This is a genomic window from Pandoraea oxalativorans (assembly GCF_000972785.3).
In the GTDB taxonomy this organism is placed as follows: Bacteria; Pseudomonadota; Gammaproteobacteria; order Burkholderiales; family Burkholderiaceae; genus Pandoraea; species Pandoraea oxalativorans.
Genome location: NZ_CP011253.3, coordinates 2,067,287 through 2,124,957, shown reverse-complemented (window position 1 = coordinate 2,124,957; position 57,671 = coordinate 2,067,287). Strand labels below are relative to the sequence as shown.

At 62.1% G+C, this 57,671-nt stretch carries 53 protein-coding genes, 1 other RNA gene and 1 pseudogene (2 of these 55 running past the window's edge); 8 read left to right on the top strand and 47 right to left on the bottom strand.

What is annotated here, in order from left to right; genetic code table 11:
• Both folD and MB84_RS09595 read left to right on the top strand, forming a co-directional pair.
• Positions 1–454, top strand: the 3' portion of a protein-coding gene (gene folD, locus MB84_RS09600; RefSeq protein WP_046291614.1) for a bifunctional methylenetetrahydrofolate dehydrogenase/methenyltetrahydrofolate cyclohydrolase FolD. Its footprint begins 398 nt before the window's first position; 454 of the gene's 852 nt are visible here — the last part of the coding sequence; the start codon falls outside the window, past its left edge; it ends in the stop codon at positions 452–454.
• A gap of 353 nt (positions 455–807) precedes the next feature.
• Positions 808–2,886 carry a M3 family metallopeptidase gene (locus MB84_RS09595; RefSeq protein ID WP_046291613.1) on the top strand — a complete coding sequence of 693 codons (2,079 nt, stop codon included), beginning with the start codon at positions 808–810 and terminating at the stop codon, positions 2,884–2,886.
• Between the two features lie 65 nt (positions 2,887–2,951).
• Here MB84_RS09595 and MB84_RS31700 read toward each other — a convergent pair whose 3' ends face one another.
• The 17 genes and pseudogenes from MB84_RS31700 to ndk all read right to left on the bottom strand — a co-directional run bounded on the left by MB84_RS31700 (position 2,952) and on the right by ndk (position 20,514).
• Positions 2,952–3,431 carry a hypothetical protein gene (locus MB84_RS31700; protein ID WP_425415907.1) on the bottom strand — a complete coding sequence of 160 codons (480 nt, stop codon included), beginning with the start codon at positions 3,429–3,431 and terminating at the stop codon, positions 2,952–2,954.
• Between the two features lie 445 nt (positions 3,432–3,876).
• Complete coding sequence (locus MB84_RS09585; protein ID WP_046291611.1) at positions 3,877–4,413, bottom strand: phosphoribosyltransferase; 537 nt, start codon at positions 4,411–4,413, stop codon at positions 3,877–3,879.
• A gap of 26 nt (positions 4,414–4,439) precedes the next feature.
• Positions 4,440–5,780 carry an adenylosuccinate synthase gene (locus tag MB84_RS09580; protein WP_046291610.1) on the bottom strand — a complete coding sequence of 447 codons (1,341 nt, stop codon included), beginning with the start codon at positions 5,778–5,780 and terminating at the stop codon, positions 4,440–4,442.
• A gap of 73 nt (positions 5,781–5,853) precedes the next feature.
• Positions 5,854–7,014 (bottom strand): ATP phosphoribosyltransferase regulatory subunit, encoded by a 1,161-nt coding sequence (locus tag MB84_RS09575; protein WP_046291609.1) that lies wholly within the window; start codon positions 7,012–7,014, stop codon positions 5,854–5,856.
• A 38-nt stretch (positions 7,015–7,052) separates the two neighbouring features.
• Entirely contained in the window at positions 7,053–7,208 is a 156-nt protein-coding gene (locus MB84_RS09570; RefSeq protein ID WP_046291608.1) for a DUF2065 domain-containing protein, read from the bottom strand.
• Positions 7,209–7,315: 107 nt separating this feature from the next.
• Entirely contained in the window at positions 7,316–8,215 is a 900-nt protein-coding gene (gene hflC / locus MB84_RS09565) for a protease modulator HflC (RefSeq protein ID WP_046291607.1), read from the bottom strand.
• A 12-nt stretch (positions 8,216–8,227) separates the two neighbouring features.
• Positions 8,228–9,550 carry an FtsH protease activity modulator HflK gene (gene hflK, locus MB84_RS09560; RefSeq protein WP_084009692.1) on the bottom strand — a complete coding sequence of 441 codons (1,323 nt, stop codon included), beginning with the start codon at positions 9,548–9,550 and terminating at the stop codon, positions 8,228–8,230.
• A 343-nt stretch (positions 9,551–9,893) separates the two neighbouring features.
• Positions 9,894–10,973: pseudogene (gene hflX, locus MB84_RS09555) on the bottom strand (GTPase HflX); the annotation flags it as partial.
• 97 nt (positions 10,974–11,070) lie between these two features.
• Positions 11,071–11,307: an RNA chaperone Hfq gene (gene hfq / locus MB84_RS09550; protein ID WP_010807283.1), complete on the bottom strand. Its 237-nt coding sequence runs from the start codon at positions 11,305–11,307 to the stop codon at positions 11,071–11,073.
• 126 nt (positions 11,308–11,433) lie between these two features.
• Positions 11,434–12,771: a ribosome biogenesis GTPase Der gene (der, locus tag MB84_RS09545; protein WP_046291604.1), complete on the bottom strand. Its 1,338-nt coding sequence runs from the start codon at positions 12,769–12,771 to the stop codon at positions 11,434–11,436.
• A gap of 79 nt (positions 12,772–12,850) precedes the next feature.
• A complete protein-coding gene (bamB, locus tag MB84_RS09540; protein ID WP_046293613.1) occupies positions 12,851–14,038 on the bottom strand; it encodes an outer membrane protein assembly factor BamB in 1,188 nt (395 codons plus the stop codon).
• A gap of 104 nt (positions 14,039–14,142) precedes the next feature.
• The gene (locus MB84_RS09535) at positions 14,143–14,772 is read right to left on the bottom strand and encodes a tetratricopeptide repeat protein (RefSeq protein ID WP_046291603.1); all 630 of its coding nucleotides are present in this window, start codon (positions 14,770–14,772) and stop codon (positions 14,143–14,145) included.
• Between the two features lie 32 nt (positions 14,773–14,804).
• On the bottom strand, positions 14,805–16,181 hold the full coding sequence (gene hisS, locus MB84_RS09530) for a histidine--tRNA ligase (RefSeq protein ID WP_046291602.1): 1,377 nt from the start codon (positions 16,179–16,181) through the stop codon (positions 14,805–14,807).
• A gap of 83 nt (positions 16,182–16,264) precedes the next feature.
• On the bottom strand, positions 16,265–17,545 hold the full coding sequence (gene ispG / locus MB84_RS09525) for a flavodoxin-dependent (E)-4-hydroxy-3-methylbut-2-enyl-diphosphate synthase (protein WP_039399076.1): 1,281 nt from the start codon (positions 17,543–17,545) through the stop codon (positions 16,265–16,267).
• A gap of 18 nt (positions 17,546–17,563) precedes the next feature.
• Complete coding sequence (locus MB84_RS09520; protein WP_052653114.1) at positions 17,564–18,646, bottom strand: helix-turn-helix domain-containing protein; 1,083 nt, start codon at positions 18,644–18,646, stop codon at positions 17,564–17,566.
• Between the two features lie 261 nt (positions 18,647–18,907).
• The gene (gene rlmN / locus MB84_RS09515; RefSeq protein WP_039399078.1) at positions 18,908–20,029 is read right to left on the bottom strand and encodes a dual-specificity RNA methyltransferase RlmN; all 1,122 of its coding nucleotides are present in this window, start codon (positions 20,027–20,029) and stop codon (positions 18,908–18,910) included.
• Positions 20,030–20,088: 59 nt separating this feature from the next.
• Positions 20,089–20,514, bottom strand: coding sequence for a nucleoside-diphosphate kinase (ndk, locus tag MB84_RS09510; RefSeq protein WP_039399079.1), 426 nt, complete (start codon positions 20,512–20,514; stop codon positions 20,089–20,091).
• Between the two features lie 408 nt (positions 20,515–20,922).
• Here ndk and MB84_RS09505 point away from each other — a divergent pair, with 408 nt between their 5' ends.
• A complete protein-coding gene (locus MB84_RS09505; RefSeq protein ID WP_039399081.1) occupies positions 20,923–21,624 on the top strand; it encodes a Bax inhibitor-1/YccA family protein in 702 nt (233 codons plus the stop codon).
• 179 nt (positions 21,625–21,803) lie between these two features.
• Here the strand turns inward: MB84_RS09505 and rlmD are convergent, their stop codons facing one another.
• The 12 genes from rlmD to MB84_RS30910 form a co-directional block, all read right to left on the bottom strand.
• Positions 21,804–23,261, bottom strand: a complete 1,458-nt coding sequence (gene rlmD / locus MB84_RS09500; protein WP_052653112.1) for a 23S rRNA (uracil(1939)-C(5))-methyltransferase RlmD — start codon at positions 23,259–23,261, stop codon at positions 21,804–21,806.
• 143 nt (positions 23,262–23,404) lie between these two features.
• Positions 23,405–24,181, bottom strand: a complete 777-nt coding sequence (locus MB84_RS09495) for a 3'-5' exonuclease (protein ID WP_039399083.1) — start codon at positions 24,179–24,181, stop codon at positions 23,405–23,407.
• A gap of 107 nt (positions 24,182–24,288) precedes the next feature.
• Positions 24,289–25,386, bottom strand: coding sequence for an RNA polymerase sigma factor RpoS (gene rpoS / locus MB84_RS09490; RefSeq protein WP_046291600.1), 1,098 nt, complete (start codon positions 25,384–25,386; stop codon positions 24,289–24,291).
• A 17-nt stretch (positions 25,387–25,403) separates the two neighbouring features.
• The gene (locus tag MB84_RS09485; protein ID WP_084010027.1) at positions 25,404–26,189 is read right to left on the bottom strand and encodes a peptidoglycan DD-metalloendopeptidase family protein; all 786 of its coding nucleotides are present in this window, start codon (positions 26,187–26,189) and stop codon (positions 25,404–25,406) included.
• An 85-nt stretch (positions 26,190–26,274) separates the two neighbouring features.
• The gene (locus MB84_RS09480) at positions 26,275–27,462 is read right to left on the bottom strand and encodes a protein-L-isoaspartate(D-aspartate) O-methyltransferase (protein WP_046291598.1); all 1,188 of its coding nucleotides are present in this window, start codon (positions 27,460–27,462) and stop codon (positions 26,275–26,277) included.
• Positions 27,459–28,220, bottom strand: coding sequence for a 5'/3'-nucleotidase SurE (gene surE / locus MB84_RS09475; protein WP_046291597.1), 762 nt, complete (start codon positions 28,218–28,220; stop codon positions 27,459–27,461). The genes MB84_RS09480 and surE overlap by 4 nt, the downstream gene beginning before the upstream one ends.
• A 101-nt stretch (positions 28,221–28,321) precedes the next feature.
• On the bottom strand, positions 28,322–29,140 hold the full coding sequence (locus MB84_RS09470) for an ABC transporter permease (protein WP_046291596.1): 819 nt from the start codon (positions 29,138–29,140) through the stop codon (positions 28,322–28,324).
• Between the two features lie 45 nt (positions 29,141–29,185).
• Positions 29,186–29,308: a hypothetical protein gene (locus MB84_RS31435; protein ID WP_257125701.1), complete on the bottom strand. Its 123-nt coding sequence runs from the start codon at positions 29,306–29,308 to the stop codon at positions 29,186–29,188.
• Between the two features lie 6 nt (positions 29,309–29,314).
• Positions 29,315–30,127: an ABC transporter ATP-binding protein gene (locus MB84_RS09465; RefSeq protein ID WP_046293611.1), complete on the bottom strand. Its 813-nt coding sequence runs from the start codon at positions 30,125–30,127 to the stop codon at positions 29,315–29,317.
• Complete coding sequence (locus MB84_RS09460) at positions 30,127–31,158, bottom strand: ABC transporter substrate-binding protein (RefSeq protein ID WP_046291595.1); 1,032 nt, start codon at positions 31,156–31,158, stop codon at positions 30,127–30,129. Before MB84_RS09460 ends, MB84_RS09465 begins: the two co-directional genes overlap by 1 nt.
• 108 nt (positions 31,159–31,266) lie before the next feature.
• Complete coding sequence (locus MB84_RS09455; protein ID WP_046291594.1) at positions 31,267–32,469, bottom strand: CaiB/BaiF CoA transferase family protein; 1,203 nt, start codon at positions 32,467–32,469, stop codon at positions 31,267–31,269.
• A 434-nt stretch (positions 32,470–32,903) separates the two neighbouring features.
• A complete protein-coding gene (locus MB84_RS30910; protein ID WP_245725521.1) occupies positions 32,904–33,644 on the bottom strand; it encodes a helix-turn-helix transcriptional regulator in 741 nt (246 codons plus the stop codon).
• A 352-nt stretch (positions 33,645–33,996) separates the two neighbouring features.
• Here MB84_RS30910 and MB84_RS09445 point away from each other — a divergent pair, with 352 nt between their 5' ends.
• Positions 33,997–34,422, top strand: a complete 426-nt coding sequence (locus tag MB84_RS09445; RefSeq protein WP_046291593.1) for a hypothetical protein — start codon at positions 33,997–33,999, stop codon at positions 34,420–34,422.
• 21 nt (positions 34,423–34,443) lie between these two features.
• Here the strand turns inward: MB84_RS09445 and MB84_RS09440 are convergent, their stop codons facing one another.
• From MB84_RS09440 to ffs, 12 genes are all read right to left on the bottom strand, one after another.
• Entirely contained in the window at positions 34,444–35,775 is a 1,332-nt protein-coding gene (locus tag MB84_RS09440; RefSeq protein WP_046291592.1) for a hypothetical protein, read from the bottom strand.
• Positions 35,776–36,158: 383 nt separating this feature from the next.
• Positions 36,159–36,908: a hypothetical protein gene (locus tag MB84_RS09435; RefSeq protein WP_046291591.1), complete on the bottom strand. Its 750-nt coding sequence runs from the start codon at positions 36,906–36,908 to the stop codon at positions 36,159–36,161.
• Between the two features lie 12 nt (positions 36,909–36,920).
• A complete protein-coding gene (locus MB84_RS09430; RefSeq protein ID WP_245725520.1) occupies positions 36,921–37,631 on the bottom strand; it encodes a C39 family peptidase in 711 nt (236 codons plus the stop codon).
• 54 nt (positions 37,632–37,685) lie between these two features.
• A complete protein-coding gene (locus MB84_RS09425) occupies positions 37,686–39,062 on the bottom strand; it encodes a hypothetical protein (RefSeq protein ID WP_157122677.1) in 1,377 nt (458 codons plus the stop codon).
• 30 nt (positions 39,063–39,092) lie between these two features.
• Positions 39,093–39,743, bottom strand: a complete 651-nt coding sequence (locus MB84_RS09420) for a hypothetical protein (protein WP_046291589.1) — start codon at positions 39,741–39,743, stop codon at positions 39,093–39,095.
• Positions 39,740–40,243, bottom strand: coding sequence for a hypothetical protein (locus MB84_RS09415; RefSeq protein ID WP_157122676.1), 504 nt, complete (start codon positions 40,241–40,243; stop codon positions 39,740–39,742). Before MB84_RS09415 ends, MB84_RS09420 begins: the two co-directional genes overlap by 4 nt.
• A gap of 5 nt (positions 40,244–40,248) precedes the next feature.
• Positions 40,249–40,791 carry a hypothetical protein gene (locus MB84_RS09410; RefSeq protein ID WP_046291588.1) on the bottom strand — a complete coding sequence of 181 codons (543 nt, stop codon included), beginning with the start codon at positions 40,789–40,791 and terminating at the stop codon, positions 40,249–40,251.
• Between the two features lie 697 nt (positions 40,792–41,488).
• Positions 41,489–42,847: a sigma-54 dependent transcriptional regulator gene (locus MB84_RS09405; protein WP_046291587.1), complete on the bottom strand. Its 1,359-nt coding sequence runs from the start codon at positions 42,845–42,847 to the stop codon at positions 41,489–41,491.
• A gap of 250 nt (positions 42,848–43,097) precedes the next feature.
• On the bottom strand, positions 43,098–43,700 hold the full coding sequence (gene recR / locus MB84_RS09400; RefSeq protein ID WP_039399107.1) for a recombination mediator RecR: 603 nt from the start codon (positions 43,698–43,700) through the stop codon (positions 43,098–43,100).
• A 34-nt stretch (positions 43,701–43,734) separates the two neighbouring features.
• A complete protein-coding gene (locus tag MB84_RS09395) occupies positions 43,735–44,061 on the bottom strand; it encodes a YbaB/EbfC family nucleoid-associated protein (RefSeq protein WP_010807314.1) in 327 nt (108 codons plus the stop codon).
• A gap of 149 nt (positions 44,062–44,210) precedes the next feature.
• Complete coding sequence (dnaX, locus tag MB84_RS09390) at positions 44,211–46,148, bottom strand: DNA polymerase III subunit gamma/tau (RefSeq protein WP_046293607.1); 1,938 nt, start codon at positions 46,146–46,148, stop codon at positions 44,211–44,213.
• Positions 46,149–46,457: 309 nt separating this feature from the next.
• An RNA gene (ffs, locus tag MB84_RS09385) (signal recognition particle sRNA small type) lies at positions 46,458–46,556 on the bottom strand.
• A gap of 302 nt (positions 46,557–46,858) precedes the next feature.
• On the opposite strand from ffs, the gene trxA reads away from it, so the two are divergent.
• The 3 genes from trxA to MB84_RS09370 all read left to right on the top strand — a co-directional run bounded on the left by trxA (position 46,859) and on the right by MB84_RS09370 (position 49,906).
• Positions 46,859–47,185 carry a thioredoxin TrxA gene (trxA, locus tag MB84_RS09380; RefSeq protein ID WP_039399110.1) on the top strand — a complete coding sequence of 109 codons (327 nt, stop codon included), beginning with the start codon at positions 46,859–46,861 and terminating at the stop codon, positions 47,183–47,185.
• 187 nt (positions 47,186–47,372) lie between these two features.
• Positions 47,373–48,635, top strand: a complete 1,263-nt coding sequence (gene rho, locus MB84_RS09375; RefSeq protein ID WP_039399112.1) for a transcription termination factor Rho — start codon at positions 47,373–47,375, stop codon at positions 48,633–48,635.
• Positions 48,636–48,874: 239 nt separating this feature from the next.
• Complete coding sequence (locus MB84_RS09370) at positions 48,875–49,906, top strand: tetratricopeptide repeat protein (protein ID WP_046291586.1); 1,032 nt, start codon at positions 48,875–48,877, stop codon at positions 49,904–49,906.
• Positions 49,907–50,044: 138 nt separating this feature from the next.
• Here the strand turns inward: MB84_RS09370 and MB84_RS09365 are convergent, their stop codons facing one another.
• Entirely contained in the window at positions 50,045–51,100 is a 1,056-nt protein-coding gene (locus MB84_RS09365) for a Fe(3+) ABC transporter substrate-binding protein (RefSeq protein ID WP_046291585.1), read from the bottom strand.
• Between the two features lie 532 nt (positions 51,101–51,632).
• Here MB84_RS09365 and MB84_RS09360 point away from each other — a divergent pair.
• Positions 51,633–52,595, top strand: a complete 963-nt coding sequence (locus MB84_RS09360; RefSeq protein WP_065225840.1) for a patatin-like phospholipase family protein — start codon at positions 51,633–51,635, stop codon at positions 52,593–52,595.
• A 184-nt stretch (positions 52,596–52,779) separates the two neighbouring features.
• Here the strand turns inward: MB84_RS09360 and MB84_RS09355 are convergent, their stop codons facing one another.
• The 5 genes from MB84_RS09355 to MB84_RS09335 form a co-directional block, all read right to left on the bottom strand.
• Complete coding sequence (locus MB84_RS09355; protein WP_084009689.1) at positions 52,780–53,481, bottom strand: C40 family peptidase; 702 nt, start codon at positions 53,479–53,481, stop codon at positions 52,780–52,782.
• Between the two features lie 322 nt (positions 53,482–53,803).
• Positions 53,804–55,399, bottom strand: a complete 1,596-nt coding sequence (locus MB84_RS09350) for an ABC transporter ATP-binding protein (RefSeq protein WP_046291584.1) — start codon at positions 55,397–55,399, stop codon at positions 53,804–53,806.
• Entirely contained in the window at positions 55,396–56,490 is a 1,095-nt protein-coding gene (locus tag MB84_RS09345; RefSeq protein WP_046291583.1) for an ABC transporter permease, read from the bottom strand. Before MB84_RS09345 ends, MB84_RS09350 begins: the two co-directional genes overlap by 4 nt.
• 1 nt (position 56,491) lies before the next feature.
• Complete coding sequence (locus tag MB84_RS09340; RefSeq protein WP_046291582.1) at positions 56,492–57,547, bottom strand: microcin C ABC transporter permease YejB; 1,056 nt, start codon at positions 57,545–57,547, stop codon at positions 56,492–56,494.
• 2 nt (positions 57,548–57,549) lie between these two features.
• Positions 57,550–57,671 carry the end of an extracellular solute-binding protein gene (locus MB84_RS09335; protein ID WP_084010024.1) on the bottom strand. Its footprint extends 1,876 nt past the window's final position, so the window shows 122 of its 1,998 coding nt (coding positions 1,877–1,998); its start codon lies beyond the right edge, outside the window; the stop codon is at positions 57,550–57,552.

Sequence of the window (57,671 nt, the reverse complement as noted above, 5' to 3'; positions counted from 1 at the left end):
CGCACCGTTGTTCCGCCCCTGCACGCCTTACGGCTGCATGAAGATGCTCGAATCGGTGGCGTTCCCGCTGCGCGGCGCCGTCGCTGTCGTGATCGGCGCGTCCAACATCGTCGGCAAGCCCATGGCCATGATGCTGCTTCAGGCCGGTGCCACCGTCACCATCTGCAACAGCAAGACGCGCGATCTGGCGGCGCACACGCGCAATGCCGACGTGATCGTTGCCGCAGTGGGCAAGCGCAATATCGTCACTGCCGACATGGTCAAGCCGGGTGCCGCAGTGATCGACGTCGGCATGAATCGTGACGACGAAGGCAAGCTCTGTGGCGACGTCGACTTCCAAGGCGTCAAGGAAGTCGCTGGCTTCATCACACCGGTGCCCGGCGGCGTGGGCCCGATGACCATTACCATGTTGCTGGTCAACACGATCGAGGCGGCGGAGCGGGCGCTTGGCTGATCGCCAGTTGGACCGTTGACCGAAAGCGACGGTTTTCCCGCAGCAACGCCTTGTGGGGCGCGTACGGCCAACGAGTCGTACGCGCCCTCTTCATTTGTGCATCACGCAGGCGCGATGAGAAATACCCAAGCGGGACGTCGGAATCACCCGAAAACCCGGCCCGCAGCGAGTGACAAAACAGATGTTCCTACCAACGCGCGGCCGTCGCAAAACCGCGCCAAGTCAATCCCACCAAGGCTTTCCGGGCAATTCCCGGTTGGCGACGTCAATGGCATCGGTTGAAAAAACGACTGGAAAATTCGACAGGTTGCCCCCACACTCTTCGTAAGCCCCTTCAAGTGGATAACGAACGCATGAATACGCCGAAAAGCAATCCTCTTCTCGACATCGAGGGACTCCCCCGTTTTTCCGAAATTCGCCCTGAGCATGTGACGCCAGCCGTCGACGTGCTACTGGAGCACGCGCGTGCGGCCGTCGATCGCGCAGCCGACCCCGCAACGCCGGCGACATGGGCCAATATCCTCGACGCTGTCGAAGACGGCACGGAAGGACTTGGACGCGCCTGGGAAATCATCGGACACCTGAACGCCGTCGCCGACACTCCCGAACTGCGCGCCGCCTATAGCGAAAATCTGCCGCGTGTCACCGAGTTTTCGGCCAGTGTCGGTCAAAATCTCGCGCTGTTCGACAAGTACAAGGCCATTGCCGCCGGACCGGAATTTGCCGGACTATCGCCCGCTCGCAAGAAGATCCTCGACAATGAGATGCGTGGCTTCCGCCTCGGCGGTGCAGAACTCCCCGAAGATCAGAAGCCTCGCTTTGCCGAGATTCAGGAAGAACAGGCCAGCCTCGCAAAGCGCTTCTCCGATCACGTGCTCGACGCCACCAACAAGTTCTCCCTCGTCGTGACCGATGAAACGGAGATTGCGGGTCTGCCTGACGACGACAAGGCGGCCGCACGCGCCGCTGCCGATCGCGATGGCTTGGAAGGCTGGAAGTTCACGCTGCATTTCCCGTCGTATTTCCCCGTGCTCCAGTACGCCGACAATCGCGCACTGCGCGAAAAGCTGTATCGGGCGAATGTGACACGCGCATCCGAACTCGGACCCAAATTCGGCGATGGCGACGCGGGTTGGGACAACACCGGTATCGTCGTGGAGCAACTCGCGCTGCGTCGCGAAGAGGCGCAAATGTTGGGCTTCAAGAACTACGCAGAAGTCTCACTCGAGCCGAAGATGGCCGAATCGCCCGCGCAAGTGCTCGAGTTTCTCGAAGACCTTGCGCGTCGCGCTCGTCCGTATGCGGAGAAGGACTGGGAAGAGCTTCAGGCATTTGCGGCCAAGTCGCTCGGCATTGACAAGCTGCAGCCCTGGGATACGGCATACGCGTCTGAAAAGCTGCGCCAGCAACGGTACGCTTTTTCCGAAACGGAAGTGCGTCAGTATTTCCCGCTCCCCAAGGTCCTCGACGGCTTGTTCCGAGTTGCAGGCACATTATTTGATGTGACGATTCGTCCGCAAGAGGCTGAGACGTGGCATCCCGACGTGCGCTTCTTCCGCATCGAACGCAACGGCGAACTGGTCGCGCAGTTCTACATGGACCTGTTCGCCCGCGAAGGCAAACGCGGCGGGGCATGGATGGATAGCGCGCGAACGCGTAAGCGTCTGCACGACGGTGCGCTACAAACCCCTGTCGCCTACCTCGTGTGCAACTTCCCCGCCCCCGTCGGAGAAAAGCCCGCCCTGCTGCCGCACGACGATGTCATCACGCTGTTCCACGAGTTCGGTCACGGCCTGCATCACATGCTGACGCAAGTCGAAGATGCCGGTGTTGCTGGCATCAATGGCGTCGAGTGGGACGCCGTGGAATTGCCGTCGCAGTTCATGGAGAACTTCTGCTGGGAGTGGGACGTCCTTGAGCACATGACGGCGCACGTCGATACGGGAGCCGCCCTGCCGCGCTCGCTTTTCGACAAGATGGTTGCCGCACGCAATTTCCAGAGTGGCCTGATGATGCTGCGTCAACTGGTGTTCTCGGACTTTGACATGCATCTGCATTACGACTTCGATCCGCGTGGCCCGGAGTCGGTGCTTGAAGTGTCGCGACGCATCAACGATCGCCTGCACGTCACCCCGCAAGCGGACTTCTCGCGTTGGCCGAACACGTTCAGCCATATCTTCGCGGGCGGATACGCGGCAGGCTATTACAGCTACAAGTGGGCTGAAGTGCTGTCGGCCGACGCCTATGCCGCTTTCGAAGAAGCAGCCAAGGTGAGTGGCACGGTGCTGGATACCTCGACGGGGGCACGCTATCGTGACGAGATTCTCGCCGTCGGTGGCAGTCGCGAGGCAATGGAGTCGTTCATCGCATTCCGGGGGCGCGCGCCGCAGGTCGATGCCTTACTGCGCCACAGCGGAATGTCGGCGAGCTGACGTCCTGCTTCACATGAGGAACGGGGGCTGACGGACGTCGGCTCTCAGCCCTCAGCCCTCAGCCCTCAGCTATCGTCGTCGCAACCGTTCGGGCGCCACGTATAGCTGCGCGTCTCCTTATCCAGGCATCGGGCGGCCTGAAAGCGAACGGTGCAACCGTTCTCATACGTCCGCGTGCATTCACCGTTGACGCATTGGGTGCGCATGCGGACCACCTGCCCAGTAGGTATCCGACACTGAGCCGGGGCTGCCTGAGCAGCCCGCGGTGGCGGCAAGCGCTTCCCGGGACGCTGACCGCTATCGAACCACGCTTGCGCGCCGTCCGTCGAGCATTGTCCACCCCGCTGGCAAACGACAAACGCGTCTTGCAACGCGGCGTCCTGGGTGTCACCTATGGCCACCCCAACCTCGCCATTGCTGGCATGCACCACCGCCCAGTAGGCCGGCCCATTTCCCGCCATCAGGACTTCGCATCGCCCTCCTCGGCTTCCCGATGCAAGTTGAGTTCTGCATCGGTTCAACGCGGCCAATTTGGCCTTCTCCATCGACGCCTGATTCGTGACGTAGACATATCGAAGCCCGCTTGCCGTGTGGACCCCCGCCACAGCAGACGCCGCGAAACTCGACTGGCTCGCCGAGGTCAGCAGGCCTGCAAGCACAATGGCGCACGTCGCGGGAAAGAGGCGAAACAACCTGATCATGGCAAGACGGTGAGAAAAACTCTGCAAGGGATGATGAGAGTCCCCATCAGAACACAGGGCGAAACCGACACAAGCGGCAATCAAAGGGGGAATTGCCTGCTTATTGCGATTGAGGTGGGGGGGGGTGAGCCTAGGGTCAAGGCGGATCAAGGGGGGCAACAGCGAATACTGCGGATACGGCGAACCAAACAAGACAGGCGGTGCATCTTTCGATGACACCGCCTGTGTCACCCGAAGTCTCCCTCGAGCGAGGCATCACCTCACGGTGCGCCTGATGCGTCGGAACGATTTAGGTGCCGCGCTTGATCCAAGCCGCCAGATTGTGCGGACGCAGCGTGTCGTACTCTTCGAACGGCTGGTGAATCCACGGATTCGTCGGCAGGAAATCGACCGCGTAATCCGGCGCCACCTTCGAACAAGCCTTATGCCACAGCACAGCCGAGCGCACGTCCGTCACCTTCGTGAAACGCTCCTTCAGGTGCTTGCCGACACGCTCGAGCGTCACACCCGAATCGACCAGATCGTCGACCAGCAGCACACGGCCTTCCAATTCGCCGCGCGTGATGGTGATGTACTGAGCGATATCGAGGTCGCCACGAATGGTGCCTTCGGCTTCGCGATACGAACTCGTCGCCAGGATCGCGAGCGGCACGTCGTAAATGCGTGCGAGCTGGTCGCCCACACGCAAGCCGCCACGGGCCAGACACAGGATCTTGTCGAACTTCCAGTTGGACTCATGGACCTTGAGCGCCAGGCGCTCGATCAGTCGATGATATTCGTCCCACGAGACCCAGAGGTTCTTATCGTCGTTTTGCGGCAGATTCATGGTGTGTCTTGCTTGTCGTGCTGTTTTTAGTTCTTGAACGGGTGGCGCAACAGAATCGTTTCGTCACGATCCGGGCCGGTCGACACCATATCGATCGGAATACCGCTCACTTCCTCGATACGCTTCAGATAGTTCTGAGCCTGAACCGGCAGTTGGTCCCACTCCGTCACGCCAACGGTGCTCTGCGTCCAGCCCGGGAAATCTTCGTAGACCGGCTCGCAGCGGGCCACGTCCACTGCGCCGCGCGGCAGAATGTCGATCGCCTTGCCGTCGATCTTGTAACCGACGCACAGACGCACCGTTTCGAGACCGTCGAGCACGTCGAGCTTCGTCATGCACAGACCGGTCACACCGTTGATCTGAATCGAACGCTTGAGCGCAGCAGCATCCATCCAACCCGTGCGGCGCGGACGGCCCGTGACGGAACCGAATTCCTTACCCACCGTCGCGAGTTGCAGGCCAATGGCTTCCTGACGGGCGGGGTTATCCGCGTCGTAAAGTTCGCTCGGGAACGGGCCGGCGCCAACACGCGTGCAATACGCCTTGGTGATGCCGAGCACATAGTGGAGTTGTTGCGGACCGACGCCTGCGCCAGCCGAAGCGGCACCTGCCACGCAGTTGCTGCTGGTGACGAACGGATACGTGCCGTGATCGATGTCGAGCAGCGTGCCTTGCGCACCTTCGAACAGCAGCTTCTTGCCTTCGCGATTGACGGCATAAAGCTCTTGCGAAACGTCGGCAATCATCGGACGCAGACGCTCGGCGTAGCTGAGCATCTTGTCCAGCGTTTCCTGGAAGTCGACAGCCGGCGCGCCGAGGTATTGCGTCAGGACGAAGTTGTGATAGTCGAGGTTTTCGCGCAGACGTTCGGCGAACGCCTTCGGATCGAACAGATCCTGCACGCGCAGTGCACGGCGGCCAACCTTGTCTTCGTAGGCCGGGCCAATGCCGCGACCGGTCGTGCCGATCTTGCCCGCGCCGCGACGTGCTTCGCGCGCCTGGTCGATGGCAACGTGGTACGGGAGAATCAGGGTACAGGCTTCGGAAATGCGCAGACGACCGCAAACGTTCAGGCCAGCGCTTTCGAGCTCTTCGATTTCCTTGAACAGGGCTTCGGGCGACAGCACCACACCGTTACCGATGTAGCACGTGACTTCCTTGTGCATGATGCCCGACGGGATCAGGCGCAGGATCGTCTTCTTGCCACCAATGATGAGCGTATGTCCGGCATTGTGACCACCCTGGAAACGCACCACGCCTTGCGCGTGATCGGTCAGCCAGTCGACGACCTTACCCTTACCTTCGTCGCCCCATTGGGTTCCGATAACGACGACGTTGCGTCCCTGATTCAAAGCATTGCCGGACATAACAATAGTTGGTTTGGTTAAAAACGTATTCTACCCGTGTTGGCGCACGGGAGTGCCGCTTTTTTCAGCGAATTCACCGGGGCGTCACAACCCACTGGCCGTTTTTCTCGACAAGGACGCGGTCTCCCGTGAACTCCTCGAAATCCTGATCGTGCCCCGGCAGCATGCGGATCACGACCTCGCCCGCGTCGCGCAGGCTGTCGATCTTGGCGCGAAGGCCCGGCACATCGTCGGCTGGCGCCAAAATCGCGTTACTGCGCGCTTCAACCGGCGAAATAGCCGCCAACTCACGCAAATCGAGCGAAAAACCGGTTGCCGGACGGTCACGCCCGAACGCCTGCCCCACCTTGTCGTAGCGCCCGCCGCGCGCAATCGCGTTGGGAATGCCGTCGACATACGCCGCGAACATCACGCCGCTGTGGTACTGATAGCCACGCAAGTCCGCCAGATCGATCGACAGCACGGCGGGACCGTCCTTACTCTGCGACGCCGCCAGATAGGCGAGATCGTCCAGTGCAGCCTTCACACCCGGCAGATCCGGCAAGACCTTGCGCGCACGCGCCAGCGTATCCGCCGGGTCGCCGTACAACGTGGTCAGGGTCAGCAAGGCATCCCGCACGTGCGCCGGCAGGTCCTGCGTCAATTCCTGCAACTGAGGCACGTCCTTCGTCGCCAGTGCACCGAACAACTGGCTTTCGATGGCTTCGGCAGCCGGCACGCCTTCGAGCAGCGCCTCAAGCACGCCAGCGTGGCAAAGATCGATCCGAATCTGCTTCAGGCCGGCAAGTTGCAAGCAGAACAGCAGCAACTCCTGGATTTCGAGATCCGCTTCGAGGCCGCTATGACCGAAGATTTCGGCACCGATCTGGAACGGCTCACGGGTCGCCAGCAAGTTGCGCGGACGAGTAAACAGCACGCTGCCGGCATAGCACAGACGCGTCACGCCCTTGCGGTTGAGCAAGTGGGCATCGATACGGGCGATCTGCGGGGTGATGTCGGCGCGCAGGCCCATCGTGCGCCCCGAGAGCTGATCGACGAGCTTGAAGGTGCGCAGGTCGAGATCGTGGCCAGTGCCGGTCAGCAGCGACTCGACATACTCGAGCATCGGCGGCATGACGAGTTCATAGCCGTACGTACGGAAACGATCGAGCATCAGTCGGCGCAGATCTTCGATCTTGCGCGCCTCGGACGGCAGCACGTCGGCGATATTTTCGGGAAGTAGCCAGTTCGGCATGGGTATTTCGGAATTCAGACGGCGCGTGAAAGCGCCTTTTAGTAATCGGCCAGCAGCATCAGCATCAGCCCCAGCAGGACGGCGGCCAGGCCGAAGAAGCGAATCTGGCCGGACGGCATTTCCGTTATTTTACGAAAACTTTGCCGCCACCGTTCCGGCGCGGCAAACGGAAACAATCCCTCCACGATCAGCATGAGGGCGAAAGCGAGAATTATCGTGCTGCTGGTCACAGGAGGGCTCGGCCAAAACGCCACCGCCCGCGTCGACGCGGGCGGTGGCAGCTACTCGGATGTCAGAACGGCTATTTTCCCGCGTTTCCGGCTGACGCGCCAGCACCACCGGAACCGCGCATAAATCGGAAGAAGTCGCTGTTCGGGTCGGCGATGATGACGTCCTTCTTGTCACGGAAGGTCGCCTTGTACGCTTCGAGGCTCTGATAGAACTGGGCAAACTGCGGATCGCGGCCAAACGCCTGAGCGTAGATACCCGCGGCAACGGCGTCGCCCTCACCCTTGACCTGCTGTGCCTTGGCATATGCCTCGGCAACAACCACATCGCGTTGACGGTCCGCGTCGGCACGGATTTGTTCGGCTTCGGCAGCGCCCGTCGAACGCAGTTCGTTCGCCACGCGCTTACGCTCGGCGGCCATCCGGCTATACACCGAATCGCTGATACCGGCTGCCAGGTCCACGCGGCGCATGCGCACGTCGACAATCTCGATACCGACTTGCGCGGCTTCGTCGCCCACCTTCTGCTTCACCCATTGCATGACCTGATCACGCTGCGTCGAGACCACTTCGGTCACGGTGCGCTTGGTGAACGCTTCCTGCAACGCCGAGCGAATCTGCTGCGTCAGACGATCCTGCGCGAGGCGGTTGTCGCCCTTGAAGCTCACGTAGAACTTGCGCGGGTCGATGATGCGCCACTTCACATAGGAGTCGACGATCAGGTTCTTCTTTTCGGCCGTGATGAAGCGTTCCGGCTCCGGGTTGTCGATGGTCATGATGCGCTTGTCCAGATACAGCACGGTCTGGAGCGGCGGCGGCAACTTGAATTTCAGGCCGGGTTGGTTGTACACATCCTTGATCTCGCCAAGCGAGAACACCACGGCATAACGGCGCTGGTCCACCACGAACATGGTCGAGGCGAGCACGATCAGCAAAACGATCAGCGCGACGATAACGGTTCCAATACGGTTCATGCGCTTATCCCCTTAGCGTGAATCGCGGTCGCGGTTGCGCAGTGCCGCGCGCGATCGATCATGGTCGACATCACTGCTGTCGCTTGCGGCAGGCGCACCCGCCGCAGCCCCCGTGCCTGCACCGGAGGCCGGTGCGGGGGTCGATGCGTCGCTACGCGAACGCTCCATGATCTTGTCCAACGGCAGATACAACAGGCTGTTGTTCTTCGAATCCACCATGATCTTCGTGGTGCGCGAGTAGATCTGCTGCATCGTATCGAGATACATACGCTCGCGGATAACACCCGGCGCCTTGGCGTAAGCTTCCTGTACCGACTTGAAGCGATCGGCATCACCCTGCGCCTGCGACACGACACGCGCCTTGTAACCGGCCGCCTCTTCCGTCAGACGCGACGCCGTACCCTTGGCACGCGGAATCACATCATTGGCGTAGGCTTGCGCCTCGTTCTTCGCACGCTCGAGGTCCTGACCAGCCTTCACCGCGTCGTCGAACGCTGCCTGCACCTGCTCTGGCGGCTGAACGCTTTGCATCGTCACGCTTGTGACGAGAATGCCTGTCTTGTAGCTATCCAGAATGCGCTGGATCGACGTGACGAGTTCGTTCGCGATTTCTTCACGACCGGCATAGAGCACGAAGTCCATCTTGCTCTTGCCGACGATCTCACGCACGGCCGTCTGCGCAGCCAGATTCACCGACGATTCGGCGTCCACGTTATTGAACAGGAATTCGGTCGCATCCTTGATGCGGTACTGCACGGCGAAGCGAACATCGATGATGTTCTCGTCGCCCGTGAGCATCGACGAATCCTTCAGATCGGTATCGCGAATCGTGTTCGAGCGGCCAATTTCCACCGATCGGATCTGCGACATGTTGACGATTTCGACCGACTGGAACGGGTACGGCAAGCGCCATTGAATCCCCGAGGTGGTCGTGTACTTGTACTTGCCGAACTGGGTGACGACGCCGACCTGACCTTCCTGGACGATGAAGACGCCCGTGGCCAGCCAGATCAGGAATGCCAGCGCGACGACTACGCCCACGCCGATACCCGAGCCGCGCGAGCCACCGGAGAAATTGTTCGAGCCGCCGTTGTTGCCGCCTCCGCCGTTCTTACGGCCGAAGATGCGGTTCAGACGACGATTGAAATCGCGCCACAGTTCGTCGAGATCGGGGGGGCCATCCTGCTGCGGGCCTTGCGGTCCGCGCTGCGGCTCCTTCTGATCCTGCGAATTCGGATTGTTCGCACGATCTGGGCGGTTCGGCTCCTGATTGCCGGACGGCGAATCGCCGCCGCCGTCCCGCCCCCAGCGCGGGTCGTTCAGGGAGAAAATCAAGCCAACTCGTCGCATCAAAGCTCTTGGAAGCATAGGTAGAAGCGTGGTGACTGAAGCGGGTTGGGCGTTGCGACCGGCGCGCCTCATATCGGAGCGCGCATGCTGCCGGTTCGCGCGTGTTTCCCGAATCTGGTTTGCCGATCGGTGGCCTTACCCGGCCTCCGTCTAGTCTCTTGCCAGTTCGTCACCCGAGTCGGGACGTGCTGCCGGTGTTCCCCGTGGCAACGCGCCCATCACGGTGCGACGTCTCGTGTTATCTGTCTTCTGCGCGCGGCACATCGTCCCAACGGTCGATGAGCCGGACATCGGGCGCTTCGTGCTGCGATTGTAACCCACCAGTGCCAGCCACAACCGCCTCGCTGATGGCCTCGCGCAGCAGGTCGAGGCCCTGGCCGGTGCGCGCGCTCAAAAAGACTCGCGTAATGCGCCCGGCCTCGTCCCGTTCGATTCTCGGCCCTTGTGCGGCCAGTTCCGGCACCGCGTCGATCTTGTTCCAGACGAGAATCTGCGGGATATCGGCCGCGTCGATCTCCGCCAGCACGGCGTTGACCTCGGCCATCTGCTCCTTGCGCACCTGACTCGACGCGTCCACCACATGCAGCAGCATGTCGGCGTGCACCGTCTCCTCAAGCGTCGCCCGGAATGCCGCCACCAACTGGTGAGGCAACTCGCGGATGAATCCGACAGTATCAGACAGCACGATGTTCCCGACATCGCCAAGATAAACACGACGCGAGGTCGTATCGAGCGTGGCGAACAGCTGATCGGCGGCGTAGGCGTTGGCCTTCGTCATCGAATTGAACAGCGTGGATTTGCCCGCGTTCGTGTAGCCGACGAGCGAAATCGACATCGTGCCGCTGCGCTGACGCGCGCGACGCTGCGTATCGTGCTGACGCTGCAATTTCTCGAGCCGCACTTTGAGCGACTTCACGCGCTCACCCAGCAAACGACGGTCGGTTTCCAACTGCGTTTCACCCGGACCACGCAGCCCGATACCCCCCTTCTGACGCTCAAGGTGAGTCCAGGCGCGCACGAGGCGCGTGGACAGGTACTGCAACTGCGCCAGCTCGACCTGTAGCTTGCCTTCGTGACTCTTTGCGCGTTGCGCAAAGATATCGAGGATCAGGCTGGTACGGTCCACCACGCGGCGTTGCAGCAGGTGTTCGAGGTTACGCTGCTGACCCGGGGTCAGTGCGTGATTGAAAATCACCAATTCGACGTCGTACTCCGCAATGGCGTCGCGCAATTCTTCAGCCTTGCCGCTGCCGATAAACAGCTTGGCATCCGGGCTGTGGCGACGGCCGGTAATGGTCACGACAGGCTTGGCGCCAGCGGATTGCGTGAGAAGGTCGAGTTCCTGGAGACTGGCTTCGAAATCGAGTTTGCCGAAATCGATGCCGACGAGCGCGGCGTTGGTGGTCAAGCTACGCTGGGATTGGGAATTGGGACTGTTGGACAAGAGCGGGCGGTGGGGAAGAGAAATTCGCCCGGCCGGAGACTCCCGGTCGGGCGAGCCTGAATCAGGACTGCTCGGCTTCCGGATGGAAATTCACCGGACGCGCAGGCACGACCGTCGAAATGGCATGCTTGTAAACCATTTGAGTGACCGTGTTGCGCAGCAGGACGACATACTGGTCGAACGACTCGATGTTTCCCTGCAGCTTGATACCGTTGACCAGATAGATCGAGACGGGAACATGCTCCTTACGCAAGGCGTTCAGAAACGGGTCTTGTAGAAGTTGCCCTTTGTTGCTCATAAGTTACTCCATTGTATTTTTAGCAAATGACCGTAAGCCAGGGCGTGTGCGCGCTTCCCACCCTGACTTCCACACTATAGCCGATTTTGCTAGCGTCGCCAGCAAAACCCCGCCCCAGGCGGGCTTTCACTCGCCCTTGGCGTAAGGGTTCGCGCTGTTCCGGAACTCTATGCGTAATGGAGTGCCCTTCAACTTAAAAGTTTCGCGGAAACGGTTCTCAAGGTAACGGCGATAGCTATCGGTCACGCCATCCAGACTGTTCCCGTGAATGACGATGATTGGCGGATTCGAGCCGCCCTGGTGGGCATAGCGCAGCTTCGGACGCGAGAAGCCCGCACGCCGCGGCTGCTGGTGCTCCACGGCTTCGATCAGCGCCTTCGTGAGCTTCGGCGTCGGCAACTTCGTCATCGCTGCGGCGAACGCTTCGTCCACCGAACGCATCAACGGACCAATGCCCGTTGCCTTCGCGGCGGAAATGAAGTGAAAGTTCGCAAAACCGAGGAATTTGAGCTTTCGCTCCAGTTTCTGTTTCGCCTGGTCTCGGGTGTATTCGTCCAGCCCGTCCCACTTGTTCACGCCCACGACCACCGCACGGCCCGACTCCAGAATAAAGCCGGCAATATGCGCGTCCTGATCGGAAATGTCCTGACGGGCATCGAGCATGAGGATCACGACGTTCGCATCCGCAATCGATTGCAGCGTCTTCACCACCGAGAACTTCTCGATCGCTTCGAACACTTTGCCGCGACGGCGCAGACCCGCCGTATCGATCAGCGTGTAGTTCTTGCCCTGACGCTCGAAGTCGATGTGAATCGAATCGCGCGTGGTGCCCGGCATGTCGAACGCGATCACGCGCTCCTCGCCCAGCAGCGTATTGACCAGCGTCGACTTCCCGACGTTGGGACGGCCAACGATAGCGATCTTCACACGGCCATCGTGTTTGTCGTCGTCCTCGTTCTCGTCCGGATTCGCGTAGAACGGCGCGATGGCCTCGTCGATGACTTCCTTCACGCCGTCGCCGTGCGCGGCCGAAATCGCCAGCGGATCACCCAGACCGAGTTCGTAGAAGTCGTTCGCGACCGCCGAGTACTTCATGCCCTCGGCCTTGTTGACCACGAGCATGATCTTGCGCCCCGTCTTGCGCAGATAGTCGGCGATGATCTGGTCTTGCGGCGTCAGGCCCTGACGGCCGTCGACGATGTAGATCACCACGTCGGCTTCGACCACGGCCTGACGCGTCTGCTTGGCCATCTCGTGGAAGATACCTTCCTTGGCCACGGGTTCGAAGCCGCCGGTATCGATCACCAGATACGGATGCTCGCCAACACGCCCCTCGCCATAGTGACGGTCGCGCGTGAGCCCGGGCATGTCGGCGACGAGCGCGTCGCGCGAGCGGGTCAAACGGTTGAATAGCGTCGATTTGCCGACGTTGGGGCGCCCTACGAGCGCGATCACGGGTTTCATGAATAAGCCCTAAAAACGAAGACGGCCGGCGCGCTGCCGGCCGTTCCCGGAAAATGCCCGGGTGCTTGCCGGTTACCGGTTATTCCGGACGGAAGCCATAAATGTTGCCGTCGCGGGTTTGCACAACCAGCGTCTGACCGGCAATGACCGGCTGTGCGCCGATGGCCCCGCTCAGCTTGACGCGGGCGAGGAACTCACCGTTGTCGCGAGACAGGAAATGCAGATAGCCCTGCTTGTCGCCCACGACCACCACACGGCCGAGCGCCAGAGGCGCCGACAGGTCGCGGTACTTGAGCTTGTCGTTCTGCCACAGTGTACTGCCATCGGCAGCGTTGAACGCGTACACGGCGCCATCGGTATTGACCGCGGCCACCACACGCTCATCCTGCGACACACCGTTCGGCGACGAGAAATCGCGCGCCCACAAACCGTTGCCGGTCTGCACGTCGGCGCAACCCACGCGGCCCTGGAACGTCGCACCGCACACCTGACGACCGAATACGACCGGCGTGCCCGTAACGTCATTCACACGTTCGACTTCCGTCACACCCTTCGGGTACGACAGCGGCGTGATCCACTGCGGATTGCCGGTATTGGCGTCGAGCGCCACCAGTTTGCCGCCCGGGAAGCCCGAGATGACCGAACGGTCACCCACGAATGCCATGCCGGTGCCGGTACGCAGAGTGAGCGACGTTGCCGGTTGCGAGTACGACCAGCGCACCGAACCCGTGCCCGAATCGAACGCAGTCACACGGTTGTTGATGGCACGCACCACCACGAGACCACGGCCCACCAGCGGTGCCGTCAGCACTTCGCTGCCGGCATTCGCCTTCCACGACTGCTTGCCGTCGTGATCGAAGGCGATCACATCGCCCTTGTGCGTGGCGACGACCGTCGTCTCGCCGTCGCTGCCCGGACCGGCGGTGATGTTCGTATCCGCCTTGGCCGACCAGGTCGACGCTCCCGTTTCCGCATCCACTCGCACGATGCTGCCGTTCGCACCTGCCGCGAACACGGCATTGCCCACGGCAACCGGTGCAAAGCTGTAGGCGCCTGCCTTACCGACGCTCGCCGTCCACATCTGCTTGACGGTCAGCGCTTGCTTGATCTCCGTGAGCGGCGTGGGCTCATGCGCCGGCTTGCTGCCGAACAGGCCGCAACCACCCAGCGTGCCCAACACTGCCAGCGTCATCACAGCGGTGCCCGCGCGCTTGAAAATGCCACGGCGCGGCGAAACCGTCTGGGCGACCTGCACGGACTGTGACATGGCCATCGTTTGCGGCATCGATCGACGGAAGTCGTTAAGGATCATCATGTACCCGGTTATGCGTTATGGGAGGGTAATACTTGCCTACGGAATGCCGACGCGCGTCAGGCCCCCAGCGCGTCGAGCTTGAATTGCACGAACTGGCGCATGCCCGAATCCTGCTTATCGAGCTTGTCGAGCGCCAGCTTGTAAGCGGTCCGTGCGTCGGCCACCTTGCTCTGGGCGACGAGCACATCGCCGCGGCGATCGGCAAACAGCGCAGCGTACGGTGCCGGCGGGTTGTCGAGCATCTTGAGCGCTTCGTCGTAGGCCTTCTCGTCGAGCAGCACACCCGCCAGACGCAGCTTGGCCAGTTGCTTGTACTCGTCGTCCTTGGCGTTCGACGCGGCCCATTGCAGTTGCGCCTTCGCGCCTGCCGTATCGCCGGCATCGGCCAACGTCTTGGCGGCAAGCAGCGCGGTCATCTGCGCATACGGCGTACCGCTGAACTTGCTTTCCATGTCGGACGCGATACGGGCAACCTTCGCCTTGTCCTTCGCTTCGACAGCCGTTTCCAGTTCGCCATACAGCACGCCGGCTTCCACCGCCTGCTTGCGCTCGTAATAGCGCCACAGGTTCCAGCCGCCATAGGCCAGCATGATGACGACGAGCGTCCAGATAACGTAATTGCCGTACTGCTTCCACCAGGCCTTTACGTTCTCGATCTGTTCCTGTTCCTCGTGATAGCTGCTCATTCGCCGGGGTTCTCCGTGTCTGGCGTCGTGGATTAATGAAGCGTTTCGTTGCCTGCGCCGCCATCGGCCAGGCTTTCGTTCACGCTCTCGTCGGCACTCGCGACAATCGCGTCGATCAGATACTCGGCGAGGCCGTCGAACGGCACGCTTGTCTGGTTATTCGTCTGCTCGGCGGCACGCAGATGCTTGACTTCGGCAGTGCCCGACGCCACTTCGTTCTCACCGATGATGACGGCGAAGTTGGCACCGCTTGCGTTCGCGCGCTTCATTTGCGACTTGAAGCTGCTGCCGTTGCCGTCCGGACTGCAATGGAACACGACGTTCAGACCGGCATCGCGCATGCGCTCTGCTGCAATCAACGCCGGGGCCACGGCCGATTCGCCCTGGTGCACGACGTAGACGTCAGCCCCTTCGGCCTGCGGCACGAGATCGTCTTCGCGCAGCAGTTCGAGAATACGTTCGACGCCCATCGCCCAACCGCACGCCGGCGTAGCATCGCCACCCAGTTGCTCGATCAGCGGGTCGTAACGACCACCACCGGCGACCGTGCCCTGTGCACCCAGCTTGTCCGTCACCCACTCGAACACGGTCAGATTGTAGTAATCCAGACCGCGCACGAGACGCGGATTGATCGTGAACGGGATGTTGTTGGCCTTGAGCAGCGACTGCACGCCCTCGAAGTGCTTGATCGACGCTTCGCCGAGATAGTCGATGAGCTTCGGCGCACCTTCGACCATTTCCTGCATCGCCGGGTTCTTCGTATCGAGCACGCGCAGCGGGTTGGTATAAAGGCGACGCTTGCCGTCCTCGTCCAGCAGATCGACGTGCTTTTCGAGATAGGCGATCAGATCGGCACGGTGACGCGCGCGCTCTTCGCCCTGTCCCAGCGAGTTCAACTGGAGATGGATACCGGTCAGACCGAGATCGTCCCACAGACGCTGGCACATCAGAATGATTTCGACGTCGGCATCCGGGCCCGCCAGACCGAGCGCTTCCACGCCGACCTGATGGAACTGACGATAGCGGCCGCGCTGCGGCTTCTCGTGACGGAACATCGGGCCGAAGTACCACAGACGCTTCGGGCCACCGTACAGCAGATTGTGTTCGAGCGTTGCGCGAACTGCTGCCGCCGTGCCTTCCGGACGCATCGTGAGTTGTTCGCCGTTGAGCGAGTCGGTGAAGCTGTACATCTCTTTCTCGACGATGTCCGTCACTTCACCGATACCGCGCGTGAACAGTTGGGTCTGTTCGAGGATCGGCGTACGGATCTGCTGATAGCCGTAGGCGCGCAACATGGCGCGTACCGACTCCTCGAAAAACTCCCACAGGGCTTCGTCCTGCGGGAGGATGTCGTTCATGCCTTTGACCCCGGCCAGTTTGGCGAGGCGATTCTTCTTTGCGTCAGTCATATTCTCTTGTGTTCTGCCTGCGTCCCTGCGACGTGCTGCTTACGGTGTGTCGGCGCGCTCTGCGCAAGCCCGCGCATGCCGACTTAGGCAGCCACTGCACCTTCGGCCTGACCGTAATGCGTCTTCACGTAATCGTCGACGATCTGCTGGAATTCCTCGGCGATGTGATCGCCACGCAGCGTGCGCACCTTTTCGCCGTCGACGAAAACTGGCGCAGCCGGCGATTCCCCCGAACCCGGCAAGCTGATGCCGATGTTCGCGTGCTTCGATTCGCCCGGACCGTTCACGATGCAGCCCATGACCGCGACGTTCATATTCTCGACGCCCGGATATTGAGCCTTCCACACCGGCATTTGTTCACGCAGGTATGTCTGAATATTCGATGCCAGTTCCTGGAACACCGTGCTCGTCGTACGGCCACAACCCGGACAAGCAATCACCATCGGCGCGAACGCACGCAGGCCCATCGTCTGCAGGATTTCCTGCGCCACGACGACTTCACCCGTGCGCGCGCCGCCGGGCTCCGGCGTCAGTGAAATACGGATCGTGTCGCCGATGCCTTCCTGCAACAGCACCGACAGCGCGGCCGTCGAGGCCACGATACCCTTCGAGCCCATGCCTGCTTCGGTCAAACCGAGGTGCAGTGCATAGTCGCAACGCTTGGCCAGTTCGCGGTACACCGCAATCAGGTCCTGCACTGCGCTGACCTTGCACGACAGCAGAATCTTGTCGGCCGCGAGACCCACGCGCTGCGCCAGTTCGGCCGATTCGAGCGCCGACGTGATCAGCGCTTCGTACATCACGCTTTGCGCGTCCCACGGTGTGGCACGTGCGGCGTTTTCGTCCATGATGCGAGCGAGCAACGACTGATCCAGGCTGCCCCAGTTCACACCGATACGCACCGGCTTGTCGTACTTGATCGCCATCTCGATCATTTGCGCGAACTGCGTGTCGCGCTTGGCGCCCTGCCCGACGTTGCCCGGGTTGATGCGGTATTTCGACAGCGTCTCGGCGCATTCCGGATAGTCGGCGAGCAGCTTGTGGCCGTTGTAATGGAAGTCGCCCACCAGCGGCACCATCACACCCATGCGATCGAGTTGCTCACGGATATGCGGCACGGCAGCCGCCGCTTCCGGCGTATTCACCGTAATCCGCACGAGTTCGGAGCCGGCCTGCGCCAGCTCCTTGACCTGAATCGCCGTGCCGATCACGTCCGCCGTGTCGGTGTTGGTCATCGATTGCACGCGAATCGGCGAATCGCCGCCAACCGTCACCAGTTGGCCGCCCCAGCGAATCCCGACCTTGCGGGACTGACGGCGGGGTGCCGGACCACCGATGATCGGCATGCATTCTACAGAAGCCATGATTACCCTCTTTCGGTCTTACTGGAGCGTCAAACGCGCCACGTTGCCCGCATTGCGGGACTTGATCTCGACCGGTTGACCGTTGAATTCCAGCGATTCGACGCCCGCGACGTTACCCACAACGATCTTAAGCGGCGCATCGCCCGTAATTTCCTGTTCGGCACCTGCACGCATCAGTTGGGAGAACAGCACCTTGCCGTCCTTCGAACGCACTTCCACCCAGCTATCTGCCTTCAGATGCAACGCAATCTTGCCATTACCCGGCGTACCGGCGCTCGACGCCTTCGCCGGGGCCGCAGGCGCGGCCACACTCGTCGCGGCTGCGGCACTCGCGATCCCGGCGACCACGTGCGTCGGATCGACTGCGGCGATCAGGCCCGGGCCTGCAGCGGCCGCACTGGCCGATGCGTTATTGACCGTACTTTCCGTATTACCGTTGTTCGTCGCATTGGCGACGTTCGTGGCAGCGCCGCCTTCTGCCCCCGGCGGCGTGCCGTTAACGTCGGCGACCACCGGTTGGCTCGCTGGCTCAACGGCGTCTGCCCCACCTTGTGCCGACGCGCCGCTTGCTAGGTCAGCCGCCTCGATGCTGCCGCGCCCAGCCTTGTGGGCATTACCGAAGTACCATGCAGCGCCCGCGATCACGACCAGCGCAGCCAGTGCCCAGGGCCACTTGGCCTGAGATGCTGCGACCGGCGAGCGGAAACGGACCGGGCTCTTCGGGATGCTCGGCTGCCCGGACTGCGGTTGTGGAATATCGATGGGGACCGGCGCCGTGCCGCTCACGCGACGCAGCGACTCGATCATCGGTTCGGGATCGCCCCCGACCATGCGCGCGTAGCTGCGCACCACGCCCTGAATGAACGGCATTTCCGGCAAGGCATCCCACTCACCGGCTTCGAGACGCTTGAGCTTCTGCACCGAGACCTTCAAACGCGCCGATACGTCCTCAATGGACATGCCGCGCTTCTCGCGCAAAGCGGCCAGTTGCGCACCCACTTGCGCACCCAGCTCAGCCCATCCGGCAGGTGCTCCCTGCGGCAAGCCCTGGCCTTGAGCCCCGGTTTGTCCGCCTGCATCCGCCTGATTCTGGTTATCCATCGATACGCCCCCGTTCGTAAGCAGCCGCCCGCAGCGGCTGAGGATATGCTCGCGACAGTTTCGCTACATCGTCCCCCGTGCGCGCGGCGTGCAGATCTGCGCGGCGCATCGGGCGATTTTGCATGTCACTGACGAAATTGCGCGGAACGCGAAACGCGCCCCGCGCAAGGAATGCTTTAGTGCACGACTGATCCGACGCAAGGCATGGCACGTGCGGGGCCGACGGCCCTCGCCACGGTCCACGCCCGCCCATGCGCAGCCTCATACGCTACGCACCTCGACCGCGATTTTCCCGAATTTGCCGCGCTGTGCAAGCCGCGTGCGATCCTGCACTTCGCCGGCCAGCTGTCCACAGGCGGCGTCGATGTCGTCACCGCGCGTCTTGCGCACCGTCGTGACAAGGCCTGCGTCGAGCAAAATCTGCGCAAATCGCTTGATTTGCGGATCCTTCGAGCGCAGCAGACCGGATTCGGGGAACGGATTGAAAGGGATCAGGTTGAATTTGCACGGCACGTCGCGCGTCAATGCGACAAGCTCGCGCGCATGCGCTTCGGTGTCGTTCACACCGTCGAGCATGCAGTACTCGAACGTGATGAAATCGCGCGGCGCCACTTCCAGGTAACGCTCGCACGCGCCCATCAGTTCGCGTAACGGATATTTCTTGTTCAGCGGCACGAGCACATCGCGCAGCGCATCGTTCGGCGCGTGAAGCGAGACGGCAAGCGCCACGGGCAGCTCCTGGCCCAGGCGATCCATCATCGGCACCACCCCGGACGTCGACAAGGTCACACGACGACGCGACAACCCGTAGGCGTTGTCGTCGAGCATCAGGCGCATGGCGCCGACCACATTATCGAAATTGAGCAGCGGCTCGCCCATGCCCATCATCACCACGTTGGTGATGACACGCTCGTTCTTACCTTCGCGCCCCAGATCGCGGCGCAATGCGAACTCGGCCATCCACAACTGACCGATGATTTCGCCAAGCGACAGATTGCGCGAGAAACCCTGCTTACCGGTCGAACAGAACCGGCAATTGACAGCGCAGCCCGCTTGCGACGAAACGCAAAGCGTGCCACGCGTCTCCTCAGGGATGTAGACAGTCTCGACGGCATTGCCGTTGCCCACGTCCAGCAGCCATTTACGCGTACCGTCCGCCGACAGATGGTCGGTGATGGCGGCAGGCGCGGCAATGTGCGCGCGCGTTTTCAACTTCTCGCGCAGCGACTTGGCCAGATCGGTCATGCCGTCGAAATCGGCGGCGCCCATCTGGTGGATCCAACGCTGGAGCTGGCGAGCACGGAACGGCTTTTCGCCGAGCGTGCCGCAATAGGCGGCCAGACCGTCCGGATCGTAATCAAGCAGATTCGTAAGGTTGGTCATGGCCCTGGTCCGTCAACATCCCTTCGGTAACTTCCTGCGATTGAGCGACTATACGCGGCTTAGCGCGAGTAGACGTTCATGCCCGGGAAGAAGAAAGCCACTTCCACAGCGGCCGTTTCTGCAGCGTCCGAACCGTGCACGGCGTTGGCGTCGATGCTGTCGGCGAAGTCGGCGCGAATCGTGCCCTTCTCTGCCTTCTTCGGATCGGTGGCGCCCATCAGTTCGCGGTTCTTCGCGATGGCGTTTTCACCTTCGAGTGCCTGGATCATCACGGGGCCCGAGATCATGAAGTCGACCAGATCCTTGAAGAACGGGCGCTCCTTGTGCACGGCGTAGAACTGCTCGGCTTCAGCGCGCGACAGGTGCACCAGCTTGGCAGCGGCGATCTTCAGGCCGGCGGCTTCGAAGCGGCTGTAAATCTGGCCGATCACGTTCTTAGCAACGGCATCGGGCTTGATAATCGACAAAGTGCGTTCGACTGCCATGAAAAACTCCAAAAAATTAAGCAGTTATATAACCAACATGAACCCGTAATTGTAGCACGAAGGCTGTTATGATGGGGACGGAACCTACAGTGCGCGTACCGCTCAAACGCAGGACGGCCGGGACGATCCGGCTTTTCGCGAAGTTGACACAAGGGTGTGATTCCAGCGCCTTCCCTCGATGGGAGGGTTGACGAGCGCGACGACCGATTGAAATTGGGACTTTTGCCCCGAGATTTCAAGAATCGTCCGAGCGTTTTGCGCAGGAGATTTCGGTATCCTTGCACTTCGGCGACAAGCTAGACCAACGGCTGCGAGGGATTCACCGGCAAGGGTTGCCGGTCATCGTATGCGTCATCAGGCGCCTGCCGGCCCCGCCAACAGGCACAACGACCACGGAGAACACAATATATGAACCAGGATTTCCAACGCTTCGGCTACGGCGGAACGGGGGGCGTCGCGACCGCTCAGGTGCGCAACAAGGTGCTGCGCAATACGTATTGGCTGCTCGCACTGTCGATGCTGCCGACGATTGCGGGCGCCTGGCTGGGTGTGACTTATGGCTTCGCGTTGTTCGCGGGCAGCCCGATGGTCAGCGTTATTCTGTTCCTCGCGATTGCTTTCGGCTTCATGTTCGCGATCGAGCGCTTCAAGAATAGCGGCGTCGGCGTGGCCCTGCTGCTGGGCTTCACGTTCTTCATGGGCCTGATGCTCACGCGCCTGCTGAGCTTCGTGCTGGGCTTTTCGAACGGCGCATCGCTCATCATGCTGGCATTCGGCGGCACGGCCGTGATCTTCACCGTGATGGCAACGGTGGCAACGGTCAGCAAGCGCGACTTCAGCGGCCTGGGCAAGTGGTTGTTCATGGGCGTGATCGTGATCCTGCTCGCCTCGATCGCCAACATCTGGCTGCATCTGCCGGCGCTGATGCTGACGGTCTCGGTCCTCGCCATCGCGATTTTCTCGGCGTACATCCTGTTCGACGTACAGCGCGTGGTGAACGGCGGCGAAACGAACTACGTCACCGCGACGCTCGCGATCTACCTTGACCTGTACAACATCTTCACCAACCTGCTCGCCATCCTCGGCGTGTTCGGCGGCAACCGCAACTAAGCGCAGAGCCAACGGTCGGCGGCCAGCCCGTCCGCCAGCGGCGCTGACCAGCAGCGATAAAAAAGCCAGTCCTTCGGGACTGGCTTTTTCTTTGGGGACTCGGATTCGCAGTGGAGCGTCGCCCGCACGGCGCAGGATATCCCCACCATCCCAACCTATCCGAGCCCGTCTGCAAATATTCAGGCGTTCTCGTGGATCACGCCGTCGCCACCGGTCGCACCGGCAATCGCCTCGACACCCTCGTCGGCAGCACCCTCGACGACATCCTCCGCATCCTCCGACATGCGCACGCGGGGCACCCAAGGCTGCCCGATGCTCTCGTGCTCGAATACGGCCATCGATTCTACGTGCGAGGTGTGCGGGAACATGTTGACCACACCCGCAAGCGTCAAACGATATCCAGCCTCGTGCACCAGCAAACCGGCGTCGCGCGCCAAGGTTGCCGGGCTGCAAGAAACGTACACGATACGCTTGGGCAGCCCCTCGTACCCTTGCTGAGCCAGTTCGGCCAGCGCCTTCGACACGGCCAGTGCACCTTCGCGCGGCGGATCGATCAGGTAGCGGTCGAACGCGCCGAGCGCGCGCATATCGTCCGCCGTGATGTCGAACAGATTGCGGCACGCGAACTCGGTCCGCTCGGCCACGCCGTTGCGTTGCGCGTTGGCCAGTGCGCGTTCGGTCAATGCCGTGCTGCCCTCAATGCCCATCACCGTGCCGGCACGACGCGCCAGCGGCAACGTGAAGTTGCCCAGCCCGCAGAACAGATCGAGCACGCGCTCGTTCGACTGAGGCGCGAGCAGACGCAGGGCACGATGCACAAGCACGCGGTTGATCTGATGATTGACCTGCGTGAAGTCCGTCGGCTTGAACGGCATCCGGATCTGGTATTCCGGCAGCGTGTAATGGAGTTCCGGCTCAAGCGGATAGAACGGAACTGCCGTGTCCGGCCCCTTCGGTTGAACCCAGAACTGGACGTGATTCGCGTCCGCAAACGCACGGAGAATGTCTTCGTCCGCAGGCGTCAGCGGTTCGAGAATGCGCAGCACGAGCGCCGTGACATCGGCACCGATCGCCAGTTCGATTTGCGGCAGACGCTCACGAATCGATAATGATTCGACCAGACGACGCAGCGGCACCAGCATGTCCGACACGTGGCGCGGCAACACTTCGCACGAGTCCATATCGGCGACGTAACTGCTCTTGCGCTCATGGAAACCGATCAGCACACCGCCCTTCTTGGGCACATAGCGCACCGTCAGGCGAGCGCGGAAGCGGTAACCCCAGTCGGGGCCCTGAATCGGACGAAGCATCGCCTCGGCTTTCACTTTCCCGAGTCGGGCGAGGTTGTCCTCAAGAACACGTTGTTTGATGGCGATCTGCGCGCGCGGCTCCAGATGCTGCATCGAGCATCCCCCGCACTTGCCGAAATGCGGGCATTGCGGTTTGGCACGCATCGGACTCGACCGAAGGACGCTCACCGTTTCTGCCTGCTCGAATTTGGGCTTGCGGCGATAGCTCAGATACGTGACGCGCTCGCCGGGCAGTGCGCCTTCGACGAAAATGACCTTGCCGGGCTTGAATTCCGGCGTACCCGGCCCGCCCTCCGGCGCGGTACGGCCAACGCCGCGCGCTTCCATGTCGAGCGATTCGATATCGATAATGCCGGGCTCGGCACTGGGCTGGCCGCGCGAGGAGTTTCGGGAGGAGCGGGTCACGTCTTTGTTCTCATGTGCGACAGCAAACCCGGCATTTTAATCGATTCGTCCGCAAGTGAGACGGATTACCCCCAGGCGCCGAGATACTCCTTCCAGTGCGCAGCAGGCTCCTGCTCAAGCGACCGCTTCACAAATTCGATTTCCTGCTCGTACTCAGCTTGACGCAAGCCGCCGCGCATTAGCTGATACCGGCAATAGACCAGATACGTATTGACTACGTCGGTCTCGCAATAATTGCGGATCTCTTCGAGTTTGCCGTCGCGATACGCCTCCCACACTTTGCTGCCGTCCATGCCGAGCTTGCCCGGAAAACCGCACAGTTTCGCGAGATCGTCCAACGGTGCGTTTGCGCGCGCCTGATACATGGCGAGCACATCCATCAGGTCCAGATGGCGCTGGTGATAACGGCTGATGTAGTTGTTCCATTTGAACTCGCGATCGTCCTCGCCCAGGTCCCAGTATCGCGGCGCGGAAATCCCGTGAATCATGGCGCGATAGTGCAGCACGGGCAGGTCGAAACCGCCGCCGTTCCACGACACGAGTTGCGGGGCATACTTTTCGATCGTTCGGTAGAAACCGGACACCAGCGCACCCTCCCCGTCCTCCAGCGTGCCCAGCGACTTCACACGAAAGCCATCGCGGTCGCGAAAGACACAGGAGATCGCCGCGACGCGCTGCAAATGCAGCGGCAAAAAGTCGTGCCCCACTTTTTCGCGACGGGCAGCAAATGCCGCTTCGGCAACAGCGTCGTCCGACAGCCCGGCGTACGCGGGCTCAAGCCTGCGAAGGCCATCGACATCGGGGATCGTTTCAATATCGAAGACGAGAACGGGAGATGGCATGATGAAAATCAGAAGAAAAAATCAGAAAACATCGGCATTCGGCGCCGATGCATCAGAGAAATGAGCAACAAGTGACGGCCATGCACGCGACGGTGGTGCACCGACGATCAGAGCACCGCGTCCTTGCGCACGCCATTCGAGGCGAAATAGCGCTTGAGCTTCACGAGCGCCTCTTGCTGAATCTGGCGCACGCGCTCACGCGTGAGGCCCATTTCGTCCGCCAGTTCTTCCAGCGTCGCAGGCTCGACACGGTTGAGTCCGAACCGGCGTTCGATGACATAGCGATGCTTGGTCGACAGACGCGACAACCATAGCCGCATGAGGTCTTCCAGTTCGCGATGCTGCACCTCGTGTTCCGGCGCCTCGCTGCGATCGTCGGAAAGCAGATCGAGCAGACTGCTGCCGGGGTCGATGTCAAGCGGCGCGTCGAGCGACGCCACATGCTCGTTGAGCGCAAGAATGTCGGTGATTTCCTCGGGCGTCTTCCCCGTCAAGTCGGCGATGTCTTCGATGCGCGCGTCGCGCTGCTCGCCCGCATCGACATAAGCGGCACTTTTCTCAAGGTGACGCTTCGCGCGCAACACCTGATTGAGTTCGCGAATGACATGCACCGGCAAACGCACCGTACGCGCCTGATTCATGATGGCGCGTTCAATGCTTTGACGGATCCACCAGGTGGCGTACGTCGAGAAACGGAAACCGCGCCCTGGATCGAACTTTTCGATGGCGTGCATCAGGCCGAGATTGCCCTCTTCGATCAGATCGAGCAACGGCACGCCACGATTGAGGTATCCCTTGGCGATGCTCACGACGAGCCGCAGATTGCGCTCGATCATGACCTGACGCGCCGCGAATTCGCCCGCTTGCGCGCGCGTGGAGTAATCAAGCTCCTCCGCGGGCGTTAGCAGCGGTTTGACACTGATGCGATTGAGATAGTGCTGAACGGTGTCGGCCGTGAGTTCGGCCTGCAGCACGGTGCCGAAGTCGTCGGCGTCGGCGGACTTGCGTTTGCGTCCGGTGGCGGAAGAGGCTGAACCCTCTTCCCCGGCATCGGACGGCGAGGCGTCGTCATCCTCCGCCTCGCGCTCGTCGAAAGCGTCGTCCACGTCCTCGTCCTGCCGGGATTGCCGATCGTCTGCTTCCTGATCGGACTCCGGGACAGCGAGGTCTTCCTCTTGCGAAGTGCGACGCTTTCTCTTGAGCATTCGACCCTGCCTATTTTTTATCGAGGCGGCAAATACTTCTCCGGATCCACAGGCTTGCCATCCTTACGTACCTCGAAATGCAGCATCACGCGATCCGCATCCGAGTTACCCATTTCGGCAATTTTCTGACCCCGCGTCACGGAGTCGCCTTCCTTGACCAACAGTTTGCTGTTGTGCGCATACGCCGTCAAGAAGGTGCCGTCGTGTTTAATGATGACGAGGTTGCCATAGCCGCGCAGACCCGCCCCCGAATACACGACTTTGCCCGCGCCTGCGGCAAAGACGGCGTCGCCGACCTTGCCACCGATATTCACGCCCTTGTTCTTCGAGTCGTCGAAGTGGCCGATGACGCTACCGGCGGCCGGCCACGACAATTGGAGCGCACCGCTGGAGACCGCCGAAGGCGCGGTAGCGTTCGACGACGTCGCAGGCGGCGGCACCACGGCAGGCGGCACGGCAGCCGGGCTGCTGCCATTGCTCGGCGGCGTGCTGGCCACCGGCGGCGGCAGCGGCGTGCCGGTGTCGCCGGCAGGCGGCTTCACGCGCAATACCTGACCGACCTCGATCTGGTCCGGGTTCTGGATGTTGTTCCAGCGCGCGATATCGCGGTAGTTCTGCCCGTTCTCCAGCGCGATGCGATATAGGCGGTCGCCCGGCTTAACGCGATAGAAACCCGGCGGCACCGGCGTATTGTCGATCACCGGCGCAGTCGCGCCCGGCAGACTGCTGTCGGTCGTCGTACCGCCTACGGTACGGTCGACGACCGGCGCCCCGACTTGTCGCGATGCGCACGCTGCCAGCATGCTCAGCAACAGGACACTGGCGACGCGTTGTTGGAAACCCGCTCGCAAATTCACTCAATTCCTCCGCAGAATAGGCCCGACGGGCTTAAATGATGCCCGATTTTAAGGGGACGAATAACACCCTATCAAGCTGCGTCTCGCGCCACTGGCGCGCACCGATGCGCTCGATGAGGGTCAAAATTTGTTGCTCGCCGCCCACCGGGGCGACAAGCCGTGCGCCGACGGCCAACTGATCGACCAGCGCGTCCGGAATTTCCAGACCGGCGGCAGCGATCACGATGCCGTCGAACGGCGCGACCGCAGGCAATCCGAGCCGTCCATCGCCGTAATGCAGTCGGATGTTCGGCACGCGCAACGGACGCAAGTTGGCTTTGGCACGTTCATGTAACGGACGAACCCGCTCAATGGAGTACACGTCCCGTGCAACACACGACAACACCGCCGCCTGATAGCCGCATCCGGTCCCGATTTCCAGCACCTTTTCGAGCGGACGTCCGCTCGCGAGCAGCAACTCGATCATGCGCCCCACGACCGATGGCTTCGAGATCGTCTGCCCATGACCGATGGGAAGCGCCGCGTCCTCGTAAGCCTGATTGGCAAGCGCGGCGTCCACAAAGCCATGACGTGGCACAGTGGCGAGCGCCGCCAGTACGCCCGGGTGTTCGACGCCCGATGCCGCGACGCGTTCAGCCATGCGTGCACGCACGCGCTCCGACGTCAGTCCGATGCCCTCCGGCGAATTCAGGACCGACGCGGTATTCGTGCGCACGATGGCTCCCGCGCCGACGCCCGCTGACGGCTTGGCCGTCCCGACTTGCGTCGTGGCCGTCCTTGCCGTCGTCTTGACTGTGCCTTTGCCCACAACACCACCGACGACACCGCCCTTCTGGGCGACGCCCGCGCCGTGCGCCTTGGCCACCGGCTTCGGTGCGTGCTTAACGACGTGCGAGACGTGCGGTGCAGGTTGCGCGTGCGGCGCGGCGGCCCGCCGCGCCACCCCCTTCGGCACGACCGCGTGCGAGGTCTGCGCGCCAGCCGGGCGCGCAGAAGCCCCCGCCATCGGCGTCGATGCCGCCCGCAAATTGTGACTGTTACCGCCGGTCGGCGTCTTCCCACTTCCCTGATTCGCTTGCGACGTACCACGCGTCATCGCGGCGGGCGGCGCACCGGCCGGGCTCGCGCGCGACGCCTTGTCGAGCACCGGCGCTTTGCGCTGCCGGCGGGTCATCACTTCGGCCAGAGGGAGAGGAAAACGCTTCGGCGGTGTCGTCATCGTTGGGCCACCCCTGCGCTGGCCAGCCAATCGTGCACGACGCCAAGTCGTGCGGTATGCGTGAGATCCAGTTGCAAGGGGGTGACCGAGACGTAATCGTGCGCCACGGCATGGAAGTCGGTGCCTTCGCTGCTGTCGCGCGCGTCGCCAGCCGGACCGATCCAGTAAATCGCTTCGCCGCGCGGATTCACCTGACGGATGACCGGCTGCGATTGATGTCGCTTCCCAAGACGCGTCGACAACGCGCCCTTGAGGCGCGCGTACGGCAAATTGGGAATGTTGACGTTTAACAAGAAGGGCGCGCCCAGCGGCCGCTCCATATAGCGCTCGATCACCTCGCGCGCCACACGGGCAGCGCTGTCGAGATGATCCCAGCCTTTATTGACTTGCGAGAAGGCAAACGAAGGGATCCCGAACAGGAAGCCCTCGGTCGCCGCCGCCACCGTACCGGAGTACAGCGTATCTTCGCCCATGTTCTGGCCGTTGTTGATGCCGGAGACCACGATATCGGGCCGCTCGTCGAGCAGTCCGGTCAACGCCACGTGGACGCAGTCGGTCGGCGTGCCGTTGATGAAAGTGAAGTCGTTGGGCGCTTTGAAGACAGAAAGCGGCCGTTGCAGGGTCAGAGAATTGGACGCACCGCTACAGTTCTGTTCGGGCGCCACCACGGTAATGTCGCCAAGCGGCGCCAACGCTTCGTAGAGCGCGGCCAGGCCTGGCGCCTGATACCCATCGTCGTTGCTGAGCAGGATTCGCATGCGGCAATTGTAACCGAGGAAAGGTGCTCGGATATGACGCCGTCAAGGCATCGATGGCGTTGTATCCCGCTCGCGTCATGGCGCCATACCGTCACATCCGGTTACATCTTCTCCGTCTCTCCGGCTTGCGGTTGCCAGACCAGCAGTCGCCGCTCCACAACGCCGACCAGTCCATCGAGCACCAGCGCAAAGGCCGTAAGAATCAGCACCCCGGCGATCACCGCGTTGATATCGAATGTGCCTTCGGCCTGCAAGATCAGGTAGCCGACGCCGCGCGACGACCCCAGATACTCGCCCACCACCGCACCGACGAACGCGAGTCCGACCGAGTTGTGGAGACTGGAGAAGACCCAACTGGTTGCACTGGGCAAATACACACGGCGCAACAACTGACGTTGATTGGCACCCAGCATCCGCGCATTGGCGAGCACCACGGGGCTGACTTCCTTCACGCCCTGGTAAACGTTAAAGAAGACGATGAAGAACACCAGCGTCACCCCCAGCGCCACCTTCGACCAGATACCGAGCCCGAACCACACGCCGAAGATCGGCGCGAGAATCACGCGGGGCATGGAATTGGCCGCCTTGATGTACGGGTCGAGCAACGCGCCAGCGCTCGGCGAAAGCGCCAGCCAAAGCCCCACGCCGAGTCCGAACACGGTACCGATGGCGAACGCCAGCACGGTCTCGAGCAACGTGACGCCCAGATGCAGATAAATCTCCCCGCTGGCGAACCACTGCCAGATCTGGAGCAGCACCTTCTGCGGCTCCCCAAAGAAGAACGCCGCCTTATCGGGGCTATCGAAATAGAACGCGGGCAGCAGCGTCGGGCTGGTGAGGACATACCAGACGAGAAATGCCACGACCAGCAGCAGCCATTGCCACAGGCGCAGGTGCCGCATGATGGAACGATTACGCATGACGAACGAATTCCGGGAATATCAGACGTGCGGCCGGACCGGTCATCAGACCAGCCAGTCGAACAGGCCAAAGCCGTCCGGCAAATCGAACCAGTCCATCCAATCAAGCCACCCCGGCCAGTTCAGCCAGTTCAGCGAGACCGTGAGAATGCCGGCGATTTGCCACATGACCACTCAGACCGCCTTTAACTGTTGTGCGTAGCCCTTGAGGACTTCCTCGCGAAGCACATCCCATATCTGGGCGTGCAACTCGGTGAAGCGCGGATGGTTACGAATTTCCGCCACGTCGCGCGGACGCGGCAGATCGATCCGGAACTCCCCGATCGGATGCGTACCCGGCCCTGCGGCCAGCACCACCACCCGGTCGGACAACGCAATCGCCTCATCGAGGTCGTGCGTGATGAACAGCACGGCACGGCGCTTGGCGGCCCACAGATCCAGCAACTCGTTTTCCATGAGCTGACGCGTCTGGATGTCGAGTGCCGAGAACGGTTCGTCCATCAGGATGATGTCGGGATCGAGGATCAGCGTCTGTGCCATGGCCACACGCTTGCGCATGCCGCCGGAGAGCTGATGCGGATATCGATCGCCGAAACCGCCCAGACCCACGCGCTTGAGCCATTCATGTCCGCGCGCCTTCGCTTCTTCCGGCGCGACACCGCGAAACTCCAGCCCCGCGGTCACGTTGTCGATCGCGTTGCGCCAGGGCATCAACGCTTCGGCCTGGAACATGTATCCGGCACGCGAATTGATGCCCTTGAGCGGTTCACCGAAGACCTTGATCGATCCGGAAGACGGGGTGAGCAAACCCGCGGCCACATTGAGCAACGTGGATTTGCCACACCCGGTCGGCCCGACGACCGAAACGAACTCGCCCGGCGCGATGTCGAGCGACGTGTCGGCCACGGCCGTATAACGCGTCGAACGGTCGTCGCGGGCGACGAAGGTGCACGTAATGCTGTCGAAACTCAGAGCCGGCGCAGTCATCATTTGTACTTGGCGTCGGCCTTCTTCGTGAATTCGTTCGTGAACGTCTTCGACAGATCGATCGTCTTGCCCTTGACCGTCTCGTCGAACGCCTGCAAGGTGCGCAGCGCCGTCGCCGGGCCATCCGCCGGAATCAGGCCGTCGGGCGAGATCGCCTCTTTCACTCGGCCCCAGGCATCGAGGTACAGCGCGCGGTCGCCCAGCAGATACGCTTCAGGCACCGTCTTGATAAGGTCGCCCGGTCCGGCAGTCTGCAGCCAGCGCAGCGCACGGACCATCGCATTGGTCAGCGCTTGCGTCGTATTCGGATTCTTCTGGATGAACGACTCGTTGGTGTAGAGACAACCGGCGGGCATATTGCCGCCGAACACCGAGACCGTCTCCTTGAGCGTGCGCGTATCCGAGATCACACGGATCTCCTTGTCGCGCTCCAGCATGGTGATGACCGGGTCGAGGTTGACGATGGCATCGACGTTGCCCGAGCGAATCGCGGCAAGTGCCCCGGACGACGCCCCCACGCCGACGAACGCGACCTCATTGGGCTTGATACCGCCCTTGGCCAGGACGAAGTTCGCCATGATGTTGGTCGACGACCCCGGCGCCGTCACGCCGATCTTCTTGCCACGCAGGTCGGCAATCGACTTGTAGTTCGGCATCGTCTTGTTCGACACGCCGAACACGATCTGCGGCGCGCGGCCTTGCAGCACGAATGCGCGGATGTACTGGTTCTTCGCCTGCAACAGAATCGTGTGCTCGTAAGCCCCCGACACCACATCGGCGCTGCCGCCGACCAGCGCTTGCAGCGCTTTGGAGCCACCGGCAAAGTCCGAGATTTCAACGTCGAGCCCTTCGTCCTTGAAGTAGTTCAGGCGTTCGGCAATCGTGAGCGGCAAGTAATAGAACAGGTTCTTGCCGCCGACCGCAATCGCGACCTTCGTCTTCTCAAGCTTGTTTTGCGCGAAGCCGGGGCGAATGCCTGCGCCGATCAGGCCGGTCGCGGCCAGTGCCGTGACGAATTGACGTCTTTGCATGGTGTTGTTGTCTCCGTGGTTGCAGCGTTCTTTCTTTGTGAGTTCGACGTGCTTGATGACGGGCCGCAGTCCTTGCCGCGCCCGTAGCGCTTTGCGCGTAGTGCCGTGTCAGATGACGCCGCTCTCGCGCAATGCTTTGATTTGCCCGGCATCATAACCCAGTTGCCCAAGCACTTCGTCCGTGTGTGCGCCGAGTTCCGGGCCGAGCCACTGGGTCTGCCCGGGGGTCTGCGAGAGCTTCGGCGAGATGTTTGGCAGATCGATCGGCGTGCCATCCGGGAACGTATGACGCTGGATCATCTGGCGCGCGATGAACTGCGGATCCTTGAACATGTCGGCCACGGTGTAGATGCGGCTCGCGGGCACGTCCGCACCCTGCAGCACCGCCAACGCTTCGTCGATGGGACGCGTTTGCGTCCAGCCGCCGATGGCGTCGTCGATTTCCTGCGTGCGCGGCACGCGACCGTCGTTATGCGCCAGACCCGGGTCCTCCGCCAGATCGGCGCGACCAATCGCGTGCATCAGCCGCTTGAAAATCGGATCGCTGTTACCGCCCACGACGATCATGCCGTCAGCGCACGGATAGGTGTTCGACGGCACGATGCCCGGCAGCGACGCCCCGGTGCGCTCGCGCACCATCCCGGCAACGCTGTACTCGGGCACCACGCTCTCCATCAGGTTGAAGACGGCTTCGTAAAGCGCGACGTCGACGACCTGCCCCCGCCCGCCATTCACGTTGCGGTGGTGCAGCGCCATCATCGCGCCGATCACACCATGCAGCGCGGCAATCGAGTCGCCGATGGAAATGCCGATGCGCGGCGGCGGCAATTCCGGATAGCCTGTGATATGCCGCAATCCGCCCATCGACTCGGCAATTGCGCCAAACCCCGGCCGGTCGCGATACGGGCCGGTCTGACCGTAACCGGACAGGCGCACCATCACCAGCCCGGGATTGTCGGCGGACAACTGTTCGTAGCCCAATCCGAAGCGTTCCAGTAATCCGGGGCGGAAGTTCTCGACGACGATGTCCGCCTGCGCCGCGAGCTTGCGCACGATGGCCTGACCTTCCGGCGACTTCAGGTTGATGGTCACCGACTTCTTGTTACGCGCCTGCACGGCCCACCACAGCGACGTGCCGCCTGCGTCGGGATGCAATTTGCGCCATTTGCGCAACGGATCGCCGTGCTGCGGATCTTCGATCTTGATGACCTCGGCGCCGAACTCGCCCAGCATGCGTGCCGCGAACGGACCGGCGATGAGCGTGCCGAGTTCGAGCACCTTCACGCCGGCGAGCGCGCCGAAACCGGGCATACCGAGCGGTGGCCTGGCCGCATTGGCCGATTCGGGAGTTTGACGAGACGCGTCGGAAGACTGGTTGGCGGGTGCCTCAGGCGCATGGGCGCCCTGCGGCGTAGTGGATGCGAACGGCGTAGACGACTTGGACAACGCTTGGACTCCTGAGCCTCGTCGACGGCCATCACCGTCGAGTGGGGGACGCTGCCATGACGACCGCATCCGGGCATATGGGTGGCAAATGAAGTTCGTATAGTAATTCGGCAGTCTGCGATCGGCCAATAGCCCCAAGGGCAATCCCGGACGATTCCGGACGATTCCGATGCAGTTCGTCGTCGATTCCGACGATTGCGCCAACTCAGAGGCGAATCCGAGACGAATCCGCGACGAATCCGCGGCACCTCAGAGACAACTCAGCGTCGATACGGCGGGGCATGCCAGTCGGCGGTCGATCACGTCTCGAACAGATGACGCGCGCCACGTTGCGCTGCAATATAAATGGCCTCGCCGCGATTGCGCGCCCCCAGACGTCGGTAAAGCGCCGAGACGTGCGTCTTCGCCGTGCCTTCCGAGATCACGAGCTGCTGGCAAATGGTCTTGATGGACAGTCCTCGGGAGAGCAACGCCAGAATTTCGTATTGCCGCTGGGAGATGCCCAGCAATGCAGACTCGGCCAGTTGCGTCGCCTTGTCCCCGCCCAACGGAAACACCGGCAGACGGGAAAGCGGCAGCGCCTCGCCCAAAGCCTCCTGGCGCCACAGCACCAGCAGCGCCGAGAGCGCTTCTTCCGGCACAAAGCGTCCGCCGGAGAACGCCAGGTCGAACACCGAACGAATACGCGCCACCGAGTTCGGCCACGGCAGACACGCCGTGACGCCCGCTTGTAGCCAGCGGATGATCTCATCGGGAAAACCCGCATCGCCGACGACGATGACCGGCACGGGCGGAACACACTCGGCGGCCGCCGAGCACAAGGTGTCGAGCGCGGGTGTACGCGCCACGGACTCATCGAGTACGAGCGCACGACGCGAAGGCAACTCGCGCAGCCATACCCAGTCCTGCGTCGCCACGCTATCGACGTGACGCAAGACCGGTGGCGTCGCGCTCGCTTCGGTTTGCAACGCGATCTGGAGGCCGCTCAGCCAGGCGGCAGCCTCTCCAAGGACCAGCACACGCATGATTTCCCCTGTCATTCCGGTCGGCATCCCCACGCCGCCGCCCCGCTTTCTTTTTCGAACGTACGCGCCTTTAGCGTTGTTTTTAACAGGACAAAAACCGAAGGAATCCTCCAGCCTCTGTCGCGGTTTACACATAAGGCGTCATCTTGCTTTCAAGGCAGTTTATGCGCTTAGCCCGCATGGCGGCGAATCGGTTTCGCGCGGAGCCTTATCCCTGTTGCCTCAACGCGACATTCCGCAATTTGCGTAAATTATTTACTCAAATTTCGGAAATTCCGCTATTACTTTTTTCCCTTTCTTTTCCCATCCGACGCAATAAAATACAAAAAGTCTGAGAGGACAGTCAGCGGAGGCCGGGGGGCACGCCATGTTCAAGATTTCCGTCAGCACAACGCGCCGTGCGGTGTTTTGTCTTGCCGCCGCGTGCATTGCGAGTACCGCACAGGCCGACGTCATCGGCGTGGGCGGCATCCCGGCGACAGTGAGCGACGCCTTGCTCGCCAGCACCCACGCCGCCAACGTATCGCGAAGTCTCGTCACCAGCATCGGTCACGCTGGTCCGACCAGCATTGCACCCGTCAATTCGACGGCGACCGTCGCCAACAACGTTCGTCTCTGGGACGAAGTGATTCCACCCGCCCCTTCACCCAAACCGACTCAGGCGTCGCTGCCTGCCACGGCGCAGCCGCGTACGACCATTGCCGCTTCCTCGATGCCGCAGACGACCGGCATGATGGCCACGAACCTCAAGGTCAACGCAAGCGGCCGCATGGGGTCTGCCGCCGCTCGCTGATTTCTCCTAACCGCTCAAGCCTCAGAACGTGTACGGGAAACGCACCCCGATCACGTAGTTCGGTGCGTCCGGCGACATGCCAGCGTTGACGTAACCGTTGACCGTCCAATGCTTGTTGATGGCGTAGTTGATGCCGAAGTTGAGCGACGCCGCATTGGTCGTACTGCCTGCCACCGTGGTCCACGGGCCGCCCGGAGAAGCCGTCTTCGTTGCACGCGAGATTGCCGTCGAATACGAGATCGACAGCGCCGTCTTGTCATTGAGCGCCAATGCCATCCCCGCCCCGACCTGCACGATGTCGCCAAGCTTGACCTTGGCAGGCTGCACGACGCCTTCGATCGTCGAGATGTCGTCGAACGTCTTCGCCACGTTGTACGTGTACGCCACGTTCGCGAACAACACGATCGGGTCGTAGGTGCGCAGGAACGACAGGCCAGCCGTGATCGCCCAGATGCCGTTACCCGTGGGTAACCGCGACGGCGTCGTGAGGTTGTTGTTCGTCGGATCGGGCGTACCCAGCTTGATGCCGAACGGCGACGTGCCGGTCGGTGCGGTCACGCGCAACGACGCCACGATATCGGGCCAGTTGGCGTTTTCCTTCATGAGCTGGTAGTACAACGACGCGTTCACGTCGCCGATATTCGCCGAGTTCTTGCTGATATCGCTGATAGACGACGCCGCACCGCCCACCCCGCCGGAGATGAAGTCCGAGTTGCGATACAGGTACGGCACATCGAACGCCACGCTCAACCGGTCGGTCACGCCGTAACGCGTGTTGACGTCGAACGTCCACACGTTGGCCTTGGTCTGGCCGAGGTTCAACTGACCGAGGAAGATGGCGTCGAGGGCGAGAAAGCCGCTCAGCACCAGTTGGCGCCGGTCGTAGTAGCTGTAGCTGATACCGGCATCGATGGTGAGCTTGCGGTCGAACAACGGCGCGTGCTGCGCCTGAACGACCGCTTCTTCCGCAGGCGTGCGTTGCGATTCGGTCTCGCTCTTCTGCATCTGCTGCGTCTCGCCGATAGGCGTGGCCGAGGTAGGTCCGGCAGCCCCGGCAGCGCCGCCACCGGGCGTGCCCGCAGAGCCGGCGGCCGAGCCATCGCCCGGCGAGACTTGCGCGATCTGCGCGGTATCCCACGCGGTCAGACCGCGACCGCGTTGCGCCATCTCGATATCCGTGAGGCGCTGCTTCAGAGAAGAAATTTCCCGCTGCTGCCGGTCAACCATGTCCATCAACATCTGGAGACGGTTATCCGGCGATGGGTCCGTATGCTCCTGAGCCTGGGCCGATAGCGTGAAAAGCAGTACCCCCAACGGAATAGCGGCAACGGGAAAAAAGCGGTGAGTGTTCATGATCCCCCCCGGGTGAAAAAGCGGACGGGTGTCCGCGCGCAATCCAACAAACACGTGTTGCAACAACGGTTGTCCTTGCTGCTCGACTGCGGGGTGATGCGTACGGAACACGAGACAGAGATCGAAAGCGTCAAGAGCATTGTCGATGCACCCTGCCCGGGCCCTGCCGACATCACCTTCTTGTACGCCGCGAGTGTTTTGCGGCGGCGCCCCACGTCTAGTTGTCATGGCGTCCGACAAAGATCTGCCGGACGTTGCTGCCGGCGTCGCACCGAATGCATCGACCACGACGCCGTCACTTCGCTTGCTGCGCCTTACCTTTCACTTCCGTTCACTTCAAATGCGTTCACGCGCACTCGATGCACTGAGTGCCGTCCATGCCATCAACGCCGAATGGCGACCATATTCGCCATCGCGTTCTGAATGCCGAGCTGACGTAGTCCGCCCGACGTCAGCGCACTGGTCTGCAGACTCAGTTGCATGGTGTTCATGACTTGCTGTGCATTCCCTGCCACCTGCACGACCTGCATGATCTGGTTCATGGCGCCCCCTGCGCCGCCGGCAATGCTTTGTCCAAGATTGCCGTTCGGGGTGTTGAGCGAGAGCTGCATACCGGCCGAACTGATCGCCACGCTCGCGCTCAGGTTGCCGACCGTGGTGCTGGAGTTACTCGTCGACTTGTTGCTGATGGGTACCAGCAGCGCGAGCGACACGCCCGGACCGTACTGGATGATGGCCTTGTTCAGCGCGTTGTTGGCATCGCCCGCAACCTGCGTAATCTGTGCGACGCCGTTGACCAGTGCATTGGCGGTGCCGGTCACCGCTTGCGTGGTCGGTGCGACGGCATTCACGACGCCCGGGATGACGACCGTCGACGAGCCGGTCTGCACCTGCCCCTGGTTCACGCCAAGCACGCCGGTGGCGAGCAGGCTCGCGCCGGTGGGCATCTGCCACTGCGACTGCATCACGAGCTGAAAGCCCGAGATCATGTTCTGTTGTGCGTACTTGCCGGTCGCGTGCGAAAGCACTTCATCGCTCACAGGCGTCCAGCCCTCGGGCACCACGTTGGACGCGAACGCCGGCACGGCGCTTGCAAACAACGGGATGGCCAGCATCGGGACGTATCGATTCATGATGGTCTGATCTCAAAACAGGTCCGCCCGGATGATGCCGAAGTCCACCATCGGGGTCGGTGACGTCCCGGTCGCCAGCGCGCCATCGCGCAACTTGGCAGCCAGGGATTCGTTTCCTTTGAGCAGCGGTGAATCCTCCAGGAACGGCTTGCCGATGACCGCCAGCACCAAGCCATTCCACTGCTTGGCAAAATCGGCCTGCTCGATAATGCGGTTGCCCAGCGCCGGATCGGACACGAACACACGTCCGTCCTTCGCTGCCTTGATGACCACAAAGTGCTGATAGCCGTTGACATCGATGAGCGCGATGACCGGGATCTTCAGGTCGTACAGCGCACCGACATCCACTTTGAAGCCGCGCCCCTCGAGCCCTAACGTCTCGACGAATTTCTTCATGTCGAGCATCGAGAAGCCGTTCTTGATGACGGTGTCCGGGTTGGAGAACGCCATCATTCGCTGAATCATTTCGGTCTCGGGAATGTTGATCCCGTAGCCATAACGCAGCAGCGTTGCCAGTGCTGCGGAACCACAACTGAAGTCGTACTCCTGCTGGACCAGATTCACGTAGTGCATCGATTTGAACGAGCGCATCTTCTTGACCGCCGGTACACCGGTCGAAGACTCCAGGCTCACCGATGCATACTGCGCGTGCCCGGCCACGCTTGCGCACGCCAGAGCGCAAACAGTAGCGATCCGTACTACGGCACGACGCGCATCATTCATGACACACCTCATGAAAAAACCGGTCCGGGAAGACGCCCGGACCGGTTAGCTACATCACTTGATTGCCGAGATCGACAGGCTGTTGGCCTGAACGTTGCCGATACCGGCTGCCACGTTCACACCCACGTTGCCCGTTGCCATCTTCAGAGCACCGGCGCCGAGCGAGGCATTGGCGACGAAGTCACCCGAAGCCTTCATGCTGGCCGACTGGTCGGTTTGAGCCGTTGCATTGGCTGCACCGCCCTTGTACCAGCCGCTCGACTGCGACACTGCCGCCGCCATGCTGTTGCCCTGCACGTTGCCGATACCCGAAGCCACGTTCACGCCGACGTTGCCGCTGGCGTTGGCAAGTGCGCCGTCACCCACGCTGGCGTTGACGAGGAACTGCGAGAGGCTGGCCGACCCCTTCGACGACTGGTTCGCAAACACCTGAGCCGAGGCATACACCGGCTGAGCATTGAGCGAAGCGATCGCGACGTTGTTGGCCTGAGCGTTGTCGGCACCTGCTGCCACGTTCACACCGACGTTGCCGTTGGCGTTAGCCAATGCGCCGCTGCCGAGCGTTGCGCCCATCGTCTGGTACTGCGCCGTGTTGACGTGATACGTGATCGCGCCCTTCGCCCAGGTGGTCGACTTCGTGAACGTATTGGTGAAGCCCCACAATGCCGCTGCCGCGACGGAATCGCTCTCGACAGAGCTGCTGCCGTGGTTCACGACTGCGTGGAAAGCCGCATCGAAGCTCTTCTGCGTGTTCAGGAAGCCCGCTGCGAGGAACCCGGCGGCCTGTTGCGACTGCTGACCGTAGGCATAACCGCCCCAGGCAGAGGCCTGACCTGCACCGAAGTTGCCAGCCAGGTAGCCGCCGTAGAGCGCGAGGCCACCAGGAATCGGAATCACGCCACCACCGATGATGCCTCCGCCGCCGGCGATGTTCGAGTATTGATACCCGCCACCCGCAACGAAGCCACCCGAGCCGGAGCTCGACTGTCCGGCAACATAGGCTGCGCCGGCCTGGAAGGCCTGACTCGTGTTCAGATGGCCGTTAGCCGACGCGTTCACCCAAGACGTGGTGTTGTCGAAGTGCGTTTCCGTCTTGCCAGCCAGAAGGTATGCGCTGCCCTGATTCGAAACCGTGGTGGTCTTCGAATCGACGCCGTACGTCACCTTGCCGGTGGCATAGCTGCCAAGCAGCGGTCCCTTCAGGTTGACGTGGTGCACGTCGACGCTCTGGTTGCTTTGCACGACGGCGTTGCCGGTGTTGTCCACCGTGACGCAGCCGCGAATACCGACCAGACCGAAAATGCCGACCAGGTTCAGAACGTTGGTCTCGTTGCCGATGAACGAGAAGCTATATTGCTGGTGATTGGGGGAAGCCATGGCGGTTCCCGTTGCTACCAGCAGTGCAGCCGCTGCAATTGCTTTCGTTTTCATGACCATCTCCTTGACGAGAGAGTTACCCAGTTAAAAAGATGTGCCCGCCGGGGGACGGAGCACAAAAACATTTGCGGTTACATTGCCTATCCCAGCCGACTGGTTCACTTGCAACACACCGCTCACCCCGCGGAAGGCGTCACCGGAAATGGACGCCGTGCGGAACTGATCGTTGAGGTTGTTGTGGCCAGTCGGGCCACCCTTGGAGATCGCAGCGGATAGTGCCGTATCCGATACGCTCGCCACTCCAGACGCATCGCCAGTCACAATGACGGTCGCGTTGCGTTGAAGATTGCCGGCACCGCTCGCCTGGTTGACTTGCGTCACCCCCGAGGTGCCTGAAAATGCATTGCCCTGAATTGCGGCGCTGGCAGCGCCCGTCGTCGTCGTGACGAGTGCCTGTTGATTCGTGCTCGACGTGCCGACCGTCAGCCCGCCGCCGTTGGAAAGCACGGTGCTGTTTGCCTGCACGTTATTCACACCCGCCGCCTGATTCACCCCGAGCGCGCCGGCCACACCGACCGCAGCGCCGTTCTCGATGGTGGCGTGCGTGCCGAGAAGCTCACCGTTCGTGATCCAGATGTCCTGTGCCTGCGACATGCCGCTCGCGAACGTCAGCGCCGCAGCGGCAGCCAGCGAGAGGGCGTGCGAAATACCCCTGGGGTTGCGATGTGCGCTCATTTCGCGGCTCCTGCTGCACCCAGCGTCGAGAGCGGCGCCAGCGCCGAATTGATGACCGACGGGACGAGCGTGCCGATGCTGCCGATACCGCCGCCGGCTGATCCCGCCGCGAAACCGCCGCCGACACCGTTGCTGGTGTTCAAGCCATTGCCGCCACGGGCGTTGCCCACGAGCACACCCATCACCGGGTCCATCCCCGAGCGCACGGCGCCCGTAACGAGCCCTGCGGAGGCATGCGCCGTCAGTTCGTTATCCGTCACCGCCGTCACCGCGCCCATCGCCGTGTTGAACGGCCCCGCGGGGAACGCCGGAACGGCGAGACCGATGGGGTTTTCTTCGCGCGGCAGGCCGCGATAGGCAATCCGCGGGCCGATGTTGCGCTCGATCACGATGTCGCCCGGGGTCGCCGGTTCGGCCTTGGCCTGACCCGGGAGTACGGCCGGTGCGGGCGCCACGAGCAACGTGGCGAACACAGCGGGCGAGAATGAGAGTTGGGTCATGTCGATCACCGCGTGGTGTAGGTCACACGCGTCACCTGGACATTGCCCACGCCGTTCGACAGTTGCTGCGGACGCGGCGTCGGCGTGATACCACCGGGCAGTTCGTCCCACAACGTCACACCATTGGCGAGTGCCATGCCGGGCGACTTGACCATCGCGGCGCCCTGCAAATTGCGGCCGCGCTGGCTTCCGAGTTGTTCGTCGTCGATACGGGCGGCAGCGAGCGGCATGCCCGAGGCGCCCACGGTCCGACTGTCGTCGTTGCCCGCCACTGCGGGTGCTTGCTCCGGCACCACAGCGTCGGCGACCGGGGCCGCGACGGCGACATCCGCATCGGAGATCGAGGCGGTGGGCAGCGACGTCGTCATAAACGATGCCGGCACCATCGAGCCGGTGAGCATTGCCAACTGCATGAGCGGCGAGCGGGAGATGTTGTCCTGCGCTTGCGCCGGTGCAGCACACAGTCCGAGCGCCACAACGATGGCCGCACTCAGTGCGCCTGCACCGTGTCGTACGCGGTACTGCATTTCGGTGGTGAGAATTCGCATCGCTGTGTCCTCCTTGCCCGGACCAACAAAGCGACTTCCGTGCCACCCGGTTTAAGTGTTTGAAAACATTGACGTTAAATTTTCAGTCTCGCTGGCACGCCGGGACGAGTGGCCGAAAACGTTTCAGCATTGATACGTGGGGGCGTTCAGGCACCGCTTGTCACACCATCGGCGCACAACCCAAACATTCCGAACTACGAACGATATCGGCGCGAGCAGCGACGCATGCCGAAAACGCCCTGTTCACAAGGGTCTCGCGTGACAGAATTGCGGCAGATTGTTAGGGCCGGAACGAAACGACACAGGTCCGTCACAGTCGCGCGATTTTTTCGAAGCCGCGTTTTTCCCCCCGGATGTTTCATCTTTGATGTGTGTTCGGGACAACCCTCGCACGCGATATTTCGAAACTTGAGGTAACGCAAAGCGTATGAAACGGCAGCGTCGAGAGACACCATGGGAATGCCCGGAATCGCCCGTCGTTATTGGCGATGGCAGCAGTCGCAAAATGCGACGGCGGGGCAAAACGGGAGGGGGAAATTGCGTTTGATGCGCGATGTTTTCACGCCATACGGACGCATCGGTCGGCGCATCTCGCAGACCCTTGCACGGCGCGTCGAGCGCACGATATTCAGGAGCCCAAAAAGAAACGACCGCCCTGCTCATCGCAGGACGGTCGCTCTCTCTTCGCCAGAAGATATCAGGCCGGCACGCCCGATTCGTCGCCGCGCAATCCGTACCGGCACATGAGGCGGTACAGCGTAATGCGCGAGATTCCCAGCTCTGCAGCCACATCCGTCAGTCGGTGACAATGGCGCAGCAACGCTTGCTCGATGGCCGTTCGTTCGGCCTCCGCGCGAATTTCCTCCAGCGTGCGCACCAGCGTCGGCACCCACGGCAGAAGGTCGAGATCCTTAGCCGAAATCATGCGGCTATCGGCCATCACGATGGCCCGGCGAACGCGGTTGATCAACTCGCGCACGTTGCCCGGCCAGTGATATTCGTACATCGCTTGCACCGCGCATTGCGTGAAGCCGCGAATCTTGCGATGGTTGTCGCCTTTGAAACGCTGGAGCACGTGATGGGCAAGAATCTCAATGTCCTGCCCGCGCGCGCGCAGCGGCGGCTCATCCACGCGCAACACGCACAGACGATGGAACAGGTCCATGCGGAAGCGCCCTTCTTTCACGGCCGTCTCGAGATCGACGTGCGTCGCGGAAATGATGCGCACATTGACCGGAATGACTTCGTGCCCGCCCAGACGCTCGATCGCGCCCTGCTGCAGGAAACGCAGCAGGCTCGCCTGACTCTCGATGGGCAGATCGCCGATTTCGTCGAGGAACAGCGTGCCGCCGTTGGCGGACTCGACACGCCCGACTTTACGCGCGTTGGCGCCGGTAAAGGCCCCCCGCTCGTAGCCAAATAGTTCGGACTGCATCAGGTGCGGTGGAATCGCGCCACAGTTGATCGCAACAAATGGCCCCTTCGCGCGCAACGAGCGCTCGTGGATCGCCACTGCACTCAGTTCCTTGCCCGTGCCCGACTCGCCCGAGATGAAGACCGGGGCATCGGTGTTGGCCACTTTGCGAATGGTGCGAAAGAGTTGCTGCATCGCTTCGCATGTGCCGACCATTTCCTGATCGCCACCGACTTGCGGCGTGATGATCGGCACTTCACACAGCGACGCCATGCCCCAGGCATGCCCGATCGAATGCGCGAGCTGGTCGTTCGTGCAAGGCACGTTGACGTAGTCGAAGCAATAGTCGCGAATGAGGCGACGGATCGACGTCGTCGAAAGTTGTTCGGGATTTGTCGCGGCAACCCAGCCGACCGTGGCCGGTTGCATGCAGGACTCGAACGCGCCCATCTCGCGGTCGCTATAACCGCTCGCCAGGTCGATGAGTGCTGCGCTGGTGACCCCCGGATTGAGAATGCGACCGACGTCGCTGGCGCTCTTGGCCGGCACGACTTGCCAGCCTTGCTCTCCCAAAAACGACAGCAAACCGTCGTTGTGCTTTCGGGAAGCGTAAATCAGGGTGCGCCCGGTATCGTTAGCCATACCTTAACTCCCTGCCTAAGCAGTGCCTGCGCGCAAATTATTGGGTCTCAGACCGGTATATGCACAACAGGTTATACGGCCCCACGCCGCCCGGGAGTTATGGTGTTCCCCGTGTTGTTGGGTCCCCAAGTCGGCAGATTCAGTCTAGGGGACGGGGGTAGGCCCAGATATAGCGAATACAGCTAATCCGATTGGATGAGAGTACGAGTACCTACGCGCAAAGGCGCATGGCGTCACGTCCGCGTCATGCTCAGAGCGTATGCCTGTCGAGGACCGCGCGGGCGATTGTGCCTGCGTCCACATACTCCAGTTCGCCCCCGACCGGCACGCCTCGCGCGAGCCGACTGACACGCAAACCGCGCGCCTTGAGCGTCTGTCCGATGTAATGGGCCGTGGCTTCGCCCTCGTTGGTGAAGTTGGTGGCGAGCACCACTTCCTTGACCACGCCGTCGGTGGCGCGGCGAATCAGTTGCTCGAAATGGATCTCGCCCGGCCCCACGCCGTCGAGCGGCGACAGATGGCCCATCAGGACGAAATACAGACCCTTGAAGGTCATCGTCTGCTCAAGCATGTTCTGATCGGCGGGCGTTTCCACCACGCAGAGCAGGCTCGTGTCGCGCTCGGGATCGAGGCACGTCTCGCAGATTTCCACTTCGGTAAAGGTATTGCAGCGCGCGCAATGGCGGATCTGCTCGGAGGCATGCACCAGCGCCTCGCCCAAACGCACCGCGCCTTTGCGGTCACGTTGCAGCAGATGGTAGGCGATACGTTGGGCGGACTTCGGGCCGACACCCGGCAACGCGCGCAAGGCGTCGACGAGTTCCTGCAGGCTCGAGAGCTGGAGCTGGGGCATGCGTCGTCTTTCTATGGAAGCTGACAGGCGAGACTCAGAACGGCATCTTGAAGCCCGGCGGCAGCGGCAGACCGGCGGTGAGACCGCCCATCTTTTCCTGCGCGGTGGCTTCGGCCTTGCGCACGGCGTCGTTGAACGCGGCGGCCACGAGATCTTCCAGCATGTCCTTGTCGTCGGCCAGCAGGCTCGGATCGATGGTCACGCGACGCACATCGTTCTTGCAGGTCATCACGACCTTCACGAGCCCCGCCCCCGACTGACCTTCGACTTCGATCTGAGCCAGTTGCTCCTGCGCCTTCTTCATGTTTTCCTGCATTTGCTGAGCCTGTTTCATCAGACCCGCGATGTTTCCTTTCAGCATCTTGACTCCTGAATAAATCGTGTGGGGTGCCGGGTGGGTGCTTTGCACGCAGCGCGTTCGGGGCCCGTCCTGATGAGGGGAACATACCAAACGCGCGTTTAGGACGAAGGATTCGAAAAACCGTCGTCCTTTTGCGAAAGCGAACTTGCTTATTGTACCGGGCGAATGCTTCCCGGAAGGATCTGGGCGTCGAATTCCTCGATCAGCTCGCGCATGAGCGGATCGTCGGCAATCGCCTGTTCGGCCGCCCGCTGCCGCGCCGCGGCGGCTTGCGCCGCCAGCGAAGCGGCAGTGGTCCCGACCTGTCCCAGTTCGACGTGCAGTTGCACGTCGCCACCGAAGTGCTCCGAAAGCACCTGACGTAGTTTGTCGGTGGTCGCCGCATCCGCCAGTTGGCGCAGCGGCACGCGTAGGTGCAAGGCGCGTCCCGCCACTTCCGTCAGTTCGCTCTGGAAGGCCAATTGCTGTGCGAGACCCCGTGCCGGGATTTCCGCGGCCAGTGCCGGCCACTCACCCTTAAAGACCGGGGCGACGCCGTCGGCTTCGCGATAGACGCAGGCGCGCGGTGCCGCCGCCGGGGTGGGTGCAGCAGCTGACGCCCCCGCAGATGCCGCAGGCTCGGGCTCCGGATCGGCACCGGCCGGGGCTTCGTCCGACGCCCTCGCCGTACCAGCGCGATTGGCGTTGGTCGCACCGCCGGTGCGCCCTGCCGTACCCTTACGTCCCGCGTTCAGCGCAGCGAGTGCGGCACGGGCAGGCGACATCGGCGCACCGTCGGTCGGTGCACTGCTGCGTGCGGCCGGTGCGCGGCGCGCTTCCGGCTGTGCTGCCGGTGCCGCCGATCCGGCAGCAGGTGCGGACGGCGCGGCCGATGCGCGCGGTGCCGGCTCGCCCCCCATCGGGGCACGCGAAGGGGCTGGCGCGGCCGACGCGGTGGCAGGCATCGCCCGCGCCGCGCCTGCGGCCTGTGGCGTCGGCGGCTCGGCGAGCGTGCCGCCCGCGAGCAGCGGCGTGAACGCCGCCATGCGCAACAGCGCCATCGAGAAACCGGTGTATTCATCGGGCGCCAGACCGAGTTCGCCTCGCGCACGCGTGGCGATCTGGTAATAGAGCTGAACCGCCTCGGGCGACAGCGCTTCGGCCAGACGTCGCACGTCTGCCGCTTCGGGCCAGTCGTCGGACACGGCCTGCGGCGCATATTGCGCCAATGCGATCTTGTGGAGCAGGCTGCCGAGATCCTGCAGCCCTGACGCGAACGAGAAACTGCGCTCGGCCATTTCGTCGGCAATCGCAAGCAGATCGGTACGCGACTCGTCTTTGAGCGCGTCGAGCAAACGCACCAGCACGCTCTGATCGATTGCGCCGAGCATGCCGCGCACGGCCGTCTCGGTGAGCGGTCCGGCAGCGTAGGCGATGGCCTGATCGGTGAGCGACAACGCGTCGCGCATGCTGCCGCCCGCCGCCTTGGCGAGCAGGCGCAATGCCTGAGGTTCGTTCTCGATCCCTTCTTCGCCGAGGATGTTCGTGAGGTGCGACACGATATGGCCTGCCGGCATCTGCTTCAGATTGAATTGCAGACAGCGGGACAGCACGGTGACCGGAATCTTCTGCGGATCGGTCGTCGCGAGAATGAATTTGACGTGCGCGGGCGGCTCTTCGAGCGTTTTGAGCATCGCGTTGAAGGCGTGCCCGGTGAGCATGTGCACTTCGTCGATCATGTAGACCTTAAAGCGCGCGTCCGCCGGTGCGTAGACCGCCTTTTCGAGCAGCGACGTCATTTCGTCGACGCCACGGTTCGAGGCCGCGTCCATTTCGACGTAATCGACGAAGCGCCCTTCGTCGATGGCCTTGCACGCCTTACAGACGCCGCAAGGTTCCGCCGTGATCCCCGTCTCGCAATTGAGCGCCTTGGCCAGAATGCGCGAAAGCGTCGTCTTGCCGACGCCGCGCGTGCCGGTAAACAGATAGGCGTGGTGCAGGCGCTGTTGCTCGAGCGCGTGCGTCAACGCACGCACGACATGCTCCTGGCCCACCAGGGTCGAGAAGCCTTTGGGGCGCCATTTGCGCGCGAGTACTTGATAGGTCATGCCAAATTGTAACAGTTCGGCGTTGGGCTTCCGCACCGATGTCAACGCCCGATCGGACGTCGTTCGGGCCGATTTTCCTGCCAGATTCGACAGGCTATCGGTGCGATAGAAAAAAATGTTGGGCGATTCTACCAAGCCCGTCGAGACCACGCGAGACGCGGGACACGACGAGCGTCGTCATCACAACCGATATGGCAAAGCCGACGACGAACGTATCCCGTCCATCGACAATGAGGCAACGCGACGAGGCTTCAAGGGAAATCGTGAGTGCGCAGAACGCGCGAGGAACATCGATAAAACAAGGAGGTAGGTGACGAGCCTGACCCTCGGCACTGGTAGAAAACGGCTGTGGCTGCTTCGTTCCCGACCTGACCAGATTGGCCGCGCCACCATGCGAGGAGGCCCGTCAGGGAGAGATTCTATCAGAGTCGACGCGTCAACAGAAGCCCGACGCGCAAGAAAGTGGGACGGCAAGCGCTCGCGGGCGCGTCGCCGCGCGTGGGAGCAGCGCGCGCAAGCGTTGGCAATTTCCGCTAAGATGAGCACAAACTGCATTGGCGAACGCTATTGAAGCCCGCGATTGCAGCCTCCATATGGAGAATGCACGCCCGCGAAAGCTGGGTGACATCTCCAGCGTCGGTGAAAACAAGCGGCGTATGGCGCCATTTTCATCGGACGTTTCCGAATAGTCAGACGAGGCAACAATTCTCATGAGCGAAACTATCAAGCACATCACCGACGCCAGCTTCGACGCGGACGTTTTGAAATCCGACAAGCCGGTGCTGCTCGACTTCTGGGCAGAATGGTGCGGCCCCTGCAAGATGATCGCCCCGATCCTCGACGAAGTGTCGAAGGAATACGGCGACAAGGTGCAGATCGCCAAGATCAACGTGGACGAGCACCAGGGCGTGCCGGCCAAGTTCGGCATTCGCGGCATCCCGACGCTGATTCTGTTCAAGAACGGCGCTGTCGCCGCCCAAAAGGTCGGCGCCCTGTCGAAGTCGCAACTGACCTCGTTCCTCGACGGCAATCTGTAAAACGTCGACGGCAAGTGCCGGGGCCTTTGTCGCCGCAGTACGACACCCCGGCACGGGCCAAGCGGCACAGTGCTTGCGCCTGACGCTGCTTGCTATATAATCCGCCCAAAAGCACCCCAAAGTTCTTCGAGCGTTCGCTCACTTTTCCCTGATCATCCACTTGTCGTCCAGCGGACGGCACCTCCGTATGCATTTATCCGAACTAAAGTCCCAGCACGTCTCCGAGCTGCTAGAAATGGCGAACGGTCTCGAAATCGAGAACGCCAACCGCCTTCGCAAGCAGGAGCTGATGTTCGCCATTCTTAAGAAGCGCGCAAAGTCCGGCGAAACCATCTTTGGCGACGGTACGCTCGAAGTGCTGCCGGACGGCTTCGGTTTCCTGCGCTCGCCCGAGACGTCGTATCTGGCCAGCACGGACGACATCTATATCAGCCCGTCGCAGATCCGCCGCTTCAACCTGCATACCGGCGACACGATCGAAGGGGAAGTGCGTACGCCGAAAGACGGCGAACGTTATTTCGCGCTGGTGAAGGTCGACAAAGTCAACGGCCACCCGCCCGAGGCCTCGAAACATAAGATCATGTTCGAGAACCTCACGCCGCTGCACCCGAACAAGCCGCTGCTGCTCGAGCGCGACATTCGCGGCGAAGAGAACGTGACGGGCCGCATCATCGACATGATCGCCCCGATCGGCAAGGGCCAGCGCGGTCTGCTGGTCGCTTCGCCGAAGTCCGGTAAGACCGTGATGCTCCAGCACATCGCCCACGCGATCACGGCCAACCATCCGGAAGCCAAGCTCTTCGTGCTGCTCATCGACGAGCGCCCGGAAGAAGTGACGGAAATGCAGCGTTCGGTGCGCGGCGAAGTGATCGCGTCGACGTTCGACGAACCGGCCACGCGTCACGTTCAGGTTGCGGAAATGGTCATCGAGAAGGCCAAGCGCCTGATCGAAATGAAAGAAGACGTGGTGATTCTGCTGGACTCGATCACGCGTCTGGCCCGCGCCTACAACACCGTGATCCCGGCATCGGGCAAGGTGCTGACCGGCGGTGTGGACGCCAACGCGCTGCAACGCCCGAAGCGCTTCTTCGGTGCTGCGCGTAACGTCGAAGAAGGTGGCTCGCTCACGATCATCGCCACGGCGCTGATCGAAACCGGCAGCCGCATGGACGACGTGATCTACGAAGAATTCAAGGGCACCGGCAACATGGAAGTGCACCTTGAGCGTCGCCTGGCGGAAAAGCGTGTCTATCCGTCGATCAACCTGAACAAGTCGGGTACGCGTCGCGAAGAGCTGCTGATCAAGCCGGAAATCCTGCAAAAGATCTGGGTGCTGCGCAAGCTCATCTACGATATGGACGAAGCCGAAGCCATGGAATTCCTGCTTGGCAAGATCAAGCAGACGAAGAACAACGCCGAGTTCTTCGACCTGATGCGCCGCGGCGGCTGATCGTTACGATCCCACGCCAGCGCATCACGAAAAAAGCCGCGACACGCCGTCGCGGCTTTTTCATTGCACCGCTGCGGCGCGTGCCCCCCCTGCCCCCGACCACCCCGCCGTGCCGCCCACGCATTACATCGCGCTGCGACGATGCTGGCTGTCACGATGCCTGTTATATGATGGGACGATACCGTGCGCTTGCCGCCGGTACGCCTTCCCCCAAAGCGGTTCCCGAAGGAGAAATTGGAATGTCCGAGAAAGACGAATTGATGGCGGAAGCCTTCGCCCACCTGGAAGCCGGAGATCCCGAAACGGCCCTGGAGATCGGCAAACGGCTTGAGTCGATGCAGTACTCGGGCGCCTATGAGGTGCAGGCAATGGCCTACGCCGACATGGACGAAATGGAACAGGCAGTGACGGTCCTCGAAGCCGGTGTCGCCCACGCACCCGGCGTCTGGCTGCTCTGGCAGTTGCTCGGCAACTATCGCTCCGATCTCGGACGCTTCCCCGCCGCCATCGAAGCCTACGAGGCCGCAGGCAATTGCGCGCCGGATGAGGACCTCGTCATCGTCGACTTCAATCACGCCAACGCCCTCACCCGCCAGGGCGATTTCGCAGCCGCACAAACACGCCTCGACCGCACGCTCGAAAGCCCGCATCTCGCCCAGACTGGACGCGCCTTCATCGAGAACGCCATCGCACTGCGCATGCACCTGCTCAACGCACAGGGCGAACCGAAGGCGGCCATCGCCACTTACGAAGCGCTGCGCACGCAGGAACACGACGAAGAAGGCAGCAACGTCTCGATGGCCGACGTACTGGCCGAGCTTTCGCACGCCTACAAGCAATCGGGCGATCGCGACAAGGCACTCGCGACCGCCCTGGAAGCCGTGCAACGCTACAAATGGAGCGATGCCGCCCTGTGGGCCCTGCGCGCCGCCCGCAATGAACAGTCGGACACCGCCCGCGCGATGCATCTGATCGTGGAAGGCCAATGGTACGAGCCGCTGGAAGACGAAGATCCGGATGGCCCCGCCCCGGAGTTCGTGACCACTTACGACGTCGTGGCGGACGACGAAGCCGAGGCGCTGCGTCTGATCGCCGAATGCGAACCGCCGCAGGTGCGCGAATCGCTTCGTATTGCCGAGACGCACCCCATCGAGACCGATGACGACGAGGATGCCGAAGCCGCATCGTCGACGGCCTACAAGGGTGTCTACGCCACGGGCGATTACCACATGTACCAGCCGGGCGAAGAAGGCGATCTGCTGGAAGAGTGAACTGGCATGGCGTCGTCGGGCATCGCACGATCGACGTCATGAGCGAGCAACGCCTCAAACGAAAACGGGCGCCGGACTCTCTCCGGCGCCCGTTTTTTCAGGACGTCATGACCTCACGACGCCCTTCCCATCACCGCATCACTTGTAGCCCGCACGATCGAGAATGCGCTGGGCTTCCGGCAGATTTTTGGCGATCGTGCCGATGGGCACGTCTTCCGCCTTGAACTCGCCGAGGGCGGCGAGCGCCGCGTTGTCGACCTTCGTCGTCGGCACGGCCGGCCACTCGTTGTTGCCGTTGGCGAAGTATTGCTGCGCTTCGTCGCTCGCCAGATATTCGAGGAACTTGACGGCATTCGCGTGGTTCGGCGCGTGCTTGGCAATGCCCGCCCCCGCCACGTTCACATGCGTGCCCTTGCCCGCCTGATCCGGCCAGATGAAACCGACCTTCGACATGAGCGCCTTGTCTTCCGGCTTATCCGAGCGCGCCATGCGCACGTAGTAATAGGAGTTGGCAAGCGCTACGCCGCACTCGCCCGTCGCCACGGCCTTGATCTGATCGGTGTCGCCACCGCGCGGCGCACGAGCGAAGTTTGCCACCATGCCTTCCGCCCACTTCTGGGTCGCCTGCGCACCTTCACGTGCGACCAGCGCGCCCACCAGCGAGAGCATGTACGGGTGCGATCCCGAGCGCGTGCAGACCTGCCCCTTGTGCGACGGATCGACCAGCGACGCGTACGTCTGCACCGTCTTCGGATCGACCTTGTCCTTGTTGTAGACGATAACGCGCGCACGCGTGGAGAAGCCGTACCAATCCGTGCCCGCCTTCGAACTCGCAGCGTGCAGCTTGGCCGGAATACGCGCGTCGAGCGTGGCCGACTTGGTCGGCTGGAACAGACCGGCTTCGTCCGCTTTCGCCAGACGCGCCGCGTCGACCATGAGGATGACGTCTGCCGGGCTCTTCGCCCCTTCGTTCTTCAGACGCTCCAGCAGCGCTGCGTCGTCTGCCTCGATGCGATTGATCTTGATGCCGGTCTGCTTGGTGAACGTGCCATAAAGCTGCTCGTCGGTCTGGTAGTGACGTGCCGAGTACAGATTCAGCACGCCATGAGTGTCCGCTTGCGCGCCGAATGCTGCGGACATTGCGGTGCCGAGCACCGTCAGTCGCGCCAGTTTGCCGATCGTCTTCGCCTTCATGGGCTATTCCCCTCGCAGTCATGGTTTTACAGAGAGGAACAGGATAATGAAAAATCCTTACCAACGCAAACGATTCCCATTCGCATTGATTCACATATTCACTATCGGGGACGGGAAAATCGCGGGGAGAGGAGAGATGCCGAACGGCGACGAGAGGTGGCGCGGAACCACGCAGGTAACGGCAGATAGGACGGAGCACTTCGTCAAAGGTTCCGCATCAGGTCACCTTCCATTGATGACACCCTCGAAAAGTGAACCGATCGGTGTCCTCGACGCTCCAATCGCCGTAAAATTGCGCGTCGACGCACCGGCCGCCCCATCACAACGATTCAAGGTGCCGTGCGCGTCTGTCCTGCCCTGCCGGAGTTTCCCCTTGTTGTCGTCGATCTCTATTTTGCGTCGCGCTGCGAAGTCCGCAGCCGCCGATGCCCCCGTTGTGTCCGTGCCCGCCCCCGCGTCTGCCCGCCAGATCAGTGGCTCACGCAGGCCAAGTCCCGCACGAACCGCGCGCACCTCCTTCGCCGCGCTCGCCGTGGCCGCCCTGATTGCCGGGTGTGCCAGCGCACCGCCGACCGTTTCGCAAGACACGTCCTCCCCGGCGCCGACCACGACGGTCCCGCCGGTCGCTCAGACGCCGACGATACCCGTCACGCCCATGACCCCGCCCAAGGTCATCCGTCCGCTCAAGATCGGTCTGGCGCTCGGTGGCGGGGCCGCACGCGGCTTCGCACACGTCGGTGTCATCAAGGCACTCGAAGCCCGCGGGATTCATGCCGATATCGTGGTCGGCACCAGTGCCGGGAGCGTCGTGGGGGCGATGTACGCCTCGGGCCTGAACGGCTTTCAGCTGAACCGTCTGGCATCGACGATGGACGAGGCCTCGATCAGCGACTGGACGATGCCGTTCCGCTCGCGCGGCATGTTGCGCGGCGAGGCGCTCCAGTCGTACGTCAACAAGGTGCTCAAGGACCGCACGATCGAGCAGATGCCGCGCCAGTTGGGCATCGTCGCCACGGATTTGCAGAGCGGCGCGCCGATTCTGTTCCGTCGCGGCAACACCGGGCAAGCGGTGCGTGCGTCGAGCAGCGTGCCGGGCGTATTCGAGCCGGTGCATATCGGCAACCGCGATTACGTCGACGGCGGGCTCGTTGCGCCGGTACCGGCGGAGTATGCGCGTCAGATGGGGGCGGACTTTGTCATTGCCGTCGACATCTCGGCCAATCCGACGGCGCAGGCCACGCAAGGCCAGTTCGACATCCTGACGCAGACGTTTACGATCATGGGACAGTCGACCAAGCAATACGAGTTGGAGAAGAATGCGGACGTCGTCATTCGTCCGTCGCTGGCGAAGATGGCGGCTTCGGACTTCCAGGGGCGCAACCGGGCGATTCTGGCGGGCGAGGAAGCCGTCGCCAGGATGTGGCCGGAGATCCAGCGCAAACTGGCCGACGCCCAGTCGGAAGCGCCTAAAGGCATGCCGCAGGCCTTACGCTAAGCACGATGCGCCGCCCGTCGGTCGGATCGGCGGCGCGCGCCACCCGCACGGCGAAACGTCGCCTCCTGAAGGCATATGACGCCCGGCGCAACGCGCCCGCTGCTCGCGCCCAATAAAAAATGCCGCCCTATGGGCGGCATTTTCAGTTGCGTCGAACCCCGCGCTGTTCGCGGGAATCGACGACTTACATCGGGTGGTCGTTCTTGAAGAGCTGCTCGACGCGCGTGAGTTCGGCGCTGGCCTTGAGCGTCTCGACACGGCGAGCGCCGTTGTAGCGGGCCGACCAGTACGATTCGCGCAGGTCTTCCACGCGGATCTTGCCGCCCGTTGCCGGGGCGTGCACGAACTTGTCGCCGCCAATATAGATACCGACGTGAGAGAAGCTGCGACGCATGGTGTTGAAGAACACCAGATCGCCCGGCTTCAAATCGGTCTTGGCAATGCGCTCGCCCACCTGGCTCATTTCTTCCGAGCGGCGCGGCAGCATGAAATTGAGCGTGTCCTGGAACACATAGCGCACGAAGCCGCTGCAATCCAGACCGCTGTCCGGCGTGTTGCCACCGTACTTGTAACGAACGCCGATGTAGTTCAGCGCGCCAAGCACGACGTCCGACGCCTTGTCCGTCACATTCGACAGCAGCTTCTGCGCACGTTGCACACGCGACTCTTCGACGACCGGCTGAGCAGCGTCGGTGGGCACGGTGGTAACGTTTGCGGTGTTCGGGGAAGCGTTGCTGGCTTGAATGGCCGCTGCGGCAGCGCGGGCTGCGGCGGTCGGGCCATTGTTGTAGTCGTCAGCCTTCGCCGTCAACGAGGCGGTGACGAGGCCAGCGGCAGTGAACGCGAGAAGGAGTGTCTTGCGGGTGCGCGGAGGTTTCGTCTGCATTGGTTGCCGGGTTGGTTGAGTCGGATGGCCGATAAGTAGCTCGTCAGTTGCAACAGAATGCTGCTGTGTTGAAAACCTTCGAGTCACGCCCGGCTGACCCACCGCCGAACTTGTTGCATGAACCGACCTCTGACGAGACCGGTTAACTCGTTGAATAATCAACTTAATTGGTACGCGATAGTAATGTGAACGTCACATGATGTCAAAAGGTAATAGAAAAAAACAATCAGCGCAATCAGGAAATTTTCATTAACAATCAAGCGTTTGCGATTTAGCCGATGTTCTGCGACGTTATGTGACGTTTCACGGCAATGACACGGACCTACAGCATGGCCGCCGCAACCAGCTCCCGGGTGTAGGCGTTCTGCGGGTCAAAAAATACCGATTCCGTATCGCCCTGCTCCACCAGATGGCCGTCCTTGAACACCAGAACCCGGTGCGCCATCGCCCGCATGACCGCCAGATCGTGGCTGATGAAGAGGTAACTCAGGTTGTACTTGATCTGCAATTGGGCCAGCAGATGGAGTACCTGCTGCTGAATCGACACGTCGAGCGCGCTCGTTGGCTCATCGAGCACGAGAATTTGCGGATCGACGATAAGCGCGCGGGCAATGGCAATCCGTTGCCGTTGACCACCGGAAAACTCGTGCGGGTAGCGCGACATGGCGCGCGCGTCGATGCCGACTTCGCGCAGCGTTTCCGCCACCTTGGCCCGCCGCTCGTCTTCGCTCATCTGCGGGCGATGTAACGCCAACCCTTCGCCCACGATTTCCTCGATCGTCATGCGCGGCGACAACGAGCCGAACGGGTCCTGAAACACGATCTGCATGCGTGAGCGCAAGGTGCGCTGTTTCGTGCCGCGATACGACGCCAGCGGCTCGCCCTGGAACTCGATCTGCCCCGCGCTCGTGTGCTGAAGTCCGAGCATGGCCATCGCCAGCGTCGTCTTGCCCGACCCCGACTCGCCGACCACCCCGAGCGTCTCGCCCTGACGCAGCGACAAATCGACCGGATGCACTGCCCGGAATCGACCGCGCCGGAACCAGCCGCGCACGCCCGGCTGCGCCGTCGCATAGTCCACCGTCACGCCCCGCCCTTCGAGCAACACCGGCGCGATCGGGAGCACCGGATGAATCTCCCGCTGCGGACGGCTGTCGATGAGCTTGCGCGTATACGGATGCTGCGGATTCGTGAACAGCGTCTCCGTGTCGGCGCACTCGACCAGCACGCCCTTCTCCATCACCGCCACACGCTGCGCGAAGCGGCGCACCAGATTCAGATCGTGGGTGATGAGCAGCACCGCCATGCCGCGCTTCTCGGCGGCATCGCGCTGCAACTCCAGTAGCAATTCGATGATCTGCGCGCGGATGGTGACGTCGAGCGCCGTGGTCGGCTCGTCCGCCAGCAACAGCTTGGGACGACAGGCAAGCGCCATCGCGATCATGGCCCGCTGGCGCTGACCACCCGAGAGCTCATGCGGGAAATGCGACACGCGACGCTCCGGCTCGGGAATGCCCGTGCGGCGCAGCAGTTCGATGGCACGCGACCTGGCGTCCTTCTTGGACAGCCCTTCGTGCAGCTCCAGCGCTTCGGCAATCTGCTCACCGACCGGATAGAGCGGATTGAGCGCCGTCATCGGTTCCTGGAAGATCATGGCGACGTCGTTGCCGCGCAGCCCGCGCATTTCGCGCTCGCTCACCGACGCGAGATCCACGCCGTCGAGCAGAATGCGCCCCTGAATCTGCGCGTCCTGCAACAGACGCAGAATGGCGAGCGCCGTCACGCTCTTGCCCGAGCCCGATTCGCCGACGAGCGCGACCCGCTCGCCGCGCTCGATGGCAAGGCTCACATCCTTCACGGCTTCGGTGTCGCCGAAGCGCACCGAGAGATTTTCGATACTGAGGAGCGGCGCGTTCACATCGCCCCCCCGGCCGCGGCCTGCTTGTCCGCGACACGCGTGTCGAGCGCATTGCGCAAGGCGTCTCCCATGAACGTAAGCAACAACAACGTCAGTACGAGCACGACGAACGTCGCCAGCGAAATCCACCACGCGTCGAGATTCGCCTTGCCTTGGTTGAGCAGTTCGCCAAGGCTCGGTGTCGGCGGCGGCACACCCAGCCCGAGGAAGTCCAGACTGGTCAGCGCCAGAATCGCCCCGCTCATACGGAACGGCAGGAACGTGATCACCGGCGTCATGCTGTTGGGCAATACGTGACGTCGAATGATCTGCCAGTTCGACAGCCCCATTGCCCGCGCCGCGCGCACGTAATCCAACTGACGATTACGCAGGAATTCGGCCCGCACGTAGTCGGACAGTCCGATCCAGCCGAACAGCGACAGCAGCACGAACAACAGCCATAAATGCGGCTCGAAGATCGACGCGAAGATGATGAGCAGATACAACTCGGGCAACGATCCCCAGATTTCGATCAGTCGCTGCAACGTGAGGTCGATGCGTCCGCCGTAAAAGCCCTGCACCGCACCGGCGAGCATACCAAGCAGTGTGCCCGAGACGGTGAGCGCCAGTGCAAAGATCACGGATAGCCGGAAACCATAGAGCAGCCGCGCGAAGACGTCGCGGCCACGATCGTCCGTGCCGAGCCAGTTTTCGGACGACGGCGGCGCCGGGTTCGGCACCTTTGCAAAGTAGTTGATGGTGTCGTAGCTGTAGCGCACCGGCGGATAAATCGCGAAGTTATCGCCCGCGCGAATGCGGTCTTCGATGAACGGATCGAGATAGTCCGTCGGCGTTGGGAAGTCGCCGCCGAAGGTCGCTTCGGGGTACGTCTTCACCAGCGGGAAGTACCACTGCCCCTCGTAGCGCACGACCCACGGTTTGTCGTTGGCGATGACTTCGGCAAACAGGCTGATGCCGAACAGCACGACGAAGGCGACAAGGCTCCAGTAACCGAGCCGGTGGCTGCGAAAGCGCCGCCAGACACGCCAGCGCGGTGAGCGCGATGCGGTATAGGACGTCGGGCGTTGCGATGGCGTGGCGGATCGGGTCACGTCAGTGCTCCACTCGATCGAATTGAATACGCGGATCGACCAGCACGTAGCAGAGGTCGGAGATGAGCTTGGTCACCAGCCCGATGAGCGTGAACAGATACAGCGAACCGAGCACGACCGGATAGTCGCGGCGCTGTACCGATTCATACGACAGACGGCCGAGCCCGTCGAGCGAGAACAACGTCTCGATCAGCAGACTGCCCGCGAAGAACGCGCCGATGAATGCAGCAGGGAAACCGGTGATAAGCGGAATCAGCGCATTACGGAACACGTGCTTGAACAACACCTTGCGCTCGGACAAACCTTTAGCGCGCGCCGTCAGCACGTACTGACGGCGGATTTCGTCGAGGAATGCATTTTTCGTCAGCATGGTGATGACGGCAAAGCTACCGACCACGGACGCCGTCACCGGCAACGTGATGTGCCACAGATAGTCCATGATCTTCGCTGGCCACGACAGGTCGCTCCAGTTATCCGAGACGAGTTCGCGCAATGGGAACAATTGCCAGAAGGTGCCGCCGCCGAACAGCACCAGCAGCAAGACGCCGAGCACGAAGCCGGGGATGGCGTAGCCCACCAGCACGACCAGACTCGTAAGCGTATCGAAGCGAGACCCGTTGCGCACCGCCTTGGCGATACCCAACGGCACCGATATCAGGTAAGTGAGGAAGAACGTCCATAGTCCCAGCGAAATCGACACCGGCAGCTTCGAGACGATCAGCGACCACACACTCTGGTGATGGAAGTAGCTCTGCCCGAGATCGAAGCGCGCGAAGCGTTTGAGCATGAGCCAGTAACGCTCCATCGGCGTCTTGTCGAAACCGTAGAGTGCTTTGATCTGGGCGAGTTGTTGGGCGTCGATGCCGCGACGTCCGCGATAGTCGCTGCCGCCTCCGCCCCCGCTGGCCTCGCCACCGCCGCCACGCCCTTTGAGTTCGAGCATCACCTGCTCGACGGGGCCGCCGGGGACGAACTGAATCACCGCGAAGGTCAGCGTAATCACGCCGAGCAACGTCGGAATCATGATCAGCAGTCGTTTGAGTATGTAGGACCACATGATTAACGGGTCGCTCCTTTCGAAGCTGCTGAAGCTGCCGAAGTTGCCGAGGCGGACGCGCCTTGCGGCTCACCCTTCGCCGCGTTCGCGCCACCATCCCACCACATCGAGACGAGCCAGCCTT

Coding starts and splice junctions, on each gene's coding strand:
- hflC (WP_046291607.1), bottom strand. CDS start 8,215: ATGAACCGTATTGGAACCGTTATCGTCGCGCTGATCGTTTTGCTGATC.
- MB84_RS09430 (WP_245725520.1), bottom strand. CDS start 37,631: ATGAATGATGCGCGTCGTGCCGTAGTACGGATCGCTACTGTTTGCGCT.
- ndk (WP_039399079.1), bottom strand. CDS start 20,514: ATGGCAGTCGAACGCACTTTGTCGATTATCAAGCCCGATGCCGTTGCT.
- MB84_RS09505 (WP_039399081.1), top strand. CDS start 20,923: ATGAACCAGGATTTCCAACGCTTCGGCTACGGCGGAACGGGGGGCGTC.
- MB84_RS09340 (WP_046291582.1), bottom strand. CDS start 57,547: ATGTGGTCCTACATACTCAAACGACTGCTGATCATGATTCCGACGTTG.
- MB84_RS09435 (WP_046291591.1), bottom strand. CDS start 36,908: ATGAATCGATACGTCCCGATGCTGGCCATCCCGTTGTTTGCAAGCGCC.
- trxA (WP_039399110.1), top strand. CDS start 46,859: ATGAGCGAAACTATCAAGCACATCACCGACGCCAGCTTCGACGCGGAC.
- MB84_RS09465 (WP_046293611.1), bottom strand. CDS start 30,127: ATGACTGCGCCGGCTCTGAGTTTCGACAGCATTACGTGCACCTTCGTC.
- dnaX (WP_046293607.1), bottom strand. CDS start 46,148: ATGACCTATCAAGTACTCGCGCGCAAATGGCGCCCCAAAGGCTTCTCG.
- MB84_RS09425 (WP_157122677.1), bottom strand. CDS start 39,062: ATGAAAACGAAAGCAATTGCAGCGGCTGCACTGCTGGTAGCAACGGGA.
- rpoS (WP_046291600.1), bottom strand. CDS start 25,386: ATGCTCAAGAGAAAGCGTCGCACTTCGCAAGAGGAAGACCTCGCTGTC.
- ispG (WP_039399076.1), bottom strand. CDS start 17,545: ATGGCTTCTGTAGAATGCATGCCGATCATCGGTGGTCCGGCACCCCGC.
- MB84_RS09455 (WP_046291594.1), bottom strand. CDS start 32,469: ATGCCCGGTTTCGGCGCGCTCGCCGGCGTGAAGGTGCTCGAACTCGGC.
- MB84_RS09405 (WP_046291587.1), bottom strand. CDS start 42,847: ATGGCTAACGATACCGGGCGCACCCTGATTTACGCTTCCCGAAAGCAC.
- MB84_RS09580 (WP_046291610.1), bottom strand. CDS start 5,780: ATGTCCGGCAATGCTTTGAATCAGGGACGCAACGTCGTCGTTATCGGA.
- MB84_RS09440 (WP_046291592.1), bottom strand. CDS start 35,775: ATGAACACTCACCGCTTTTTTCCCGTTGCCGCTATTCCGTTGGGGGTA.
- MB84_RS09520 (WP_052653114.1), bottom strand. CDS start 18,646: ATGGATAACCAGAATCAGGCGGATGCAGGCGGACAAACCGGGGCTCAA.
- surE (WP_046291597.1), bottom strand. CDS start 28,220: ATGCGAATCCTGCTCAGCAACGACGATGGGTATCAGGCGCCAGGCCTG.
- MB84_RS09570 (WP_046291608.1), bottom strand. CDS start 7,208: ATGCTGATCGTGGAGGGATTGTTTCCGTTTGCCGCGCCGGAACGGTGG.
- MB84_RS31700 (WP_425415907.1), bottom strand. CDS start 3,431: ATGGAGAAGGCCAAATTGGCCGCGTTGAACCGATGCAGAACTCAACTT.
- MB84_RS09480 (WP_046291598.1), bottom strand. CDS start 27,462: ATGACGACACCGCCGAAGCGTTTTCCTCTCCCTCTGGCCGAAGTGATG.
- recR (WP_039399107.1), bottom strand. CDS start 43,700: ATGCCCCAGCTCCAGCTCTCGAGCCTGCAGGAACTCGTCGACGCCTTG.
- MB84_RS09495 (WP_039399083.1), bottom strand. CDS start 24,181: ATGCCATCTCCCGTTCTCGTCTTCGATATTGAAACGATCCCCGATGTC.
- rlmN (WP_039399078.1), bottom strand. CDS start 20,029: ATGACCAACCTTACGAATCTGCTTGATTACGATCCGGACGGTCTGGCC.
- MB84_RS09415 (WP_157122676.1), bottom strand. CDS start 40,243: ATGACCCAACTCTCATTCTCGCCCGCTGTGTTCGCCACGTTGCTCGTG.
- MB84_RS09535 (WP_046291603.1), bottom strand. CDS start 14,772: ATGAGCAGCTATCACGAGGAACAGGAACAGATCGAGAACGTAAAGGCC.
- MB84_RS09445 (WP_046291593.1), top strand. CDS start 33,997: ATGTTCAAGATTTCCGTCAGCACAACGCGCCGTGCGGTGTTTTGTCTT.
- MB84_RS09370 (WP_046291586.1), top strand. CDS start 48,875: ATGTCCGAGAAAGACGAATTGATGGCGGAAGCCTTCGCCCACCTGGAA.
- rlmD (WP_052653112.1), bottom strand. CDS start 23,261: ATGGAAGCGCGCGGCGTTGGCCGTACCGCGCCGGAGGGCGGGCCGGGT.
- MB84_RS09595 (WP_046291613.1), top strand. CDS start 808: ATGAATACGCCGAAAAGCAATCCTCTTCTCGACATCGAGGGACTCCCC.
- der (WP_046291604.1), bottom strand. CDS start 12,771: ATGAAACCCGTGATCGCGCTCGTAGGGCGCCCCAACGTCGGCAAATCG.
- MB84_RS09410 (WP_046291588.1), bottom strand. CDS start 40,791: ATGCGAATTCTCACCACCGAAATGCAGTACCGCGTACGACACGGTGCA.
- bamB (WP_046293613.1), bottom strand. CDS start 14,038: ATGTCACAGTCCGTGCAGGTCGCCCAGACGGTTTCGCCGCGCCGTGGC.
- rho (WP_039399112.1), top strand. CDS start 47,373: ATGCATTTATCCGAACTAAAGTCCCAGCACGTCTCCGAGCTGCTAGAA.
- MB84_RS09460 (WP_046291595.1), bottom strand. CDS start 31,158: ATGCAAAGACGTCAATTCGTCACGGCACTGGCCGCGACCGGCCTGATC.
- MB84_RS09485 (WP_084010027.1), bottom strand. CDS start 26,189: ATGCTGGCAGCGTGCGCATCGCGACAAGTCGGGGCGCCGGTCGTCGAC.
- MB84_RS09365 (WP_046291585.1), bottom strand. CDS start 51,100: ATGAAGGCGAAGACGATCGGCAAACTGGCGCGACTGACGGTGCTCGGC.
- MB84_RS09585 (WP_046291611.1), bottom strand. CDS start 4,413: ATGAATCTGCCGCAAAACGACGATAAGAACCTCTGGGTCTCGTGGGAC.
- hfq (WP_010807283.1), bottom strand. CDS start 11,307: ATGAGCAACAAAGGGCAACTTCTACAAGACCCGTTTCTGAACGCCTTG.
- MB84_RS09575 (WP_046291609.1), bottom strand. CDS start 7,014: ATGCCGAACTGGCTACTTCCCGAAAATATCGCCGACGTGCTGCCGTCC.
- MB84_RS30910 (WP_245725521.1), bottom strand. CDS start 33,644: ATGACAGGGGAAATCATGCGTGTGCTGGTCCTTGGAGAGGCTGCCGCC.
- MB84_RS31435 (WP_257125701.1), bottom strand. CDS start 29,308: ATGTGGCAAATCGCCGGCATTCTCACGGTCTCGCTGAACTGGCTGAAC.
- MB84_RS09355 (WP_084009689.1), bottom strand. CDS start 53,481: ATGCAGACGAAACCTCCGCGCACCCGCAAGACACTCCTTCTCGCGTTC.
- MB84_RS09395 (WP_010807314.1), bottom strand. CDS start 44,061: ATGCTGAAAGGAAACATCGCGGGTCTGATGAAACAGGCTCAGCAAATG.
- hisS (WP_046291602.1), bottom strand. CDS start 16,181: ATGACTGACGCAAAGAAGAATCGCCTCGCCAAACTGGCCGGGGTCAAA.
- MB84_RS09420 (WP_046291589.1), bottom strand. CDS start 39,743: ATGAGCGCACATCGCAACCCCAGGGGTATTTCGCACGCCCTCTCGCTG.
- MB84_RS09470 (WP_046291596.1), bottom strand. CDS start 29,140: ATGCGTAATCGTTCCATCATGCGGCACCTGCGCCTGTGGCAATGGCTG.